Origin of the sequence: Nocardia sp. NPDC050713, from assembly GCF_040654315.1 — a bacterium.
Classification (GTDB): Bacteria; Actinomycetota; Actinomycetes; order Mycobacteriales; family Mycobacteriaceae; genus Nocardia.
This window is the reverse complement of the sequence record NZ_JBFAHS010000007.1, coordinates 227635-283020: the sequence shown is the minus strand read 5'-3', so window position 1 is coordinate 283020 and position 55386 is coordinate 227635. Positions and strand designations below refer to the sequence as shown.

At 67.6% G+C, this 55386-nt stretch carries 54 protein-coding genes, 1 tRNA gene and 1 pseudogene (1 of these 56 only partly in view); 24 read left to right on the top strand and 32 right to left on the bottom strand.

Going from position 1 to position 55386, the window contains the following annotated elements; translation table 11 throughout:
• Positions 1-2202 carry the 3' portion of an aminodeoxychorismate synthase component I gene (gene pabB, locus AB0H49_RS16510; protein ID WP_357252100.1) on the top strand. It extends 174 nt beyond the left edge of the window, so only the last 2202 of its 2376 coding nucleotides appear in the window; its start codon lies off the left edge, out of view; the stop codon is at positions 2200-2202.
• 1 nt (position 2203) lies between these two features.
• Here pabB and AB0H49_RS16505 read toward each other — a convergent pair whose 3' ends face one another.
• Complete coding sequence (locus AB0H49_RS16505) at positions 2204-2698, bottom strand: hypothetical protein (RefSeq protein WP_355000671.1); 495 nt, start codon at positions 2696-2698, stop codon at positions 2204-2206.
• A 134-nt stretch (positions 2699-2832) separates the two neighbouring features.
• Here AB0H49_RS16505 and AB0H49_RS16500 point away from each other — a divergent pair, with 134 nt between their 5' ends.
• Positions 2833-4815 (top strand): TerD family protein, encoded by a 1983-nt coding sequence (locus AB0H49_RS16500; RefSeq protein WP_357252097.1) that lies wholly within the window; start codon positions 2833-2835, stop codon positions 4813-4815.
• 18 nt (positions 4816-4833) lie between these two features.
• Here AB0H49_RS16500 and AB0H49_RS16495 read toward each other — a convergent pair whose 3' ends face one another.
• A complete protein-coding gene (locus AB0H49_RS16495; RefSeq protein ID WP_357252094.1) occupies positions 4834-5313 on the bottom strand; it encodes an SgcJ/EcaC family oxidoreductase in 480 nt (159 codons plus the stop codon).
• Positions 5314-5489: 176 nt separating this feature from the next.
• Here AB0H49_RS16495 and AB0H49_RS16490 point away from each other — a divergent pair, with 176 nt between their 5' ends.
• On the top strand, positions 5490-5927 hold the full coding sequence (locus AB0H49_RS16490) for a hypothetical protein (RefSeq protein ID WP_357252091.1): 438 nt from the start codon (positions 5490-5492) through the stop codon (positions 5925-5927).
• Between the two features lie 50 nt (positions 5928-5977).
• Here AB0H49_RS16490 and AB0H49_RS16485 read toward each other — a convergent pair whose 3' ends face one another.
• The gene (locus AB0H49_RS16485; protein ID WP_355000675.1) at positions 5978-6271 is read right to left on the bottom strand and encodes a hypothetical protein; all 294 of its coding nucleotides are present in this window, start codon (positions 6269-6271) and stop codon (positions 5978-5980) included.
• A 538-nt stretch (positions 6272-6809) separates the two neighbouring features.
• On the opposite strand from AB0H49_RS16485, the gene AB0H49_RS16480 reads away from it, so the two are divergent.
• The 4 genes from AB0H49_RS16480 (at position 6810) to AB0H49_RS16465 (ending at position 9136) form a co-directional block, all read left to right on the top strand.
• On the top strand, positions 6810-7619 hold the full coding sequence (locus AB0H49_RS16480) for an SDR family NAD(P)-dependent oxidoreductase (RefSeq protein WP_357252087.1): 810 nt from the start codon (positions 6810-6812) through the stop codon (positions 7617-7619).
• A 344-nt stretch (positions 7620-7963) separates the two neighbouring features.
• Complete coding sequence (locus AB0H49_RS16475; protein ID WP_357252085.1) at positions 7964-8323, top strand: hypothetical protein; 360 nt, start codon at positions 7964-7966, stop codon at positions 8321-8323.
• A 106-nt stretch (positions 8324-8429) separates the two neighbouring features.
• On the top strand, positions 8430-8636 hold the full coding sequence (locus AB0H49_RS16470) for a hypothetical protein (RefSeq protein ID WP_357252082.1): 207 nt from the start codon (positions 8430-8432) through the stop codon (positions 8634-8636).
• A 224-nt stretch (positions 8637-8860) separates the two neighbouring features.
• Positions 8861-9136: a hypothetical protein gene (locus AB0H49_RS16465; protein ID WP_067786073.1), complete on the top strand. Its 276-nt coding sequence runs from the start codon at positions 8861-8863 to the stop codon at positions 9134-9136.
• A 27-nt stretch (positions 9137-9163) separates the two neighbouring features.
• Here AB0H49_RS16465 and AB0H49_RS16460 read toward each other — a convergent pair whose 3' ends face one another.
• Both AB0H49_RS16460 and AB0H49_RS16455 read right to left on the bottom strand, forming a co-directional pair.
• Entirely contained in the window at positions 9164-10423 is a 1260-nt protein-coding gene (locus AB0H49_RS16460; RefSeq protein ID WP_357252079.1) for a VWA domain-containing protein, read from the bottom strand.
• Between the two features lie 166 nt (positions 10424-10589).
• Positions 10590-11249 (bottom strand): TetR/AcrR family transcriptional regulator, encoded by a 660-nt coding sequence (locus AB0H49_RS16455; protein ID WP_357252076.1) that lies wholly within the window; start codon positions 11247-11249, stop codon positions 10590-10592.
• A gap of 57 nt (positions 11250-11306) precedes the next feature.
• Here AB0H49_RS16455 and AB0H49_RS16450 point away from each other — a divergent pair, with 57 nt between their 5' ends.
• Positions 11307-12605 carry an MFS transporter gene (locus AB0H49_RS16450; RefSeq protein ID WP_357252073.1) on the top strand — a complete coding sequence of 433 codons (1299 nt, stop codon included), beginning with the start codon at positions 11307-11309 and terminating at the stop codon, positions 12603-12605.
• Positions 12606-12809: 204 nt separating this feature from the next.
• On the opposite strand, the gene AB0H49_RS16445 is transcribed toward AB0H49_RS16450, so the two are convergent.
• Positions 12810-13277, bottom strand: a complete 468-nt coding sequence (locus AB0H49_RS16445) for an SRPBCC family protein (RefSeq protein WP_355000682.1) — start codon at positions 13275-13277, stop codon at positions 12810-12812.
• A 292-nt stretch (positions 13278-13569) separates the two neighbouring features.
• Between AB0H49_RS16445 and AB0H49_RS16440 the strand changes: the two genes are divergently transcribed.
• Positions 13570-13767, top strand: a complete 198-nt coding sequence (locus AB0H49_RS16440) for a KGG domain-containing protein (RefSeq protein WP_357252070.1) — start codon at positions 13570-13572, stop codon at positions 13765-13767.
• A 52-nt stretch (positions 13768-13819) separates the two neighbouring features.
• Here AB0H49_RS16440 and AB0H49_RS16435 read toward each other — a convergent pair whose 3' ends face one another.
• The 3 genes from AB0H49_RS16435 to AB0H49_RS16425 form a co-directional block, all read right to left on the bottom strand.
• Positions 13820-14485 carry a trypsin-like serine protease gene (locus AB0H49_RS16435; RefSeq protein WP_355000684.1) on the bottom strand — a complete coding sequence of 222 codons (666 nt, stop codon included), beginning with the start codon at positions 14483-14485 and terminating at the stop codon, positions 13820-13822.
• Positions 14486-14811: 326 nt separating this feature from the next.
• Positions 14812-16359, bottom strand: coding sequence for an ABC transporter substrate-binding protein (locus tag AB0H49_RS16430; RefSeq protein ID WP_357252067.1), 1548 nt, complete (start codon positions 16357-16359; stop codon positions 14812-14814).
• Between the two features lie 72 nt (positions 16360-16431).
• Complete coding sequence (locus AB0H49_RS16425; RefSeq protein WP_357252065.1) at positions 16432-18357, bottom strand: hypothetical protein; 1926 nt, start codon at positions 18355-18357, stop codon at positions 16432-16434.
• Positions 18358-18661: 304 nt separating this feature from the next.
• Between AB0H49_RS16425 and AB0H49_RS16420 the strand changes: the two genes are divergently transcribed.
• Positions 18662-19591, top strand: a complete 930-nt coding sequence (locus AB0H49_RS16420; RefSeq protein ID WP_357252063.1) for an alpha/beta hydrolase — start codon at positions 18662-18664, stop codon at positions 19589-19591.
• Here the strand turns inward: AB0H49_RS16420 and AB0H49_RS16415 are convergent.
• Together AB0H49_RS16415 and mraY are read right to left on the bottom strand one after the other, a co-directional pair.
• Positions 19569-20165: a TetR/AcrR family transcriptional regulator gene (locus AB0H49_RS16415; RefSeq protein WP_357252061.1), complete on the bottom strand. Its 597-nt coding sequence runs from the start codon at positions 20163-20165 to the stop codon at positions 19569-19571. The genes AB0H49_RS16420 and AB0H49_RS16415 overlap by 23 nt on opposite strands.
• An 82-nt stretch (positions 20166-20247) precedes the next feature.
• Positions 20248-21324, bottom strand: coding sequence for a phospho-N-acetylmuramoyl-pentapeptide-transferase (mraY, locus tag AB0H49_RS16410; protein WP_355000689.1), 1077 nt, complete (start codon positions 21322-21324; stop codon positions 20248-20250).
• Between the two features lie 198 nt (positions 21325-21522).
• Between mraY and AB0H49_RS16405 the strand changes: the two genes are divergently transcribed.
• Complete coding sequence (locus AB0H49_RS16405) at positions 21523-21792, top strand: hypothetical protein (RefSeq protein ID WP_355000690.1); 270 nt, start codon at positions 21523-21525, stop codon at positions 21790-21792.
• A gap of 93 nt (positions 21793-21885) precedes the next feature.
• On the opposite strand, the gene AB0H49_RS16400 is transcribed toward AB0H49_RS16405, so the two are convergent.
• Positions 21886-22356, bottom strand: coding sequence for a hypothetical protein (locus AB0H49_RS16400; RefSeq protein ID WP_357252057.1), 471 nt, complete (start codon positions 22354-22356; stop codon positions 21886-21888).
• A 496-nt stretch (positions 22357-22852) separates the two neighbouring features.
• Between AB0H49_RS16400 and AB0H49_RS16395 the strand changes: the two genes are divergently transcribed.
• Both AB0H49_RS16395 and AB0H49_RS16390 read left to right on the top strand, forming a co-directional pair.
• Positions 22853-23773 carry an alpha/beta hydrolase gene (locus tag AB0H49_RS16395; protein WP_357252054.1) on the top strand — a complete coding sequence of 307 codons (921 nt, stop codon included), beginning with the start codon at positions 22853-22855 and terminating at the stop codon, positions 23771-23773.
• Between the two features lie 179 nt (positions 23774-23952).
• A complete protein-coding gene (locus AB0H49_RS16390) occupies positions 23953-24417 on the top strand; it encodes a nitroreductase/quinone reductase family protein (protein WP_357252050.1) in 465 nt (154 codons plus the stop codon).
• 197 nt (positions 24418-24614) lie between these two features.
• Here AB0H49_RS16390 and AB0H49_RS16385 read toward each other — a convergent pair.
• Positions 24615-24688: transfer RNA gene (locus AB0H49_RS16385), tRNA-Ile, on the bottom strand.
• Positions 24689-24863: 175 nt separating this feature from the next.
• Between AB0H49_RS16385 and AB0H49_RS16380 the strand changes: the two genes are divergently transcribed.
• Entirely contained in the window at positions 24864-25295 is a 432-nt protein-coding gene (locus AB0H49_RS16380; RefSeq protein ID WP_357252047.1) for a nitroreductase family deazaflavin-dependent oxidoreductase, read from the top strand.
• Between the two features lie 5 nt (positions 25296-25300).
• Here the strand turns inward: AB0H49_RS16380 and AB0H49_RS16375 are convergent, their stop codons facing one another.
• Positions 25301-25453, bottom strand: coding sequence for a hypothetical protein (locus tag AB0H49_RS16375; protein ID WP_185757315.1), 153 nt, complete (start codon positions 25451-25453; stop codon positions 25301-25303).
• Between the two features lie 50 nt (positions 25454-25503).
• Positions 25504-26499 carry a zinc-binding dehydrogenase gene (locus AB0H49_RS16370; RefSeq protein ID WP_357252043.1) on the bottom strand — a complete coding sequence of 332 codons (996 nt, stop codon included), beginning with the start codon at positions 26497-26499 and terminating at the stop codon, positions 25504-25506.
• Positions 26500-26988: 489 nt separating this feature from the next.
• Between AB0H49_RS16370 and AB0H49_RS16365 the strand changes: the two genes are divergently transcribed.
• On the top strand, positions 26989-27516 hold the full coding sequence (locus AB0H49_RS16365) for a hypothetical protein (protein ID WP_357252040.1): 528 nt from the start codon (positions 26989-26991) through the stop codon (positions 27514-27516).
• Here AB0H49_RS16365 and AB0H49_RS16360 read toward each other — a convergent pair.
• The 3 genes from AB0H49_RS16360 to AB0H49_RS16350 form a co-directional block, all read right to left on the bottom strand.
• The gene (locus AB0H49_RS16360; protein WP_357252037.1) at positions 27509-29281 is read right to left on the bottom strand and encodes an SDR family oxidoreductase; all 1773 of its coding nucleotides are present in this window, start codon (positions 29279-29281) and stop codon (positions 27509-27511) included. The two genes, AB0H49_RS16365 and AB0H49_RS16360, sit on opposite strands and share 8 nt — an antisense overlap.
• A 38-nt stretch (positions 29282-29319) precedes the next feature.
• Positions 29320-30324, bottom strand: a complete 1005-nt coding sequence (locus AB0H49_RS16355) for a PDR/VanB family oxidoreductase (RefSeq protein WP_357252143.1) — start codon at positions 30322-30324, stop codon at positions 29320-29322.
• Between the two features lie 98 nt (positions 30325-30422).
• Positions 30423-31325, bottom strand: a complete 903-nt coding sequence (locus tag AB0H49_RS16350) for a metal-dependent hydrolase (protein ID WP_357252034.1) — start codon at positions 31323-31325, stop codon at positions 30423-30425.
• Between the two features lie 275 nt (positions 31326-31600).
• On the opposite strand from AB0H49_RS16350, the gene AB0H49_RS16345 reads away from it, so the two are divergent.
• Positions 31601-32998: a wax ester/triacylglycerol synthase family O-acyltransferase gene (locus AB0H49_RS16345; RefSeq protein ID WP_357252031.1), complete on the top strand. Its 1398-nt coding sequence runs from the start codon at positions 31601-31603 to the stop codon at positions 32996-32998.
• A gap of 56 nt (positions 32999-33054) precedes the next feature.
• Here the strand turns inward: AB0H49_RS16345 and AB0H49_RS16340 are convergent, their stop codons facing one another.
• Positions 33055-33942, bottom strand: coding sequence for an alpha/beta hydrolase (locus AB0H49_RS16340; protein ID WP_357252028.1), 888 nt, complete (start codon positions 33940-33942; stop codon positions 33055-33057).
• 161 nt (positions 33943-34103) lie between these two features.
• On the opposite strand from AB0H49_RS16340, the gene AB0H49_RS16335 reads away from it, so the two are divergent.
• A complete protein-coding gene (locus AB0H49_RS16335) occupies positions 34104-34844 on the top strand; it encodes a glucose 1-dehydrogenase (RefSeq protein ID WP_357252025.1) in 741 nt (246 codons plus the stop codon).
• A 43-nt stretch (positions 34845-34887) separates the two neighbouring features.
• Here the strand turns inward: AB0H49_RS16335 and AB0H49_RS16330 are convergent, their stop codons facing one another.
• Positions 34888-35511 (bottom strand): LysE/ArgO family amino acid transporter, encoded by a 624-nt coding sequence (locus AB0H49_RS16330; protein WP_355000701.1) that lies wholly within the window; start codon positions 35509-35511, stop codon positions 34888-34890.
• Positions 35512-35585: 74 nt separating this feature from the next.
• On the opposite strand from AB0H49_RS16330, the gene AB0H49_RS16325 reads away from it, so the two are divergent.
• Entirely contained in the window at positions 35586-36470 is an 885-nt protein-coding gene (locus AB0H49_RS16325) for a LysR family transcriptional regulator ArgP (protein ID WP_357252021.1), read from the top strand.
• 391 nt (positions 36471-36861) lie between these two features.
• Here the strand turns inward: AB0H49_RS16325 and AB0H49_RS16320 are convergent, their stop codons facing one another.
• From AB0H49_RS16320 to AB0H49_RS16310, 3 genes are all read right to left on the bottom strand, one after another.
• The gene (locus tag AB0H49_RS16320; protein ID WP_357252018.1) at positions 36862-37194 is read right to left on the bottom strand and encodes a DUF4442 domain-containing protein; all 333 of its coding nucleotides are present in this window, start codon (positions 37192-37194) and stop codon (positions 36862-36864) included.
• A gap of 69 nt (positions 37195-37263) precedes the next feature.
• Positions 37264-37575 carry a pyrimidine/purine nucleoside phosphorylase gene (locus tag AB0H49_RS16315; protein ID WP_355000704.1) on the bottom strand — a complete coding sequence of 104 codons (312 nt, stop codon included), beginning with the start codon at positions 37573-37575 and terminating at the stop codon, positions 37264-37266.
• 109 nt (positions 37576-37684) lie between these two features.
• Positions 37685-38032 carry a helix-turn-helix domain-containing protein gene (locus tag AB0H49_RS16310; RefSeq protein ID WP_357252015.1) on the bottom strand — a complete coding sequence of 116 codons (348 nt, stop codon included), beginning with the start codon at positions 38030-38032 and terminating at the stop codon, positions 37685-37687.
• Between the two features lie 104 nt (positions 38033-38136).
• Between AB0H49_RS16310 and AB0H49_RS16305 the strand changes: the two are divergent.
• Positions 38137-38850, top strand: a pseudogene (locus AB0H49_RS16305) (SDR family oxidoreductase); the annotation flags it as partial.
• Positions 38851-39098: 248 nt separating this feature from the next.
• Here the strand turns inward: AB0H49_RS16305 and AB0H49_RS16300 are convergent.
• Positions 39099-39569: a flavodoxin family protein gene (locus AB0H49_RS16300; protein WP_357252012.1), complete on the bottom strand. Its 471-nt coding sequence runs from the start codon at positions 39567-39569 to the stop codon at positions 39099-39101.
• A 365-nt stretch (positions 39570-39934) separates the two neighbouring features.
• Between AB0H49_RS16300 and AB0H49_RS16295 the strand changes: the two genes are divergently transcribed.
• On the top strand, positions 39935-41488 hold the full coding sequence (locus AB0H49_RS16295; protein WP_357252008.1) for an acyl-CoA carboxylase subunit beta: 1554 nt from the start codon (positions 39935-39937) through the stop codon (positions 41486-41488).
• A gap of 266 nt (positions 41489-41754) precedes the next feature.
• On the opposite strand, the gene AB0H49_RS16290 is transcribed toward AB0H49_RS16295, so the two are convergent.
• Entirely contained in the window at positions 41755-42174 is a 420-nt protein-coding gene (locus AB0H49_RS16290; RefSeq protein WP_357252005.1) for an ester cyclase, read from the bottom strand.
• 21 nt (positions 42175-42195) lie between these two features.
• A complete protein-coding gene (locus tag AB0H49_RS16285; protein ID WP_357252002.1) occupies positions 42196-42999 on the bottom strand; it encodes an SDR family oxidoreductase in 804 nt (267 codons plus the stop codon).
• Positions 43000-43057: 58 nt separating this feature from the next.
• Between AB0H49_RS16285 and AB0H49_RS16280 the strand changes: the two genes are divergently transcribed.
• Both AB0H49_RS16280 and AB0H49_RS16275 read left to right on the top strand, forming a co-directional pair.
• The gene (locus AB0H49_RS16280) at positions 43058-43720 is read left to right on the top strand and encodes a TetR/AcrR family transcriptional regulator (protein ID WP_357251999.1); all 663 of its coding nucleotides are present in this window, start codon (positions 43058-43060) and stop codon (positions 43718-43720) included.
• Positions 43721-44065: 345 nt separating this feature from the next.
• A complete protein-coding gene (locus AB0H49_RS16275; RefSeq protein ID WP_357252140.1) occupies positions 44066-45601 on the top strand; it encodes an FAD-binding protein in 1536 nt (511 codons plus the stop codon).
• Positions 45602-45617: 16 nt separating this feature from the next.
• On the opposite strand, the gene AB0H49_RS16270 is transcribed toward AB0H49_RS16275, so the two are convergent.
• From AB0H49_RS16270 to AB0H49_RS16255, 4 genes are all read right to left on the bottom strand, one after another.
• Positions 45618-46469, bottom strand: a complete 852-nt coding sequence (locus tag AB0H49_RS16270; protein ID WP_357251997.1) for an alpha/beta fold hydrolase — start codon at positions 46467-46469, stop codon at positions 45618-45620.
• Positions 46453-48147, bottom strand: a complete 1695-nt coding sequence (locus AB0H49_RS16265) for an alpha/beta fold hydrolase (RefSeq protein ID WP_357252137.1) — start codon at positions 48145-48147, stop codon at positions 46453-46455. Before AB0H49_RS16265 ends, AB0H49_RS16270 begins: the two co-directional genes overlap by 17 nt.
• 294 nt (positions 48148-48441) lie before the next feature.
• Positions 48442-49716, bottom strand: a complete 1275-nt coding sequence (locus tag AB0H49_RS16260; RefSeq protein WP_357251994.1) for a helix-turn-helix domain-containing protein — start codon at positions 49714-49716, stop codon at positions 48442-48444.
• A gap of 15 nt (positions 49717-49731) precedes the next feature.
• Positions 49732-50877 carry an acyl-CoA dehydrogenase family protein gene (locus AB0H49_RS16255; RefSeq protein ID WP_357251991.1) on the bottom strand — a complete coding sequence of 382 codons (1146 nt, stop codon included), beginning with the start codon at positions 50875-50877 and terminating at the stop codon, positions 49732-49734.
• A gap of 97 nt (positions 50878-50974) precedes the next feature.
• On the opposite strand from AB0H49_RS16255, the gene AB0H49_RS16250 reads away from it, so the two are divergent.
• A complete protein-coding gene (locus AB0H49_RS16250) occupies positions 50975-51595 on the top strand; it encodes a TetR/AcrR family transcriptional regulator (protein WP_357251988.1) in 621 nt (206 codons plus the stop codon).
• Positions 51596-52173: 578 nt separating this feature from the next.
• Here AB0H49_RS16250 and AB0H49_RS16245 read toward each other — a convergent pair.
• The gene (locus AB0H49_RS16245) at positions 52174-52584 is read right to left on the bottom strand and encodes a hypothetical protein (protein ID WP_357251985.1); all 411 of its coding nucleotides are present in this window, start codon (positions 52582-52584) and stop codon (positions 52174-52176) included.
• Between the two features lie 241 nt (positions 52585-52825).
• Here AB0H49_RS16245 and AB0H49_RS16240 point away from each other — a divergent pair, with 241 nt between their 5' ends.
• Positions 52826-53182, top strand: coding sequence for a hypothetical protein (locus AB0H49_RS16240; RefSeq protein ID WP_357251982.1), 357 nt, complete (start codon positions 52826-52828; stop codon positions 53180-53182).
• A gap of 645 nt (positions 53183-53827) precedes the next feature.
• Here the strand turns inward: AB0H49_RS16240 and AB0H49_RS16235 are convergent.
• The gene (locus AB0H49_RS16235) at positions 53828-55183 is read right to left on the bottom strand and encodes a hypothetical protein (protein WP_357251979.1); all 1356 of its coding nucleotides are present in this window, start codon (positions 55181-55183) and stop codon (positions 53828-53830) included.
• Between the last annotated feature and the right edge of the window lie 203 nt (positions 55184-55386).

The following is a 55386-nucleotide window of genomic DNA, read 5'->3' as shown; positions in this document are numbered from 1 at the left end:
CCTGATGTGGCCCGTGACGTGGGCATTTCCGCTGCCGTCATCGCCACCGTCGAACTCCCGCTGCTCGGCGTGTGCCTCGGCCACCAGGGCATCGTCGTGGCGGCGGGCGGTCTCGTCGCGCCCGCACCCATCGCGCGGCACGGCTATCTGGACGAGGTCGGCCACGACAACCGCGAGCTGTTCGCCGGTCTTCCGCAGGGCTTCACCGCCGTCCGCTACCACTCCCTGAGCGCCATCCGGCCGCTGCCCGCCGAGCTGGAGATCACCGCGAGCACCCCCGACGGCGTCGTCATGGGCGTGCGGCACCGCGCCAGACCGCAGTGGGGCGTGCAGTTCCATCCCGAGTCCATTGCCAGCGAGTACGGCGCGGCGCTGCTGCGCAATTTCGCCGAACTCACGGCGGCGCACCACGAACGGACCGAACACGCCAGGGGGCAACGGGTCGGAGGCGCGCAAACCACGCGCGGCGCGACGGCGACCGTCGAGCGTGCCGAACCCCGCGCGGCTCGTCATCGCCCGCCCGCGATCGCCGACGCGCCACAGATCCGCAACGCGATGCCGCTCGCGCGCTCCAGACCGCCCCGCGGCGGGGCCGTGGTCGACGCCGCCGCGAGAACCAGACCGGGCGATCCGAGCACGGCGCAGGATTCGACACGCACGTCCGGTTTCACCACCGAGAGAACGGCGATCGACCTCGGCCCCGGTTCGATCAAGACGGGACGGATACCGCCGGAGCCCGACCCGTCCACCGAAAGCCCCTATCGCCCAGGCGAACCCGAGCGACCCTGGCAGTTGCGCCACGAGATCCTCGACCGGGCCATCGACACCGAGGCCGCGTTCCTTCGCCTCTACCGGGATTCCCCGACCGCGTTCTGGCTGGACAGCGAGCACGTCGAACCCGGGCTCGACCGGTTCTCCTTCCTCGGCGACGCGAGCGGGCCGCTGGCCGAGGTGGTCCGGTACCGGGTCGGCGACGGCGCGGTGGTCGTGGAGACCGCCGACGGCGGCCGACGCACCGTCGCGGGTGACGTGCTCGACTACCTGGCCGCCGAATTGCGCTGGCGCACCGCCGAAATCCCCGACCTGCCGTTCGACTTCGCGTGCGGGTACGTCGGCTATCTCGGTTACGAGGTGAAGGCCGATTGCGGCGCGAACGCGGCGCACCGCGCAACGACACCCGACGCGCAGTGGATCTTCGCCGATCGGCTCGTGGTGGTCGACCACGTCGCCGGGCGCACCCATCTGCTCGCCCTCACCGATCCCGGCTCCGACACCGCGCGCGCGGCCGCGGACTGGCTGCGCGACACCGCGGAGGCGCTCGCCGCCCTGCCCACCTGGTCGAATCCGCCCACGCTGGAAGTAGATTCGGATATCGCGGCGGTCGAGGGACTGCTCACCCGCGGTCGCGGGCGCTATCTCGCCGACATCGGCGTCTGCCTGGACCGGCTGCACGCGGGCGAGTCCTACGAGATCTGCCTGACCGACAGCCTCACCGTCGCCGCCGACACCGAGGGCCTCGACTTCTACCGCACGCTGCGCCGCTGCAACCCCGCACCGTACGCGGCGTTCCTGCGCTTCGACGACCTCGAGATCGCCTGTTCCTCACCGGAACGCTTCCTCAAGATCGACCGGGCGCGCACCGTGGAGAGCAAGCCGATCAAGGGCACCGCACCGCGCGGCGCGAACCCCGCCGAGGACGAGCGCTTGCGCCGCGAACTCGCCGACAGCCCGAAGACCAGGGCCGAGAACCTGATGATCGTCGACCTGTTGCGCAACGATCTCGGCCGCGTCTGCCAGATCGGCAGCGTGCACGTGCCGAAGCTGATGGCCACCGAGACGTATACGACGCTGCATCAACTGGTTTCGACGGTGCGCGGCACGCTGCGTCCGGATGTCGACGTGATCGACTGTCTGCGCGCCTGTTTCCCCGGCGGCTCCATGACCGGCGCGCCGAAACTGCGCACCATGGAGATCATCGATGAACTGGAGACCGAGGCGCGCGGCGTCTATTCCGGCACCATCGGCTTCCTCGGGCTCGGCGGCACCGCGGATCTGAACATCGTCATCCGCACCGCCGTGCGACACGGCGGCGAGTGGCGTATCGGCGCGGGCGGGGCGATCGTGCTGGACTCCGACCCGGAAGAGGAGTTCCGGGAGGTGCTCCTCAAGGCGGCGGCCACCTATCGCGCCGCCGTCCGCTGAGTCAGCGACGCCGCTTCGGTCGCTCGGGCGGCGGCTCCTCCTCGCCGGGCCGCCTGCCGCTGAATCCGGTCACCTTGCCGAGCATGGCGATGCCCGGCAACCTGGCGAGCTTGCCGAGCACGTCCTCACCGAGGGCGATCATCGCCTCCAGTCGCGGCAGCAGCCGGTCGTAGGCGGCGAAGGCCGGGTCGGCCAGCGCGAGGGTCCGATCCAACCGGTCGATGGTCGCGTTGAGCCGGTCGATGGCCATCGTCAGGTTCTCGATCAGATCGGGCAGCTGCGCGGCCAGCTGGGCCGAGGCCGGTGGTAGCCGGATGGCTGCGTCGAAGGCGTGTCCGGCGGTGAGCTGCGCCGACTCCAGCGCCTGACCAGCGGCCGATTGGGCCGCCTCGACCGCCGTCTGCGCGGCGGCCAGGATCTCGGCGGCGCCGGGGACGCGCGGTCCCGTCGTCTTCGGGGTCTGCTTCTTGCGGCCCGACCCCTTCGGGGTAGTCATAGAAATACTGTGCCCGACCGAACGCCGGAACCCCGGTAAATCCCGGACCGCTCGGTCTGTGTCGCCCTCGGCGCGCCCGCGCGCGGACCTCGCGAATTCGGCGTGTCGGAGGGTCGTGGCAATATTCGAGCACGATGAAACTGAGCAAGGGCGCGCACGCGCCGGTACCGACATCCCTTCTAGCCGTAGTCGTTTCATGGCGGTCGGAGCATGTCGTCGACGCGCACGCACTGTTGCTGGACGGGTCGGGCGCGGTGCGCACGGACCGAGATCTGGTGTTCTACAACGCGCCTCGGCACGTGTCACAGGCGGTGACGCTGGATCAGGAGCCCGCGCCGGGGACCGCGCGGCTGAGCGTCTCGCTGCCGCGCACCGAGAGCGAGGTGGACCGGATCGTGGTCAGCGGCTCCCTCGAGCACGGAACATTCGGCGACATAGCGGGTTTGACGGTCACGGTCTTCGCCGCCGACGGCCCGGTCGCCCGCTTCGACATCGAGGACGCCGACGCGGTGGCCGCCATGATGTTCGGCGAGTTCTACCGGCGCGAGGGCCGCTGGCGGTTCCGCGCGATCGGTCAGGGCTGGAGCAGCGGGCTGGCGGGGTTGGTCACCGAGTTCGGCGTCGCGGTCGACGAGTCGCCCCGACGCCCGGCGCGGCGGCCCGCCGTGCACGAGCCGGGTGGCACCACGCGGTCCGGCGCGCACGATGCCGTCGCACGCGGCACGCGGACCGCCGACTCCGCACCCGACCGGCACCTGCCTTCGGGTGCTCCCTACCCCGCGCGGCAGCTACCGGAGGACGTGCCGCACCGCGCCGAACACGTCGGCGCCGCGGAAACCCCCGCGCGTCAAGGGAGTGTCGCGCCACGCCATCCCGTCGACCCACCGGCGCCATCCAGACGGACGAGTCAGGAATCGACCGGAGCCAGAGAACCTGCGAGCCCGGGCGGATCCGCGATGTCGGAGCCATACCCTGCGGACCGACCGCCGCGCGCCGACCAGCACGTCGACCTGACGCGGCGATCGCGGCAACCGATGCCACCACCGCCGCCACCGAATCCCGAACGCGCCGACTGGCATTCGGACCCCGAGGACCCGTCCCGCATGCGCTGGTGGGACGGCTCGGAATGGACCTCGGCAACCTACCGCACCGCGCCACCGGGCCCGCGCGCCTGCCCACGCTGCGGAAACCCTCTGCGGCGCAAGCTGTTCGGCGGGTCCGCACCGTGCCAGTACTGCGAGGCCGAGATCGAGGAATTCCTCACCCACTGGCACACCAGGGCCTGGCGGGTGCTGATCGGCTCGGGGCCGCAGGGCGAGCCGTGGGAGGCGCTGTGGGCGTCGCTGCGCTACCAGCGCATCGACGAGAACATCGGCCGCACGGCGTTGCGCGAGGTCGGGCTCAGTTACGTCGAGCGGCTGGTCACTTTCGCGTTCGCGGACGGGGCGATCCAGCAGCCGGAGTACGACCTCTTCGAACGCGCCGTCGCCGAGCTGGCGCTGAACGGACCGCTCATCGAGGACCTACGCAGGCGGATGCACCGCGGTCGCACGCTGTGCCGGTTGCGCGAGGGCGATCTGCCGGTGGTCCGCACGCCCGGCTTGCACCTGGACTCGGAGGAGAAGGTGCACCTCGACCTGGTCGCCACCCATGTGCGACAGCTGGCCCGCGGGCCGAAGGTCACCGAGGGCAGGCTGATCGCCAGCAACAAGAAACTGCGTTTCGTCGGCACCGGCGCCGGCGTGGAGATGCCGTGGTCGAGGGTCGTCTCGGTACACGTCGAGGCGGGCGTCGTGGTGCTCGCGGCGACCTCGGCCCGCGGCGGCGCGACCTTCGAGGTGGCCGACCCGGATTACGTCGCCGCCGCGCTGGAAGGCGCGCTGCGGGTCGCGAAGCGGCTGGTGCTCACGCCGGGCCAGCGCGACACGCGCAGCATCCCGCAGGAAGTGAAAGCCGAAGTGTGGCAGCGCGACGGCGGCAAGTGCGTCGAATGCGCCAGCGCGCACTACCTCGAGTTCGACCACGTCATCCCGCTCAGTCGCGGCGGTGCCACCAGCGCGAGCAACTTGCAGATCCTCTGTCGTGCCTGCAATCGCGCCAAGGGCGCGCGGATCTGAAGCCTTGACGTTGTTCCGCTACCCGTGCGCTCGTGCCCGTGCGGTCCGCCAGCGCACGTAGTTGCCGAACAACCGCACCACCGGCCCTTCCCCCGGCATCGGCCGCACCCGGGTGTTGTGGAACGCGGCGACGCGCCAGCCGTCCGCGGTGCGCACGAGCACCCAGGTGTTGCGGGAGCGTCGGCCCTTGGGCACCTCGCGCTGCCAGGCGAACACCACGGATCCGGTGAGGTGCACGACGGCGACGTCGCCGGTGAGGAAGCGGATCGACTCGATCGTGCCCTCCATCCTGGTGCCGTACAGCACACCGTCGAACAGCCCGGCGTGCAGGGCGCGGTTCGCCTCCCGTCCGCGCAGCAGCGTCCCGTCGAACGCGACGTAGTCGCTGTCCTCGGTGAATTCGGCCGCGTAGGCCGTCGCGTCGTTGGCGTCCCACGCCCGCGCGGCGCGCGCCACCACCTCGCGGATCAGCGCCTCGTCCTTGGCTCGATCTGTCATCTCAGCTCCTCGTCTCGATCCGGTCGTATCGATCGTGTGGCAGGAACGCGGACGAGAGAATCGGGAAACACCCTGAGAAACCACGGATTTCGGAACCGCTCTCGGCGAAACCGGGCGCATTCCGCGACGCACGGGCCTCTAATGGGTAGCAGTCGCAGCCAGTCGGGAGGTCACCCATGACGAGCATGTACGAACACGTCGGAGGCGAGGAGGCGCTGCGCCGGGTGGAGACCGCCTTCTACGACAAGGTGCTGGCCGACCCCGTGCTGAAGTCGCTGTTCCCCGAGCGTCGCCCGCACCACGTCGATCACCTCACCTGGTTCACCGCCGAATCGTTCGGCGGCCCGGATCGCTTCAGCCGCGAACTGGGGTTCGACTACCTCATCGCGGTGCACCGGCACCTGAAGATCACCGACGAGCAGCGCGAGCGCTTCGCCGAACTGTATATGGAGGCGTTCGAGGAGACGGGCCTGCTGGAGTCGGCGGCGTTCCGCGACGCGGTGCGCTCGCACGTGGAGTTCGGCGCGGAAGTGGCGCAGCAGAACTCGCACGCGAGCACCGACGAGGAGTTGCATCCGATCCGCGCGGTGCCGCGCTGGACTTGGGAGGGCTGAGCGCCCGCCGGACCACGGCTCGAAAAAAGTTCGTACCGGTCGGTCTCTGGTCAGCTTCCGACGACGGCGTTCATGATGGTGCCCGCGCTCGTCGCGACGACACCGCCGATCATCGCGCCCGCCACCATCTTCGGCGACTGCAGCGCCCCGCCGGACCATTTCTCCCAGGCGAAGCGGCCGCCCGCGTAGATGATGCTGATGATGCCGGACAGCAGCGCGAACCAGGTCGCGTACCGGACGAACTGCATGAGTTTGTCCGACAACGGCGGCGCCTCGGGTGTCGGGTTACCGATTTGCGCCAGGGTGGAATACGTGTCCCCGACCGACATCAAGATCATGCTCACTGTTGGTTACCTCGGGATTCACCGGTTTCACGGCGGCCGGGCATCGACCACCACGTCCCACCCATGATCCGGACGGACCCGGTCGCTCGCAAGGCGCTGTGCCACAACGATGCCTACGCCACAGCGACAGCATGGCTACGGCGAGCCGGGCGCGGTGGCATTTTCCAGCGCAAAGGATTCGTCAATCCGGAGCGAAGAACCTTGCCCGGGCTACCGTGAGGCCTTTATATCGGACTATGACCCCCACTCCGGACGTTCTGCGTGCTCTACGCACGTCGTCCGGTGCTGTCTCGGTCCGCGTCGCGCACGAGTTGCCGTCGTCGCTGGAACTTTTCGGTTTCGGAAGTGAGGACGAGCCGCCGAGTCCGGCTTGACACCTCCTCTTTTCGCCCCGGTCCTCTACTGCCACGGGGCGCCTCTATGCCTACGGCAGCTGCCGTAGGCATTCCAAGTCTCCGCGCGTTGATCGGTGATCACTCGTCGCGGATTCGTCTGCCGTCGATCGACGGCGGTCGCACGCTCACTCGATAGGAGAGCTATGTTCGAATCTCTGTCCGCGGCTCGGATCACCATGGTGACCGGCGTCGACACCCGTCTCGGTTTCGCGGCCGCGCGACGGCTCGCCACCGATGGCGCCGCCGTCATCCTGCACGCACGCGACAAAGAACACGCCGAGGAGGCGTTGGAAGCGTTGGTGCAGACCGGCATTCCGGTCGCCAGGCTGCACATCGTGCACGCCGACTTCTCGAACCTCACCGAGGTGGACGAACTCGCCGCCACGTTGGCCGCGACGGTGCCGTGCCTGCACGCGCTGATCAATGCCGCCTCGGTTCCGGGCGGCGAACGCCGCTCACGAACCGCGGACGGCTACGAGACGACCCTGCAAATCAACTACCTCGCACCGCAGCGTTTGATCGCGGCGCTGTCGCCCGCCGTCGCGGCGGCGCGGGGCCGGGTGGTGACCGTGTCGTCTCCGCTGCATCTGAGCGGCAACATCGACTACTCCGATCTGGACCGCAATCGCGGCATCTACACGCCACTGGCTGTCGACGCGCAATCCAAACTGGCGCTGACCATGTTCACGCGGACGCTCGCCAAGACCGGTCCCGAGGGCCTGACGGCGGTGAGCGTGCACCCGGCCGACTTCGAAATCGACATGCCCCAGCTTCGCAGTCACGTGGACGCGCCGATGGACGACGCCGCCGATCTGCTTGCGATGTACAGCGCCTCCGGCGCCCCCGTCGTCAACGGCAGCTATTACGAAGGCACCCGACCGGCGCGACCGGCTGCGCTGGTGCGCAATTCACGTGCCCGAGCCCGGCTGGCCGCATGGACCAACCAGCAATAGACCACCGCTTGACCGCAAGAGAAACCGAGAGGTAGCCGAATCCCATGTCGAAACGCTCCAGCAAGAAACGGGCCAGCCGGAAGAAGAAGGCCAACCACGGCCACAAACCGAACCAGCGCTGAAATCGCCCATCCCGGACTGAAACCGAGGCTGGAAAACCCGAAGCCCCGTGGCGCGCCCACTACGCGCCACGGGGCTTCGCGCATGTCTGCCGAGCCTCGTAGGGAATTCGTCAAGAGTGAGCCGACGCTCCGCAAGTTTCCGTCAAGGAACCACCTCGCCCGTCGCGGCTCTTCATACCCTCACGAAACCGAAACGTATGCACCCCCGAGGTAGTCGTGCCGATGATCAGTGTTGCCGAGTTGGACAAGTTGCGTGAGACGCTCAGCCACCCGTATCTGGTGGAGTTGCTCGATGCTCTCTCGCGTCGGCCTCGAACCGTGGCCGAGCTCGATGACATCGGCGGCGGGTACAGGTCGGTGGTGCGCGGATTACGGAGGCTGGCGGCGCACGGTCTGGTCTTCGGCGACGGTGCGGGAAGCCTGGACCAGCGGTACCCAGCGACCGAGACCTTCGCGCTGACCGGACTCGGACTGCGCACCGCCACGATGTTGTCGCGCCAGGACACGTGGGAGGCGCTGTACGAGGATGCGTTCGACGACGGATCACCCGACCGCAGCGACCCGCCAAGAAAGCGGAAATAACCCCTACCCAGCCGTCGAGAAATCGCTAATAGCAACGCCGTCATGACAGTTACCGCCTTGAATTACACCTCTGGGCCGCAATTCGTTCAGGGGGCATAGGACCGTCATGACTTCCGTCGCTCGCGAGATCTGCCTATCGTCCATCCACGTGCACTGGTCGGCGGCGGACTCCGCCTTCGTCGCATTGTCGGATCAGTATCCGGACCTGGTCTGCCACAACCCCTGGTCTTCACTGGCAGCGATCGACGGCCTGCTCGACATGGTCGAAGATCATTGCCGCGGCCACCGATCGGCCGATCGCCCGGCAGCTTGACGACGACCGCGAGACAACGGAGGCAGCGCCGAGCTGACACCGCGGTCCGTGCCACGGTGCCGCACTGAGGCGAAAGTCCAGCCGCCTCAGGAGACAACAGCCCGCGCCGGGGTGGTGAAGGTATCGCGCGCCACGGGTGTGAGGTATGGGCGGCATGCCGGAGAACCGGATACCATCCATTCAGCGATTCTCCTTGTCCCGAACCCGGAATGAGCAGCACAACGATGATCCTGGCCGTCGCATACGACACCCTGGCGCAGATCGGCAATCCGACGCCCGAGGCGCCGCCGGTGTCCGATAAGATCTTGCAGCTCGTCCGCTACCTGACCTGGTTCGTTCTGCTGTCGGGTGTCTGCGGCATCATCTACGCGGGCGGCCGGTTCGCCTGGGAGAAATGGACCGGAGGCGGGCTCGAGTCGCCGAAGATGGTGGCAGGCGCGATGATCGGCGGCGTGGTCGCCACCAGTGCGGGCACCATCATGAACGCGGTGATCGGCTGATCGTCGCCGACGACTGAACGCCGCGACTCAACTCGTCACGCCCGCGGCACGCGCGGCGCGCAGCCACTGCGGGAATTCACCGAGCAACCTGGCGTAGAGCTCCGCGTCGTCCACACTGTCGATGTCGTCGAGCGCGAAGAACCCGGCGTTGTCGACGAGCCTGCCGTCCATCTCGTCGATGCTGCGCAGCAGCCCGTAGTTGGCCTTGCCGAGCCCGACGAACTGCCAGAACGCGGGCAGCCGTGCGGCTTCCCGCATCAGGGCGGTGATCTCCGGCTTCTTGGCGAAACCGCCGTCGGTGAAGAACAGCACCAGCGTCGGCCGATCGCCGGGGCGCAGCGTATCGATGACGGCGCGCATGATCGGCAACTCGTCGTTGCGCCCGCCGAGGGCGCCGTAGTCGATGCCCGCGTGCGTGCCGCTCAGATGCAGGTGGGTCTCCGACCAGCGATCGCCCTCGGCCACTTCGATATCCGGCAGCCTCGTGTACGACAGCGCGTACAGGTAGGCCTCGAGCGTCCCGTCGTCGTCCAGTTGGGTGGCGATCGGGATCATCCGCTCCACCACGCGGTGCACGACTTTGTTCCGGTACTGCTTCTGCATGCTGCCGGTCTTGTCGATGACGAGCACCACCCGGGCGCGGATGCCCATGGCGTTCTGGTCGATCAGGATCTTGGCGACCTCGCGCTTGCGCAGGTCGAGCACGGCGCGCTTCTCGAACGAGAGTTTCGACTCGCCCGGCACAGTGCGGACCTCGGGCACTGTCGGCGGCGCGGTGGCGGCGCTCGGCGACGGCTCGTCGTCCACGACGACGCCGTGATCGGTGACCAGCGCGGCGAACCCGCCCGCGTATCCCTGCCCGACCGCGCGCACCTTCCACTGCGGACCGCGCCGGTAGAGCTCGAGCGCGATCACCACCGATTCGCTGTCGAGTCCCTCGATCTCGTACTCGTACAGCACATTTCCCAGCTCGTCCGCGACGGTCGCGACGGGGGGCGCGAATCGTCCGAAGGTGGCGTCGTCCAGCGTGAGCACCGCGCGCACCTGCGCGATCTCGTCGGGTAGGTCGGCGGGCGATATCGCCAGTGCGGCAGGCGAACCCGACGTCAGCTCGACGCCGGGTGCGACGGGCTGGTTGAAGAACACGAAGTCCGCGTCGGAACGCACCGTCCCGGCTTCGGTGACCAGCAGCGCCGACACGTCGACCACCGCCTCGGTGCGCACGGACACCACGACTCGCCCCGCGGCCACCGGCCCGTTCTGCCCCTTGACCAAGACTGTGCCCACCGAAAACTCCTGTCGCCGCGACCGGCTCAGCGTACGGCAGAACCGCAGTCGACCGACCGCGGTTCCACAACCGGCGGTATCGGATCGACCGCAACGCCTGCCGGGCACGCGAGGCGTTCGTTGCTCCAGCCGCGCCCGTCCGGCTACGAGATCCCGTGCGCCGCCGTCACTTCCGCAGACGCGACCGGTCACCGTCGCGCAGGCGCAACTCCAGCCCGTCGAGCACGCACAGCAGCCCGAAATCGAAGCCGAGCGCGCGAGCGACTTCCGGGTCGGTCTGCGCGACATCGCGGTAGTCGGCGAACATCTCGGGATAGTCTCCGGCGACTTTGCTCATCACCTGCGAGACGCTCTCGGCGTCGTAGTCCTCGCCGTAGGTCTTGGCATACGCGATCTCCGGAAGCACCTGGCCGAGAACAAAAGACATCACCGTGCCGCTGGCACGGTAGATGTCGACACCCTGGAAGCCCGCCTCCGTGAACGCCCGCCGCAACCGATCGCTGACGCGCATCGCGTTCGGCCCGATGCTCGGGATGTGACCGACGAGCCCGGCAATCCACGGGTGAGCACGCATGCTGCCGCGCAGGCTGTAGGCGAAGGTGGTGAGCACCTCGCGCCAGGACGCCTGTTCCGATTCCGGGGCGTGCAGCATCCCCCAGAACTCGTCGAGGACGAGTTCGAGCAGTTCGTCCTTGTTGGCGACGTACCAGTACAGGCTGGTCGCACCCGCGTTCAGCTTCGCGCCGATCTTGCGCATGCTCAACGCGTCCAGTCCCTCGGAATCGAGGATCTCGAGCGCCGCCGCGACGATCTGCGCGCGATCCAACCCCGACCCCCTCGGCTGCCGGGGTTCGCGGGTCCATATCGAAGTGAACTGCTTGGCGTGCTTGTCTTCGCCGGACTGCTGCTCACGGCGGGCAGCCTCTCGGACCGGTTCGGCAGGCGGCGGATGCTCGTCACGGGCTTGGCCGTCTTCGGCGTGGCCTCGCTCGCCGCGGTAGTCGCCAGCGAACCCTGGCAGGTGATCGCCGCCAGAGCCGCGATGGGTGTCGGCGGCTCTCTGCTCATGCCATCGACGCTGTCCATCCTGATGACCACCTTCGCCGAGGACGAACGGCGCACCGCGATGGCGGCTTGGAGCACCGTCTCGATGGTCGGCATCGTCGCGGGCCCCACGCTGGGCGGCTTCCTGTTGGAGCACTACTGGTGGGGCTCGGTGTTCCTGCTCAATATTCCGGTCGCGATTCTCGCCATCGTCGCCGCGCTCGTGCTGATGCCCGAGACCACCGGCGAGCAGCGGCCGGTGGACCTGGTCGGCGTGCTGCTGTCGATCGTCGCGCTCGTCTCGACCGTCTACGTCATCATCGAACGCGAATGGAACATCCCGGTGATCGCGCTGGCGGCGGTCTCGGCGCTCGGATTCGTCACGTGGGAGAGCCGCTCGGCGCATCCGATGCTGCCGCTCGCGGTGTTCCGCAACCGAGACTTCACCGGCACCTGTCTGACGTTGCTGCTCATGGTCTTCGGCATGGGCGCGATCATGCTGATGCTCACCCAGTACCTGCAGTTCGTGCTCGGGTACGGCCCGATGAAGGCGGGTTTGGCGCTGCTGCCGTACGCCGTGGCCGCGGCCGTGTGCAACGGGCTCGGCGCGACTCTCGGCAAGAAGCTGAGCAACAAGACGCTGATCGTTTCGGGTCTGCTGGTCATGGGGCTGGCCTTCGCGATCCTCGCTCTCGGCAGCGGGTACACGTGGGTCCTGGTCAGCATGCTCGTGATGGGCGTCGGCGGCGGCTTGGCGGGACCGGCCGCCTACGCCGCCATCATGAGCGCCATTCCGCTGGAGCACGCGGGCGTCGGCTCGGCCATGAACGACACGCTCCAACAGGTCGGCATGGCGATCAGCATCGCGGTGCTCGGCAGCGTGCTGGCCGGTGTGTTCACCTCGAACATGCCCGCCGACGCGCCCGAGGCCGCGCGCGAATCCATCGGCGCCGCATTCCAACTCGGCTTCGAGGAACCGGCCAAGACGGCGTTCACCGAAGCCATGTCGAGCGGCGCCTGGATCAGCGCGGGCTTCAGCATCGCCGCCGCCGTGCTCGGCATGCTGCTGCTGCGGGCGCGGAAGACCCCGGTCGCGGAACCGAATTCGGAACCGGAGTCGGAGTCCGTGCGGGCGTGAACCGAGCTGGGTCGACCCGTCACGGAGGTCGATGGTCCGTGGCTCTGCCCGGCGATCGATGAACCCCGACCACGACAGGCGCGCCGTTCCGCTGTACGGCGCGCCTGACGCGTCCCGTGGAGATCACCAGCGTCCGCATACCCACGGCCCGGGGTTCTCGGCGCCCGAGGAATTCGGAGACCCGGGCGTTCCCGGCCCGTCCTGTCAGGCGTTCTCGCCGAGCGATTCCCGATAACCCGCCAGCACCTGCTCGCGCAGACTCTTCTCGGTGTGCCGGATGGCCGGGCCGACGAAGGCCTGGATGATCTTGTCCAGCGCGCGGCCCGCGAATCCCCCGGGTACCCGGTAGTCGACCACCACGCCGATCTCGGTGGTAGTCGGATCGATGGCCTGGAAACTCCAGTGGACCGTGCCCTCGATGCCCTTGATCGCGTGCAGCGAGACCTTCGCGCCGTCTACCCATTCGGTGACCTCCGCGCGCATGTGCAACGTGGTCGGGCCGAGATGCAGCGCCGTGTCGAACACCGCGCCGACGCCGGTGGTCTGCTCGCCGACCGGCGTGTAATGACGAACTCCGAACATCCACTTCGGCACATTCCGATAGTCGGCGATGTACTCGAATACGAAATCCACCGGCGCCGCACCGGTCGCCTTGTGCTCGACATGTCCCATGACTGCTCCCCTTCCGCCGGACCGCCCCGCTGGTGTCGAGGGTAGGCGGTACCCGCGAATGCCGCCGCTCGAGTGGAAAGCGCTCCAGCAGAGCGTGATTCACCTCACGATGCGAGGGATTTCGCGGTCGCTGGAACTCGCGATCGTCGTGCGCAGAACGGCAAAGCTGCCGCAACGGCGAGCGCCCATCGATCGGCGGGCACGTGTTTGCCTCCGCCGACCCCGGGTAGCGCCAGGAGTGGTGGCGCGAGACCGCGTCACGCAACCGCCGACCTACCGAGGGAGGATGACGATGGCAAACAACCAACGAGGTTTCGCGGCAATGGATTCCGAGCAGCAGCGCAAGATCGCCAGCCTGGGCGGCAAGGCGAGCAGCGGCAGCTTCGACAACGACCCGAGAAGGGCGAGCGAAGCGGGTAGGAAGGGCGCCGCGGCCCAGCCGACCGAGGCCAAGCGACTCGGCGGCCAGCACAGCCACCAGGGCCGCTAGCGAATCGCGCGGGAAGAGCGGGACATTCGGCCCCGCTCTTCCCGCCCTCGATTCACTCGACGTACCACCGGAAGTGATCGGGGCCCTGAGCGTGGGCGTCGATGGTGTCGCGCAGATAGTTGGCCGACTCGACCAGCACGCCACCCGATTCCAGACTGCCGATCACGATGCCGAGGAAGGCCGCGCGGCCCTCCGGTGTCGGGAAGTAGACGATGCCGCCCGAATCACCCCGGTCGGCCACGAAATCCGCGACGAAGAAGGTCGCGCCCACCTCGGTGACCCGGCCGCAGGTCCAGTTGGTCGCCCAGCCGACGTGGCAGACCTCCTGTCCCACTTGGGCATCGGTGTAGGTCGACTCGATGCCGAAGTTGCCGAGCGAAGCCGAGACACCCACCCCGGCGGCCAGCCGGATGAGCGCGAAGCCCAGCCCGCCGATCGTGGCGTCGTCGCCGTGGCTCTGCTCGTATCGGCCGATCACCCTCCCGTTCTCGTCGTAGACGGTTCGGCCTTCTTGGAAACAGTGCGCGGCGGTGACCGCGTACTGCTGATCCCCCATGTGTCCGGTCGCGCCGACCGAGCAGATGCTCTCGCCCGTCGTGATGGTCATGCCGGGATAGGCGATCCCCTGTGCCTGCGCGGTGGCCGGAAACGCCGCGCCGAGGCCCGTCGCCAACGCCGCCGTCAGCAGGAGCTGCGTCAGCTTGTTGCGGTAGTTCATGTTCACGCTTCCTCATGCGTGGCCGAGGCGCGGTCGGCCGGTGTAACTCGATGCGCCCGATCGGCGGAAGGCTCGCCACGAATCCACGGACAGCCGACCTACACGCGCCCCGACACGCGAGACGATCGGCTACCCGAAACCCGGATCACGTGGCGGACTCGCCCACTCCCCCTCACCCCTGACGAACGACCTCTCGCCGTTCGCGCCGTACCGTATCACGCACCGCCGACACCAACGCGACACCGCCGAATGCCCAGCGCCCCTTGATGAATCAGGCCATACCCGCGTCCGCAGAGCACCGGCGGATGGCATGCACGCCGGACCCGTCACGCAGCGGGTCGGACGCATTCGGGGATCGGTTCGCCTGGCTTCGCCTCGACGGTCGGCACATACGGCCTGCCGCCGAACTCACCCGCCGGGCACAGCCGCACCACCGCGGGATCCGGTCCGGCCCGGTTGCCGCTGTTGTCGAAAACGATCGGGCCGCCCGCACCCGCCACCGCGAGCTCGGGCGAGGTGAAACCGCCGAGGGTGATGTTGACCTGGCTGCGCTGAACCGTCAACGCGGCAGGAAGCGCGCGCACGGCGGCGACGACAGTGCTCAGCGCGTCGTAGGCGTTCACCGCCCAGCCGTCGCCGACGTGCGCGAGATCGAATCCCGCTGCGGTGTAGGCCTCTTCGAACAGGGCCCACTGCGGATTGTCCTGCTCGGGTCCGTCGGCCCCCGCGACGAGGGTGAACAGCACCCGGACGCGTCCGCCGACGAAGCTCGGCGAACTCAGCGCCTTGCCACGCAAATCCTCGAGCGCGGCATCGGATTCCGCGGTGCGCAGCCGATTTCCGTCGGAGGTGCTGAGCACCGTGATCGAGGTGGCCGCGCACTGCCCGTTGGTGTACGAAACGTCCAGGTCGTAGAGCAGGCGACCGAGGTCGCGACCGCGTGCCAGATACGCGATCGTCACGTCCTTGGCCGTCGCGCACACCCGTCGCGCCGTCTGCGACACGGTGGTCGGCTCTTCGGCGTCGAACTTCACCTCGAGCAACTCGCCGCCGTACTGGCGGTGCAGGAAGGGCAACGTCGTGCAGGTATATGGGTCCGACCCACCGGTGGGAACCATGACGAAATCGGGCCTGGTCGGCGCGACCGCACCCAGCGCCCGGACCTGCACCGCGACACGGAAGGCGACCCGATAGTAGTAGTCCTTCCCGACTCCCCGCGGGTAGGTGATGTTCTCGTCGCACCGGGTGAAGTCGGGGTCGTCGCCGGCGGAACCGGCTTGGTCGAAGCCCTCGGCGGTGACCACGTCCGACACCATCGGAATCTTCTCGGCGGCAAGCAGATCCGCGACCTCGGCCGTGGTCTGGTCGCTGAGGCCGATGCCCGCGACGGCGACCACGTCGCCGCGTTGCGCCATTTTCCGCGCCACCGCCACGGCGTCGCCCTCGGGTCCGTAGTCACCGAGATTGCCGACGACGAGACGCATCGGATGCACGCATCCGGTGGCGTTCGCCCGGCGCTGGCCGACGGCCATACCTTCCAGCTCGTGCACGGCGCGACTGCCCGCCAGCTGGTCGGTCATGGTCAGCAGCACACCGACGGTCACCGGTGTGCCGGGACATCCGTCGGCGGCGGTGCGGTTCTGCTCATCGATGACCCGCATGACGTGCTCGAACGCGGGCAGTTCGAAAGCATAAGGGCCCTCCGACAATCCGACGCACCGGCCGCCCGCCGCCCACGCCGCCGTGCTCGGCAAACCGTCGTTGCAGGTGGCCAACCGCCGCAACGGCTCACGGGCCGCGAACCCGCTCACCGCGCCGACCACCAAGATCACGACTACACCCAGCCGCACCCAGTCGGTCCAGGGTCGCGGCATGGGCCTTCGCCGCTTCGGGACTATGCCTGCCCAGTAACGCGACTCCACAGCGGGCTCCTCATCGAGGTCGGGTCAACGGGTTCGGCGCACACAATGGTGGTAGTCGTTGGCGCGCAACAGGAACGGGCTTCGGTCCGTAGCGTGGTCGGCGAGGCGTTCGAAGCTGTGCGCCGCCCGTGCGCAGAGGATCTCCCTGCGCTCCGCGACGGTGATCCGCAGGTCCGATTCCACTGCGGGCACGACCGCGAGCAGCACCGCTATGTGCTCGACGCGACTCGCGGCGTGGTCGCGGCCGTCGACGAGACCGGCATCCGGCCTGCGCGGATCGGACATCTCCACGATCTTGTCGAACAGCGACAACCACTCGGAAGCGGCTGTGCTCGGAAGCAACTCAGCCAGTTCGTCGACGATGGCGGCGCCACCGTGCAGCAGCCGCGTGTAGTGCAGCCTGCTCGCGCGATCGCCGGAAGGCGCTGTGTCGAGCAACTTTCCGAACACGCGGTCCCAACCGGGGTGACGGTTCGTGCGCACCGCCAGTTCGCGCAGGCCCATGCGACGAACGAAGGCGGGCAGCACCGCGCTGTCGGTCGGCCCGCTCCACAGCGACGGAGATCGGAACACCGGCGAACGCTCCCCGATCCCGGGGGGCAACAGCGTGACCAACCGGAGTGCGTCGCCCTTGGTGCGCGCCGCCGACACCGTGACGAGCGCGTCGAGCGTGTCCTCGTCGAGTTGCTTACGCGGGTGCAGATCCTTGGCGAACATGCCGAGCAGGTGGCGTTGGACGGCGGTGCCCGGCCCCGCGTGGTTGTCGCGCAACAGGTCGTCCAGGTCGTCTACCGACCGCCGACGCTGCCGCAACCGATCCAGCACATAGGCCGTCGCGGCGGGGTGGCCGCCGGTCAGCCGGTACACCTGTTCGCCGATCCGGTCCGCCTCGATCGAGGTGACGTCCTTGGCGAGGGTCTTCACCTCGAACTCCGTGAAGTCGTCGATCCGCAACCGCGCCCACGGGTTCCGCTCGGACGGATCGGCGCGCCGGCGCGGCGTCCACGTCACCGGCGCGGGGACCTGTCCGTCGAGTTCCTCGGCGAGCACGCCGGAGCTGGTGGTGACGAGCGTCAGCGGATCCGTCAGCGGGGATCCGGCGGCGGTCATCGCCTCGCGCGCACGCAGCAGTGCGCTGGTGAAGGCGATCGCGGTCGGGGTGTCGCCATCGTCCAGCAGCACAACGACATTCGACGGCCGTCCGGCGACCCGCGCCGCGCTGTGCCGGAGGTCGGCGAGGAAGGCGCTGATCAGCAGGTTGTCCACGCCGCGCCTGGTGGCCGCGTCTTCGCTGGCCGCTTTGATGCCGAGTTCGATGAGCTCCGTCTCGGCGTCGGCCCGCAGGCCGAGATCCTGGTGTCCGTACCAGGAGACCGCCGAACCCCAGGTGATCTTGGTGATCAGCCTGCCGCGAGTCAGCCTGCCCACCACCAGGTTCGACAGGTGCTGGCTCAGGGTCGGCGCGATCATGCTGGCGCCGGGCAGCTTGATGTTGGCGGCCTGCGCGCCGGCCAAACCGACCAGATCGCCGATGAAAGCGACCAGCGTCGCGCGGTCCCGGTACCGATTCAGCGCCGTGCGCAACCGTTCTCGATGCTCGGTCGCGGGAATCTCGGTGAAATTCTCGTTGATCGCGATCTGCGCCACCACGATGCGCGGAAACGCCATCGGGAAGCCGGGCAGATCCATGCTGAGGCCGAGCATCGCCGCGGCGAGCACGGGGCGGGCCGGGTTGTCCGGGTCGTACGGGCGTTCCAACGGCCGGACCAGGACGGTCGGGGTCCGTCGCTGCCACCGGTCGAGCACCTGCTCCAGCACGGTGGTGCGCCCCGACCCACCGTACCCTTCCAGCACCAGTACGGGATTCCCGGTTTCTTCGGTGTTTCCCCGCGGAACCCGCACCAGGGTGTCGATCAGTTCCAGCAGCTCGGCGCGCCCCACGATCACCAAGCCTCACCTCCCTCGGGCTTGCGCGAGACTCTAGCAGCGCGACGCCGATTCCGCTGTGAGACAACTCGATCCGTGCTCCGACTCGCCCGAGTTCGACGCAAGGCCCGCTGCCCTGCCCATCGGCGGGCGCACCGAGGCCCCCGTCTGAGTGCGTGAGCGGCAAGGTTGAAGGTCCGAATGTGAGCCGGTGCTCGCGCGGACTCGCAGGGGGTCGATCTTCGCAGGTCAGCGGGGTCGTCTACGGCGGAACCGACCGGGTCGAATGCGAGTTGTCCGCATGGACGCCGGGGCCGAGCCTGAATGCATGGAATACCTGCGATACGCCCAATTCCTGCCCGCCGACTATCGACGCGAACCCTTGCTCGAACCGATCTCCACCTGGTGGTCGTGGCGCGGGCGCACTGTGCACGTCGCCCGAGCGGCGCGACCCGATGCGGCGGTGCGGGTGCTGCTCGTCCACGGCGCGGGCGGGCACGCGGGACTGCTCTGGCCGTTCGCCGCGCTCGCCGCGAGCGAGGGCGTCGAAGCGATGGCCATCGATCTGCCGCTCTACGGCGACACCGTCGAACCCGAGCCGAACTCGGTCCGCTACGCCCACTGGGTGGACCTGCTCAGCGAATTCGTCCTAGCCGAAACAGAATTCGACGAACGGCCGTTGATCCTGTTCGGCGCGAGCATGGGCGGCATGCTCGTCTACGAGACCGCCGCGCGGACGCGAGCGGTGGCGCACGTCGTCGCCACCTGCCTGCTCGACCCTTCCGACCCCGCGGCTCGGCGGGCCGCGGCACGCTGGTCGTTCACGGGCGGCTTCGCTCCCTTACTGCTGCGATCGCTCACACCGCTGGCCGGGCTTCGGGTGCCGATCAGGTGGTTGGTCGACATGCGGAACATGAGCCTCGACCCGGCCCTCTCCGACCTGTGCGGCAGCGACCCGAAGGGCGGCGGCGCGCACGTCCCGCTGGGATTTCTCGCCGACTTCCTGAACTTCCGGCACACCCCGCCGGAGGAGTTCACCGCCACACCGGTCACCCTGGTGCACCCCGCGGCCGACCGGTGGACACCGCCGTCGCTCAGTCTCCGGTTCCTGGCCAGGGTCCCCGGACCGACCAGGACCGTTCTCTTGGACGGCTGCGGACATTTCCCGATCGAAGAACCCGGCCTGAGCCTGCTGGCGACGACCTTGCGCGAGGTGCTGGCCGAAACGGCCGCGCTCACGCCGCCGGATCGGCGGTGATCCGGCGGACCAGCTCCAGTAGCCGTTCGGTGTCGAGCCGGTGTGGGATCAGCACTCGATGCAGCTGGACGTCTACGGCGTGAACAATGGTGCGCGCCAAGTAATTCGGGTCCTCGCCACCCCGGCCGCAGCGCACGAGGTGGAACGCCACCTCATCCGCGAGCCGGTCCTCGAACGCCCGCATCGCCGCCACCTCCGCCGCCGACCGGGGCGCGACCCGGTGCAACACCGCGTGCAGCGCGGGCCGATCCCGGTGCAGGTCGACTACCGCCTCCAGGATCACCCGCATGGTCTCGTCGAACCCGGGCCGCGTCACGCGCGCCTCGGCGAACACCGCGTCCAGCCGCGCCATCCCCTCGGCCACGTGCCGCTCGGCCAGCGCGTGCAGCAGCGCGTGTTTGTTGGGGAAATACTGATACAGCGACCCGATCGACACCCCGGCGCGCTCGGCGATCCGGTTCGTCGTCGTCGCCAACCCCTCCCGCCCGAACATCTGCGCGGCCGCCTCGAGCAGCGTGTCCACGGTCTCCTTCGACCGCCGCTGCCGCGGCGCCTTGCGCGGTGTATCGGCCATGATCCCTCCACGGTAGCCCGCGGCGGAGGACTCCCGCACTCGGTTCCGTACGCCTCCGAGGCATACGGACGCAGGGCGAGGATCAGCCGACGACGGCGAGATACTCGCCGTAGAAGAGCATGAGCCCCACCGCCGCGGCGATCCCCGCGAGGAGCCAGAAGCGGATGATCACCGTGGTTTCGGCCCACTTGCTGAGTTCGAAATGGTGGTGGAACGGGGCCATCTTGAACACCCGATTGCCCGTGGTGCGGAAAACGACGATTTGCAGCAGGACCGAAAGGATTTCCGCACAGAACAACGCGCCGACCACGGCCATCAGCAGCTCGGTGTGGGTGGTGATCGAGAGGCCCGCGAGCAGGCCGCCGAGGGCCAGCGAGCCGGTGTCTCCCATGAAGATCTTCGCCGGTGCGGCGTTCCACCACAGGAATCCGATGCACGCGCCGACGCCCGAGGCGCAGACCACCGCGAGATCGAGCGGATCCCGGACCTCGTAGCAGCCCGGGGCGACCCCGGTCGCGCACGCGTTGGTGTACTGCCAGAAGGTGATGATCACGTAGGCGCCGAGCGCGAAGCTCATGGATCCGGCGGCGAGGCCGTCGAGGCCGTCGGTGATGTTCACGGCGTTCGACCAGGCCACCACGAGGAAACAGACGACGAGCAGGAACCCGACAAGCCCGAGCGACACGGCGCTGAAATCCCGGACGTAGGACATGTGCTTGCTGGCGGGCGTCAACCCGGCGCCGTCGGGGAATCGCAGCGCCAGCACGCCGAACAACACGGCGGCGCCGAGCTGGCCGAGGTACTTGCCCGTCGCGGTCAGGCCGAGATTGCGTCGCTTGCGCAGCTTGATGGAGTCGTCGAGGAAGCCGACGAAACCCAAGACGGTCGCCAACCCGAGAACGAGCAGCGCGGAAGCCGACGGGCCATCGACGCCGTCCCGGACCACGATCAGATGCGAGCCGAGATACCCGGCCCACAGACCGGCGATGATGGCTATGCCACCCATCGTCGGCGTGCCGCGCTTCGCCTGATGACTCGCCGGTCCGTCGACGCGGATCTCCTGACCGAAGTTCCTCGTGACGAACGCCTTGATCAGGAACGGCGTCACCATGATCGACACCGCCAGCGCGATCATCGCCGAGAACAAGATCTGATTCATGGGCTCCCGTACCGCCGTTGAGCTTCCGCCCTGTCCACCAAACCCGTACGCCTCGGTCAGATGCTAGCCAAAGCGAGCGGTGTACGCCGTATTCGGCCCCGAACCCGCACGTGCGCGTCTCGATCGTTCGCCGAATACCCGGTTCCGCCTTACTCTGAGATAGCAAGGGGCACACGGTGATACAGGGGAGGGCGCGCGATGCGCAGTCTGGAAGACCGATTCGGCGACGTCATCGACCAACTCGAGAGTCTGGGCGACCGGCCCACACTCACGCAGGTCGACGAGCTACACCACCTGGTCGACGACCTCGACTACGAGCTGCAGACCACGACGGGCCTCGGCGCTCGCCGCTACGAATTGACCAAGCGCAGCAGGCACTCGCACGCCCTGCTCGGCGAGGCCCGAAACCGCGCCCTCGACATCACCGACGAATGGGAAGTCCCGCAAACCATCGACCGGCCCTACTGAGTTTCCATCGCGAGGGTCGCGGGTCGCGGCCTCGGTCGCGACACGGCTGAACGGCGTGCCCGCCACCGAAGGCTGTGGCGACCGGGATGCGGCTTACCGCGACTGCCGCTGCCCGTGCAGTTCGGTGGCGCGTCCGGCGAGCCAGGCGAAGTCGTCCCACAACTCGGGCGCGCCCCGGTCCGAACGGTATTTCTCGACCAGCGGTCGCAGGACGCTCCAGCAGGTCCGAAGCGAATCGCCCCAGGAATCGGCGACCACGTCGGTCGGGATGAACCCATTGCGGCACATGATGGCGACACAGTCGTAGCTGTGGCAGACCCGTTCGGCGCGCAGGATGTCGTCCTCGGTCCAGGTGCCGAGGTCGCGAATCCGCAATTCCCGCATGACGAAACGCCGATCCTGACGGATCACCTCCGCCTGCAGCATGTCGTACACCGCTTTGAAAGCGCTGGCGTAGGTCGTCTTCCGCATCTCGGTCACCTGCCACACCACCAACGACGCGGCGACGAGCGCGATCACCGCCGTCGCCACACCAGCAGCCGCGGCGACCGCCGACGAGTCCATGCCACACCTCGCGTGAGTGATGCCAGAAGTTCCTGAGGAAGCCTAACCGAGTCCCCCGATCGGAGCGTGGTCGGCGGAGGTGACGCATCGGCATCTCGAAGAGGTCAGCGGCGCGGTCCCAGTGGCACTCGCGTTCAGGCAGGCAGCTCCTGCCCCCTGACCGGAACCCCATGCACACGAGCGGAATTCATCACCGCTGTTCTGAGACCTCGACTGATCTCTCGCCGCTCCAGCACGGATCGCGACTGGTTCGGCGAATCCCGAATGCCTTGTGTGACCCCGGCCGACAGAGTCCGAGAGCCGTATCGCCGAGCTGCGGTCGCGCGATCGGTCAGCTCAGTCCACAACCAATAGTTGTGGCCAGCACGTGGATTGGTTGTTTGAGGCTCGTCGCTTCACCTGGTTGCATCCTCCTGGTCGATGTGGGTTGTTCGGACATGGCGGCAGGCTTTCATCGGCGCTGCCCACACGACACGCGGCTACGAACGGGAGGAACATGGAGATCGGACTGAAGCGGCTGATCGGCGAGGGACTCGACGCTTACGTCGAGGAGAGCCGACAGTTCAACGCGGCCTCACCTGCTGGCGCGGGCCCGACCAGTATCGAGGAATTGCGGCAGGCCCGGGCCAGGCAGGCCAGGTCTCTCACGTCATCGGGTGACAGGGCTACCCAACACACCGCCGAAGTCGGTGAGCGTCGAGTCCCGGTGCGGATCACCGTCCCTCGGGAAACCGAGATCCGGGGCGCCTACCTCGACATCCACCCTGGCGGCTTCTACCTCGGATCAGCGGCCAATGAGGACGCCCGCAATGCTCGTCTGGCCGACGCTCTCGGCGTGGCCGTGGTGAGCGTCGACTATCGATTGGCGCCCGAGCATCCATGGCCCGCGGCTCCCGACGACTGCGAAACCGCTGCGCTGTGGCTCCTCGAACAGGCCGAGTCGTTGTTCGGGACAACGAAACTGGTGATCGGCGGAGCCTCGGCGGGCTCCACGCTGGTCATGACCACCCTGCTACGGCTACGCGACCAGGGCTTGGCCGATCCGTTCGCCGGTGCCGTCCTACAGTTCGGCGCCTACGACCTCAGCGGGCGATCCCCCGGCGGGAGGCTGTACGCCGACGAGTTCTTCATCGAGGCGTATGTCGGCCACGTCGCCGACCGAACCGACCCCGATATCTCTCCCCTCTACGGCGACCTCACCGACCTACCGCCGACACTGCTGGTGGTAGGAGGTCTCGATATCCTCCTCGAAGACAACCTGGCTATGGCCGCCCGCCTCTCCGCGGCGGGAAACGACGTGGACATCCGGGTGCACCCCGAGTCCACCCACGCCTTCACCCACCGCCCGACCGGCATGGCCGCCGCCGCGCTGCGGGATATCGATTCGTGGATCGCGCACCGTCTATCAGGCGCCTGAATTCCCCGGACCGCGCTCACGCAACCCCATCGCCTCTCTCCCACGGCTGGCGTGCCGCGATCGCCCATGATCAGTGCTGGTCAACATGTGTTTCTTCGATGATCAGGAGGAGAATGCTTTGGATATCGTCCACCGCGACCGCCTGACCGCGGGTCGCCCACAGCGAAAAGGAGAACCCGATGACATTCGGAACCCCCGCGGGCACGCGCGGCGCCCGCCAGCCGTCCGGCCGGATCGCCGTGTGGATGAACAAATTGATGGCCAACCGCCTGCGCCGCAGGGGCGGCGGAAAGTTCATGGGCTTGAACGCCCTGGTTCTCACCACCCTGGGCCGCAAGAGCGGGGTCGAGCGTTCCACGCCGGTAGCCTGGTTCCCCGGCGGCGGCGGCACCTACCTCATCGTGGCGTCGGCGGCAGGCGCCGCCAGTAACCCCGCCTGGTATCACAACATCGCCGCGAACCCCGACAAGGTCCGCATCGACGTCGAGGGGCGAACCCTGGACGTGACCGCCGAACAGCTCCACGGCGCCGAACGCGACAAGGCGTGGCGGCAGATCACCACCACCGGACCACGATTCGCCGGATACCAAGAAAAGACCGACCGCGAAATCCCGGTCATCCGCCTCACGCCCCGACCCAGCTGAGCGGGCGGCCTCGGCTCGCATCGCGGACCGGCCGCTCGAGATCGTTTCGAGGCCTTTGCGTTACAGAACGAGGAAGCCCGAGATGCTGCCCGGTCGGAGCCCGCAGGCGGCCTGAAATGAAAAAGAGAATAAAGAGCGACTTGCCCCCTCCCGAGCCAGTCCACAACCACACGATAAGGCTTTGACCAGCGGGTTTGTGGGGCGGGCGGGGCTCGAACCCGCGACCAATGGATTATGAGTCCACGGCTCTAACCGACTGAGCTACCGCCCCGCATGCGCGGTGGAACCGCGACTGTCAAGGATGCTACCGGGCGCGGCGGGCCGGGCACCAGTTGACTCCCCGGCCCCTCGACGCTACTCCGACGAAGCGCGGTCTGTCGGCCGACTCGGCCGGGCGAGGTCGATTAGGGTGGGGCCGACACCGGAAACTTACTGGAGGGTCAGATATGGCCAGTGTGTTCGCGAATGTGCTGCGGGTTCATCAGTGGGTATACGAGAAGAGCGGCGGGCTGGTGGGCCACAAGCTGCTGTTCGGGAATCCGACCCTGCTGTTGCGAACGATAGGACGGAAGACGGGTCAGGAGCGGACCTCGGCGCTGACCTACGGACGCGATGGCGAGGCATACCTGGTGACCGCGTCGAACGGCGGCTCGCCGCGTCCGCCGGGGTGGCTGGCGAACGTGAAGGCAGCGCCCGAGTGCGAGATCCAGGTGGGGCGACGCAGGATGAGAGTGGTTGCGCGAGCGACGTATCCGGACGACCCGGACTACGCACGACGTTGGGCGATAGTCGACGAGGTGAACCAGGGCCGCTACAGCGCCTATCAGAAAATGACCAAGCGGCCCATCGCGGTGGTGGTGTTGACGCAGGCGAGGTGACGCGGTCAGTCGTCGCCGTCTCCCCATCGCCCCTTGTCCACCGGCACGCTGTCGTCCCACCGACTCTCCATTCTCGGTGGGCGACTTGCGAATTGGACGACGGCGAAAACGAGGAAGAGGACGACGGCAACGACACCGACGACTATCAGAGTTTGCACGGGGGCACCCTAGCGCTGTCTGAGACCGATCGCACCCACGCGCGGACAAGTCACAAAGTAAGCAGCGTTCGACCGAGAGATTTCCTCAATTCGATTGCGGCATGGGCTCGGTCGGCGTGTTCGAGGGGGAAGGTCTGACCGATCACGACTTCGATGTCACCGGCGACCACGGCGTCTTGGATACCCCGCGCGAGGGCGTTCCAATCGGTGTCGGCGCCGGTGATGTCGAACAGGCCGAGCACCGCGATATCGCGCGCGGCCAGCCCGTCGCGGTCCAGCTCCGCGAAATCGCCCGCCGCGGCGCCGTATCCGAGGAATCGGCCGTGGTCGGCGATGGCTTCGGTGGCCGCCGCGCCGAGGTCGCCACCCGCTCCGTCGAGCACGACGTTCACCCCGGCCCCGCCGGTCGCGGCGCGCACCTTGGCCGACCAGTCCGGCTCGGAGTAGTCGATGACGGCGTGCGCGCCGAGCCGTTCGGCGAGTTCGAGCTTGTCGCGGCCGCGAGCCGCCGCGACCACGTGTGCCCCTGCGGAGCGCGCCAATTGGATGAGCAGCGTGCCGAGCCCGCCGCCCGCCGCGGTGACGAGAACCCACTCCCCCGCCTGGATCGCGGCCCGCTCGAAGACGGCGAGCGCGGTCCTGCCGTCGTGGACCAACGCCACGGCCTGCTCGAGCGAAAGCCCTTCCGGCACTTCGTTGAGCGTCTCGACTTTGGCCAGCGCCTTCTCGGCGTAGCCGCCGATGGGCTGACCGCCGCCGATGCCGCTCGCGGCGGTGCTGGTGGCGACGCGCTTGCCGATCCACGAGGGATCGACCTCCGCGCCCACCTCGACGACCACGCCCGCCACCGCTCCGCCCGGCACGTAAGGGGTTTCGATCTGGAAGTATTCGCTCCCCCACCCGCCGCGCAGCCGGGTGTCGAGGAACATCACGTCGGCTGCCGCGACCTGAACGACCACCTGACCGGGCCCCGGTGTCGGATCCGGGATCTCGCGCACCGCGAGCACCTCTGGTCCACCGAATTCCGTTGCCTGCACAACCCGCATCACTGACCTCCACATCTCGTTGATCAGTGCCCAGCATGAAACCGGAAGTTCAGTAGAGGTCAAGCGCTGGGAGCGGTATCACTCGCGAGCGAGGCGAGACATCGCGTTCAGGAACCCCCGCCACCGCAACTGCTGCCCCCACCGCCGCCGCAACTACTGCTGCTCCCGCCGCCGCAACTACTGCCGCCGCCCCCGCCGGACCCGCTGTCTCCGCCGCTGCCGCCCGAACAGCCGCTCACGGAGTCTCCCCCGCCGCAGCCGCTGCCGTGGTGGCGGTGCCCCGTCCCGGCGCCGCCCGCGAACCACGGTCCCGGATTGTGGTTCGGTCCCCACCCTGGCTGCCGCGACGGCCTGTTCACGGCCTTGACCAGAAGCACCACGATCGCGACGACGGCGACCACGAATATCACGACCACAGCGATCAGAAACAGACCCAGGAGAACAGCCCTCATGCCGGAATGGTAGCGGCGCGCCGCCGTACAGTGAATCGTGCAGTTTTTCCGTTCCCGACAGCGCCTCCGCCGCCAGGTCGACCTACGCGACGTCGAGGAGGCGGTGGCCGCGCTGGAACTCACCGAGGCCGTCTTCAAGACGTGCCCGTGGCAGCCGCGCGAGCTGGTGGAGACCGGCCTGCGCCAGTGGCTGCGCTGCTGCGGCGCGGCGATGCGCGACGGCCAGGTCATCGGCATGCCCTCGCACGCGGTGGACGAGGCGTGGCACGGCCTGATCCTGTGCACGCAGCGCTACGCCGCGTTCTGTACGGCGGCCTACGGCCGGTTCCTGCACCACTACCCGGACGGGGACGGCCCCGCCGAGCCCACCGCGCACGGTTCGATGACCGAACAGCTCGGCCGCACGGTGGTGGCGTGGTCGATGGTCGCGCGGCCCGGTGAGACCTGTGTGCTGTGGGATCTCGACAGCAAGGTCGGGGTCGCCGAACCGTGGGGCATCGACGCCCGGCGCGTCGCGGCGATCGAGGCCGAACTGCACCGGGCGGCGACGAACCCCGCTAAGTGAGCTTCACCCGCGCCGCGAAGAACCGCACCACCGCGGGCGCGAAGCGGTTGAACTGGTACTGCAAGCGCGCCTCCGGGGTGACCGGCACGATGCTGCGGTTGCGCCGGACGGCCCGCACGATCTGATCGGCGACCTTGTCGGGCGTGTAGTGACGCCTCCGGTACAGGTCGTCGTACTTGGCCTGCTTGCGCTTCTCCTCCTCGGCGCTGACGCCCGAGAAGGAGGTGGTGGCAACGATATTGGTGTGCACGATGCCGGGGCAGACGGTGTGCACCGAGATGCCGCGGCCAGCCAACTCGGCGCGCAGGCAGTCGGAGAACATGAACACCGCCGACTTGCTGGTGGAGTACGCGCTGAGCCCCTGCTGCGGGCTGTAGGCCGCCATGCTGGACAGGTTGACGATGTGTCCGCCCAAACCACGCTCGGCCATGGCGGCGCCGAAGGCGCGGCAGCCGTTGACGACGCCGCCGAGGTTGATCCGCAGCACCCGATCGAACTCCGCCGACGGCGTGTCGAAGAACCCGCCCGCCTGGCCGATGCCCGCGTTGTTGATCAGGATGTCCGGCACGCCGTGCGCGGCGAACACCTCGGCCGCGTGCGCGGTGACCTCGGCCTCGTCCGAGACGTCGAGGCGATAGGCGTGCGCCACACCGCCTTCCGAGGCGATCAGCTCCGCGGTCTGCTTGGCGGCGTCCAGATTGATGTCGGAGAGCACGATTTCGGCGCCGAGGCGGGCGAACGCCAGCGCGGTCTCCCGGCCGATGCCGCTGCCGCCGCCGGTGATCACCACCAGCTGGTCGTCGAATTCCTTTCGGTTCCGGTCGGTTTCGGCGCGACGCAGGCCGCGCGGCACCGCGCCACCGGCGAGGGTGTCGATCAGCTCGGTGGTGGCGGTGGCCAGTAGTTCGGGGTGCGAGAACGGCATCCAGTGCCCGGCGGGCACGTCGCGACGCCACAGCCGCGAGACCCACTTGCGCTCGTCGTCGTAGCCCGCGGGCCGCACCGCGACGTCGCGACCCGCCACGATCAGCTGAACCGGCACCTCGGTGTGCCGCTCCCGCGGGCCGAGCAGCCGGGGCACGATGTTCGCGCGGTAGATGCGCAGGCCGTCGACGATGTCGCGCCGGAAGGTCGGCGCCAGGGTGACGTTCGACGTCGGTGTGTCGTTCATGAGGGAAACGACGCGCTGCCAACGCTCTTCGGTGCCGAGCGCGGTGAAAGCGGCTCGCGGCAGTACCGGCGTCATGAAGAAGGCGGTGTAGGCCGAGGAGAGCAGCTGGGTGAAGGGCTGCCAGATGTTGCGCGGCGTGGGCCGGGACAGCCTGGCGCGCACCCACTTTCCGATGTGGTCGAGATTCGGGCCGGACACGGAGGTGAACGAGGCGATACGGTCGGCGGCCCGCGGTTCGCACACCGCCTCCCACACCTGCACCGACCCCCAGTCGTGGGCGAGGACGTGCACGGGCGCGTCGGGGCTCACCGCGTCGGCGACGGCGTAGAAGTCGGCGGCGAGCTCCTCGAGCCGGAAGTCCGCGGTGCGCTGGGTCCGGGTCGACCGGCCGTGCCCGCGCGTGTCGTAGGTGACGACGTGGAACCGCGGCGTCAGCAGCGGCACCACGGCGTCCCAGAGGTGGTGGGTGTCCGGCCAGCCGTGCACGAGCACCACGGTCGGATCGGCGGGATCACCGTATTCGTAGACAGCGAGGTCGAATTCACCGCTGCGCACGATCCGCTCGGTCGCCACCGAGTCGATATCCGTCGTCATGGACGTCTCCTTGTTCTCCGGGTCGGAGGGGGTCTCCACTACAGGTCGAGCACGAGACGGCCACCGTCGCAGCGCGATACGCAGGCCAGCATGTCGCCATCGGCGCGTTCGTCCTCGGTGAGCACCGTGTCGCGATGGTCCGGCTCGCCGACCAGCACGCGCACCTTGCAGGTTCGGCAGAAGCCCTGCCGACACGAATACGGTTGATCAGGGCGGGATTTCAAGAGGGTGGTCAGCGCGGACTCGTCGGCGGGCACTTGGAGCACTTCACCGGTGGAGGCGAGCTGGATCTCGAACGGCCGCCCGTTCACGATCGGCGGCGGCGAGAACCGCTCGGAATGCAGTTCCACGCCGCGCATTCGACGCACCGCTTCGGCGACGGTGGTCGTCATCGGCACCGGACCGCAGCAGTACACCGCGGTGCCGGTGGTCACGCCGGGCAGCAGTGCGGGCGCGTCCGGCAGACCGTGTTCGTCGTCGGTGCGCACGGTGACCCGGTCGCCGAACGTCTCGATCTCGTCCAGGAACGGGATGGTCTCGCGGCTGCGGCCGACGTAGACCATGGACCAGTCGAGGCCGAGCCGCATCGCCAGCCGCGCCATCGGCAGGATCGGGGTGATTCCGATGCCGCCCGCGACGAAGTGCAGGTGCACCGCGGGTGAGCCGTAGCCGGGCACCGCGAACGGAAAGGCGTTGCGCGGCCCGCGCACCACGATCGGCGCGCCGACCGGCAGCGCGTCGTGCACCTCCACCGAACCGCCGCCGCCCTCCGGGATGCGGCGCACCGCGACACGGTAGGCGCGGGTGTCGGCCGGGTCGCCGCACAGCGAGTACTGCCGCAACCTGCCGGAGGGCAGCTCCAGATCCAGGTGCGCGCCCGGCCGCCACGCGGGCAGTTCGCGGCCGTCCGGCGACTCGAGTCGCAGGCTCACCACATCCTGGTCGTGCGCCTCGACCCGACGCTCGGTGACGACGAGCGACAATCTCCGGTCGTCGACCTTCGGGCGCAGATCCCGTCGGTTGACCAGCGTGGCCCAGCGCAACCGGGCCGAGGCTACGGCATCGAGCACCCGTACCGCCCGGTCCCGATCGCGCTTGCCGAACAGGTCGGCGGGCAACTGCTCGGGGACGACCCGCGGACTCACGAGGCGACCGCGCGCGCCGCGGGCGAGGCGGCCAGGTACGCCACCGCCTGTGCGGTGGAGCCGACCGTCTCCGGGTTGTAGCCGGGCTCGAGCGTGGACAGCGCACTCCACAGCAGCGACGGTACGCCGGGCAGGGAGCCGCGCCACATGGCGCCGAAAACCCGCTTGATCAGGCGCGGATAGCCGAGATCGGGCAGCGCGGGATCCTGCTGGACCATGAATTTGGTGCCGCGCACGACCAGCGAGATGAAGATCGGGAAGACCAGCACCATCAGCGCCGACCTGCGGATGTATCCCGCGCCGAAGTACACCGCCACGTCGTGGGCGACATGCCGGTGTTCCACTTCCTCCGCGCCGTGCCAGCGGAACAGGTCGGCCACCCGCGGGTCCGCACCGAACTTCTCCAGATCGGCGTTGAGCACCCAGTCACCGAGGAAGGCGAAGAAGTGCTCGAGGCAGGCGATGAACGCCAGCCGCTCGACCAGGATCTGGCGCTGCGCGATGCCCTCGACGTTCTTGGGCCCGAGCGTCTTGCGGAACAGGTATTCGGCCTGTCGCACATACGGCGCCGGGTCGATGCCGTTGGCCGCGAGCACCTCGTTCAGCACCTTGTCGTGGGTTTCGGCGTGCATCGATTCCTGACCGATGAAGCCGAGCATGGCCTCGCGAAGCTTCTCGTCCTTGACGTAGGGCAGCGCCTCGGCATACGCGGCGCAGAACATGCGCTCGCCCTCGGGCAGCAGCAGATTCAGCGAATTGATCAGATGCGAGGCGATCGGCTCCTCCGGCATCCAGTGCAGCGGAGTGTCGGCCCAGTCGAACTGGACGTTACGTGCGTTGAGGGCCACCTCGCCCGGGTCGGTTTCCGGTCGCCGGTGAGCCCTGCGAAGTAGCTTCATCGGTACTCCTCGATCCTCATACGTGCACCTCAGCGGCGGATCGGCACGGCGGTGCGCCGATTCCTGCGCTGGTGTAGAAACGATCATACACATACATGGAACTAGCGGTAACACACATGCATGTCACCGATCGGACTCGAACCCGACACGGCGGGCTATCGCCCGGCATTCATCCGATGAATTCCGTTCTCCAAGTGGACGATAGAGAGCGCCACTGTGACCGACCTCCCCCGAATTCAGCCCAAAACTAGAACCTGTTCTAGTAGTCTTTCGCTATGGAACGTTTAACCGGATTGGATGCCAGTTTCCTCTATCTCGAGACCGGGACCCAGCATCTGCATGTGTGCGCGCTGCTCATCCTGGACCCGACCGCGGACGGCGTGCGGTACTCCTTCGACTCCTTCAAGGCCGAACTCGGCCGCCGGGTGCCCCTGATTCCGCAGATGCGGCGGCGATTGCACGAGGTGCCGTTCAACCTGGACCATCCAGTCTGGGTGGAGGACCCCGACTTCGATCTCGACTACCACATCCGCCGCATCGGCATCCCGAGTCCGGGCGGCAGGCGCGAGCTGGCCGAACTGGTCGGCGACATCGCCAGCAGGCCGATGGACCGCGACCGGCCGCTGTGGCAGATGAACGTCGTCGAAGGCATCGACGGCGACAAGGTCGCGGTGATCTGCAAGTACCACCACGCCGCCGTGGACGGCATCACCGGCACGAACATGATGATGCATCTGTGCGATATGGAACCGGGCGTGACGCATCCGGAGCCGACCGAGGAATGGCGGCCCGAGACCGCGCCGAACGACTGGAAACTGTTGGCGGAGGCGGCCGTTCGGCTGCCCGGCAAGGCGGGCATCGTCGGCATGCTGCCCAAGACCGTCGGCATGCTCGCCGGTTTCGCGCAGCGGCGGCGAAACAACCAAGCGGGCATGGCGATTCCGCTCACGGCGCCGCGCACGCCGTTCAACAGGGCCATCACACCGCATCGCACCGTCGCCTTCGCCGAAGCGGATCTGGCCGCCATCAAGGAGATCAAGACCGCGTTCGACGTGAAGGTCAACGACGTGGTGCTGACCGTCGTCGGCGGTGTGCTGCGCGCCTATCTGGACAAGCACGGCGAGCTGCCCGATCGCTCGCTCATCGCCTCGGTACCGGTGTCGGTGCACGAAGCCACCCAGCACAAGGCCGGAATCAACAAGGTCTCCTCGCTGTTCTCCGAGCTCGGCACCGACATCGCCGACCCGGTCGAGCGGCTGCGCAAGGTGGCCGAAGCGAACCGCGACGCCAAGGACGAACACGACCTCATCGGCGCCGACTTCCTACAGGATTGGTCACAGTACGCCCCACCCAACACTTTTCAGCTCGCCGCGCGGGTCTACTCGTCGCTGAAGCTGGCCGAGCACCATCCGGTGGTGCACAACCTCGTCGTCTCGAACGTGCCGGGACCGCCGATGCCGCTGTACTTCCTCGGCGTGAAGGTCGACGCGATGTATCCGTTCGGGCCGGTCTTCCACGGCGCCGGGCTCACCGTCACGGTGTTGTCCAACAACGGCGATCTCGATATCGGGTTCATAGCTTGTAAGGAACTCGTGCCGGATCTCACCGCGATGGCCGACGCGGTGCCGGACATCATCGACGAATTGCGTTCCGCGGCACACGAAGTGGAGTGACCCGCGCCGCCCTGTTCGCCACCGACGCCGAACAGGGTCGACCGCGGCGAATTTCGCTACACCCGGTCGACGACCGACGCGCAGCCGTCGAGCAGTGCGGGAACGAAACGCTCCGCGCCGAAAACGCAGCCCGCATGTCCCACACCGGCCAGGTGAATGGTCGAGCCGGGAATCATCGTCGCTATCTCCAGCTGCCGATACACCGGAATCGCCCGGTCGCGGGTCGTGATGACCACCGCCGTCGGCGCCGCGATCGTGTCGAGCCAAGCGGACGCGTCGAAGTGGCCGACCTCCGCGATCACCTGGGCCAGCGCCCATCCGCTCGTACTGCGGAATTCACCGAGCGCCCACTTCTCGAAGCCGCCCGGCGGCCAGGTATGTTCCGGCAGCTCGGACAGTGTGCTCGCGAATTTCTCGATGCGCCGCAACGAATACGGTCCGATGGCGTCGGCGAACGCGCCGAACACCTGGTGGAACGCCTGCTCGCGCCACTTCTCCCGGAATCGGTACGGCGTCGCGCACAGCACCAGCCCGCCGACACGGTCCGGATGCCGGTGCGCGGCCGTCAAAGTCACCACTCCGCCGAGCGAATAGCCCGCGCAGATCGGGCGCTCGACCCGCATCGCGTCGGCGACGGCGACGACGTCGTCGGCGCAGTCGTCCACCGAGAAGCGCGGGGATCGGATGCCGCGGCCGTGCCAGCGCTGGTCGAACAGGATCACCCGGTACCGCTTTGCGAGCGCTTCCAGCGCGGGGAACCAGGTGAGACAGGCGGTGCTCGCGGTGCCGTGCAGCAGGATCAGCGTGGGAGCTCCCTCGGGCCCCGGCATGTCGACCACGTAGGTGCGTCCCCGGCCGGGCAGGTCGACCAATCGGCCACCGGGCACCTCCGCGATGTCGGGGACGCCCGCGCGCCGGATCAAGCGTCGGAACCGGTTCGCCATCGTCGGCCTCCTCCGGACGAGCCGTCACTGAAACACGTTCTATTCGATGATGCCACACGGTTGTCGGCCTTCTTCGCTGTGCCGACGCGCCTTCGAGCCGCAACCGTCCAGAAGTTATGTAACGTGTTCACGACTGTTCCGGGACGGACGGAGGTACCGCAATGGGGCGACTCACCGGCAAGGTGGCCTTGATCAGCGGCGGAGCCCGCGGCATGGGCGCCGCGCACGCCAGGAAGTTCGTGGCCGAGGACGCGCGCGTGGTGCTCGGCGACATTCTCGACGACGAGGGCAAGGCGCTGGCCGAGGAACTCGGCGACCACGCCGTCTACGTGCACCTCGACGTCCGGCAGAAGCAGGACTGGCAGGCCGCCGCCGAAGAGGCCGTGCGGCGTTTCGGCGCGCTGAACGTGCTGGTGAACAATGCGGGGATCGTCAACGGGAACCTGCTGGTGGACTTCGCGCTCGAGGAGTGGCAGCGCATCATCGACATCAACCTGACCGGCACGTTCCTCGGTATGCAGGCCGCGACCCCGGCGATGATCGAGGCGGGCGGCGGTTCCATCGTCAACATCTCCTCCGTCGAGGGCATGCGTGGGAGCCCCGGTCTGCACGGGTACACGGCGACCAAGTTCGCGGTCCGCGGGCTCACGAAGTCGACGGCGCTGGAGCTGGCGCAGTACGGGATTCGGGTGAATTCGGTGCACCCCGGCTTGATCAGCACGCCGATGACCGAGGGAATTCCAGCCGACTTCCTGCAGATCCCGCTGGGACGGGCCGCCGATCCGGCCGAGGTGTCGAACCTGGTGACCTATTTGGCGAGTGACGAGTCGTCGTATTCGACGGGCGCGGAGTTCGTCATCGATGGTGGGTTGACGGTGGGGGTGCCGCACAAGACTTTCTAGTGCCGCACAAAGGTTGGACATCCAATTCTGGACGCGGCACTCGTCAGCTCGAAAGCAGCAGGCCCGCGGCGAGGGTGAACATGATCAGCGCGATCGCTGAATCCAGCGCTCGCCAGGCCGCGGGGCGGGCGAACAGCGGACTCAGCAGGCGGGCGCCGAAGCCGAGGGTGACGAACCAGAGGATGCTGGCGAGCATCGCGCCCGCGCCGAGGAACCAGCGGTCCGGCGGGGCGTAGGTGTTGGCGAAGGAGCCGAGCAGCAGGACCGTGTCCAGGTAGACGTGCGGGTTGAGCCAGGTCAATGCGAGGCAGGTGAGGACGGTCGCGCCCAGGGCCACCGACGTGCCCGCCCCGTCCGCGGTGAGGGTGCCGCCGGAGATCGCACGCCGCGCCGCGAGCACGCCGTAGCCGATGAGGAACGCGGCGCCCGCGTAGCGCACCACCGTCACCACCGAGGGCAGCGACTCCACCAGCGCTCCGAAGCCCGCGATGCCCGCGGCGATCAGCACGATGTCCGACACCGCGCACACCGCGACCACCGCGGCGACGTGCTGTCCGCGCACACCTTGGCGCAGCACGAAGGCGTTCTGCGCGCCGATCGCCACGATCAGCGACAACCCGAAACCCAAACCGGAGATGGTGGCGAAACCCGCCGAGGAAACTGTCACGTCCATCGACGCTATGACCGCGCCACTCAACCAGACAAGCTAAAGATTCTGAAGCATCATTACAATTTCTTGATATGGATTTGCAGCTGGACCAGCTCAGGGCGCTCAACGCGGCGGTCACCGAGGGAACCTTCGAGGCGGCCTCGCGCAGTCTGCGGGTCACTCCGTCGGCGGTCAGCCAGCGCATCAAAGCGCTCGAGGAAGCGGCCGGTCGCATCCTGCTGCAACGCACGAAACCCGTGCGCGCCACCGAATCCGGACTCGCCGTGCTGCGCCTGGCCAGGCAGATCGATCTGCTCACCGGCGACACGGCCCGTGAACTCGGCGACGCCGACCACCCCGTCGACCGCCCGATCCGCCTCCCCATCGCGGTGAACGCCGACTCGCTCGAGACGTGGGTGATGCCCGCCCTCCGCGACGCACCGCCCGGCGTGTGCTTCGAAATCCACCGCGAGGACGAGGAGCACACCACCGCCCTGCTGCGCGACGGCACTGTCATGGCGGCCATCACCGCCACCGCGAAGCCGGTGCAGGGTTGCAAGGTCGACAAGCTCGGCGCCATGCGGTACCGCCCGATGGCCAACCCCGAGTTCGCCCGGACCTGGTTCGCCGACGGCCCGACCGCCAAGGCCTACGCCGCGGCGCCCGTCGTCCTGTTCGACCGCAAAGACGACCTCCAGGACCGCCATCTCCGCCGCCGCACTCGACAGCCGATCGATCCGCCCCGCCACTACGTCCCCTCGTCCACCGCCTTCGGCACGGCCGTTCGCCTCGGCCTCGGCTGGGGCATGCTGCCGGACCTGCAGACCGCCGACGACTCACCGACGAGTCTGGTTCCGATAGACGGGGATTCGTTCATCGACGTGCCGCTCTACTGGCAGCAGTGGAAGCTGCACTCCCCCGCGTTGAGCGCGATCGCGGGGGCGATTGCCCGGGCGGCTGCCGCGGCGTTGCGCTGATTTGTTCAGGCTGGGCCGGGTCACCGACGCGCTGCGCTGGTTGTTCAGGTGGGCCGGGTCACCCGCGCGCTCCGCTGAGTTGTCGAAGCTGGGCCGGGCCGCCCGCGCGCTCCGCTGAATTGGCTGGGCAGGTCGCCCGCGCGCTCCGCTGAGTTTCAGGCTCGCCGGGTCGCGCGCGTGCTGCGCTGAGTTCCAGGTTGGCCCGCGTCGCCCACGCGCTCCACTGAGTTGTCCAAGCTGGCCCGGGTCGCCCGCGCTCCACTGACTCGTCGAGCCCGCGAGCTCGGTCGCAGCGGGTGCCGAGCCGATCCCCGCGCGGTGTCGCGAGCCACCCGCCGCAGCGGGACGTTGTGCCGCGCAGCCGCCGAGTCAGCCGGGGCGCTGCACTGCACTACCGAGAGTGCCTGCGCACGTAGAGTTCCTGGCTCGTGCGCGCGACCAGCTCGCCGTCGGCACCGACGAGCTCGGCGGAGTGGTTGGTGCGAGAGACGCCGTCCGCCTCCAGATTCGCGCGGATCTCGGCCATGTCCTCGGGCGGCATCAGCATCGTCACGCGCACCAACCCGCGACCCGGACGCACGAATTCCGTTGTGGCCGTGGTGTTCCAGACGCGGTATCCCTCGCCCAGCTGCCACAGGGCCATCAGCCCGAAGAACGGGTCGGTCATCATGGACAGAATCCCGCCGAACGCCACACCCGCGTGGTTCTTGTTCCAGCCGCTCACCTTGTGCCGAACGATTCACCGGCCGACACTGTCGCGGCCCGCAAGCACGGCGGCGGAGGTGTCGAGAACTCAGCCGAAGTGGCAGACGTAATGCACCGTCTCCAGAACCTCGATCTGGAACGAGCTGTCGCCGGGCACGTCGAACGACTCGCCGCCCTTGTAGGTCACGGCCTCGGTCGCACCGGCGAGGGTGACCTTGCACTCGCCCTCGATGAGTTCCATGATCTCCGGCGCGCCGGTGTTGAACGTCAGGGTCGAGGGCAGGATGACGCCGACCGACTTGGCGGTGCCGTCGGCCAGCTCGATGCTGTGGCTGACGCACTTGCCGTCGAAGTAGACGTTGGCCTTCTTCGTGACGCTGACATTCTCGAACTGCGACATGGTCTCTTTCCCGTGCTGAAGTGGAGCCGTCAGCCTACTTCAGCGGCGGCGAGGCGCCCGCGCCCACCGGGTTGAGGCCGTCCAGCAGTCGGCCCGTCGGCGCGCAGGGTCAGTCGCCCGCCTCCGGGAACAACCTCTCCCACCGCCGCGACCACTCCCACACCGGACGCAGCGACTCCCCGAGTTCCCTTCCGGCCGTGGTCAATTCGTAGGACTTGTCCGGCTTCTTGACGATCAGCCCCGCGGCCTGAAGGTGCTGCAACCGCACCGAGAGCATGCTCGACGAGCACTGCCCCATCCGGCGACGCAGTTCGAGAAAGCCCAGCGTGCTGGGCTCCAACTCCCACACGATGCGCAGCATCCACCGCTGGCCGAGCAGTTCCATGGCGGCGAGCATCGGTTCGTTCGCGGGGTCGGCCGCACCTCGCGACGGTTTCGCACCGCTTGCGCTTCTCATTTCGAACCACCATAGTGATTCTGATTTAGAAGCAACCGGGCGGGCGGCGGTCCGCGCAGGAAAGGAACGTGGTGCGCGAACCGAACATCTCGACCGACCAGCGAATCGCCCTCGTCACCGGCGCCTCCCGAGGGATCGGCGCCGACACCGCCCGCATCCTCGCGGCCCGCGGCGACCACGTGATCGTCAACTACCGCGAGAAGCGCCGCCGCGCCCAGTCCATCGCCGACGAGATCACGGCCGCCGGAGGCAGCGCGTCGGTCGCGGGAGCGGACGTCTCGGACGAAACCGCCACCCGCGCACTGATCGCCGATATCGCCGACCGCTTCGGCCGCCTGGATGTCTTGGTACTCAACGCATCCGGCGGCCTCGAACGCGGCGCGGCCGCCGACTACGCCATGTCCATCAACCGCGACGCGCAACTGCGCCTGACCCGACTCGCGTTGCCCCTCATGCCATCCGGCGGCCGCATCGTCTTCGTCACCAGCCACCAGGCCCACTTCCACTCCCGCAAACCCGTCCCCGCCGACTACGAACCGATCGCCGCCAGCAAACGCGCGGGCGAGGACGCCCTCCGCGCCCTCATCCCCGAACTCGAGACCCTCGGCATCACCCTGACCGTCGTCTCCGGCGACATGATCGACGGCACCATCATCGTCCGCCTCCTCGAACGCCGAGACCCGGACGCCGTCACCACCCGCCGCGACCACGGCCCACTCCCCACCGTCGAAGAGTTCGCCACCGCCATCGCCGACGCCACGACGGCGCCAACCGAATCCGGCCACACCGTCTACATCGGTGGCCCCGACTACCTCGCGAGCACGTCGACCGACGAGAAGGAGCCAGGCCAGTCGACGGACGATCAGTCACCCCCGCCCGAGCAGTCGGCCGATGACGACTACGACGATGACGACTACGACGTCAGCCTGGAGGATCCCGTCATCGAGGACGGCGTGCCGACGACCTGGCAGGATTTCGCCGAAGACGCCCGCACAGGTGGATCCAGCGACTTCGAGCCGACGATTCCCGGCCCGGAATTCGGAAGCGTCACCCTTCCGGGAGACGCCTATGTGATCGAGTAGGTGCCTGCCAGTCCTTCGGCGAACGTGCGCGCCGCCGCCAGGTCGGTGGAGTTCGGCCGCCCTTTCCGGATACCGCCGACGAGCTTGAATGGCGCGTACGTGTCGAATGCCCGACACGAGAAGGTGTCGACTACCTCGAAGCCCTTCTGGTCGAGCATCCGCACGAGAGGTCGAGAGAAGCGCTGGAACCGCGCCTCGGGAAAGCCACTCGTGGCGAACACGAACGCTTTCCGCCGTTGCGCATCCGGCAGCGACCTGATGAACTCGCGCAGCTCCGCGTGGAAGGATCCCAGGAAGATCCCCGAACCGAATCCCACCAAGTCATAGGTGGAAAGCTCGGCCGCGTCGACTTGGGCGGGGCTGACGACACGGGCCTCCAGAACCTGCCCGATGACGTCGGCGACCTTCTTGGTGTTGCCATGCGACACCGAGGTGCAGACGATGACGGCCTTCATTGCGATGTCCCCCTTCGCTTTCCCGATCCGTGGTGCCCGTCGAGTGGGGCGCCACCGGGCTGAGCCACAAGACCAGCCTAGCGATCGCGGCGACGTGCTTTCCCTCCTGGCCGCGCGATCCTCGCCACGGCGCTCACAGGTCCCTGGTCGAAGTCGTAGCGGAACACCGCCGGCTCCAGCGGGCAGTGCCAGGTATTCGGGGTCGCATCCGATGGGCATACCGCTGACTGTGTCTTTGGGCGGGAGGTGATGTGCGTCCGGCCTCGTCTGTGATTTGTCCCGGATATCCGGCCCGATGTCACGTTCCGCCTCGACACCGCCTAACGTCGCGACGGCAACAGTTGGTTTGAAAGGTGGCAGCGAGCGTGGCAGGTACCCAGGCGAAGATCGATGAACTGGTCAAGATCCTGGCAATCGCTGAGGAACCGGCAGGTGAGGCCGGTGTCGCCAAGCGGGAGAAGAAGGGCATTCCGAGCGTTCGCCAGCGGGTGGAGATGCTGCTCGACCCCGGGACGTTCATCGAGACCGGTGCGCTGGCTCGTCAGCCCGGCCAGCCGGACGCTCTCTACGGTGACGGGCTGGTCACCGGTCGCGGGCTGATCGCGGGCCGCCCGGTGGTGGTGATCGCCCACGATCAGACCGTCTACGGCGGGTCGGTCGGTATCACGTCCGCGCGCAAGTTCATGCGGGCGCTGCAACTCGCGTTCGACAACGCGTGCCCGGTGGTGACGATCAACGACTCCGGCGGCGCGCGGATCCAGGACGCGGTGGGTTCGATCGCTTCGTTCGGTGATATTTCCCGGGTGCTGGAGAAGCTGTCCGGGTATGTGCCGCAGGTGTCGATCATTCTCGGCAAGTGCGCCGCGGGTTCGGTGTACGGGCCGATCAACACCGACGTGCTCATCGGCACCAAGGATTCCTACATGTTCGTCACCGGGCCGGAGGTGATCAAAGCCGTCAATGGTGAGGACATCACCGCCGAGGAGCTCGGCGGCGCCAAGGTGCAGGCCGAGCGCGGGACGCTGCATCACGTCGCCGACACCGAACAGGAAGCCTACGACTGGGCCCGCAACTACCTGAGCTACATGCCGACCAGCTGCCTCGAGCAGCCGCCGATCGTGAACCCCGGCCTGGAGCCGGAGATCACCGCTTCCGACCGGGAGCTCGAGAAGATCATCCCGGATTCCGATCGCTCCGGTTACGACATGCACGAGATCCTGCTGCGGATCTTCGACGACGGTGAGTTCCACGAGGTCCGCGAAGCGTTCGCCCCGAATCTGATCACCGGGTTCGCCAGGGTCGACGGATATCCGGTCGGTGTGATCGCCAATCAGCCATTGGTGCTGGGTGGTTCCATCGACGCCGCCTGCTCCGACAAGTCGACCTACTTCATCCGGCTCTGCGACGCGTTCAACATCCCGCTGGTGTTCGTCGCCGACACCCCCGGTGTGCTGCCGGGGCTCGATCAGGAAGCCAATGGCGTGATCATCCGCGGCGGCCGGGTCCCGCGCGCGATCATCGAGGCGACGGTTCCGATCATCAACCTGGTCGTGCGCAAGTCCTACGGCGGCGCCTACGGCATGATGGCGGCCCGGCAGGTGGGCGCCGACATCAGTTTCGCCTGGCCGACGGCCCGGATCGCGGTGATCGGCGCCGATAGCGCGGTCGACCTCATCGGCAAGCGGCAGCTGGCGGCGGTGCCGGAGGAGCATCGGGCGGCGGCGCGCGAGTTCATGGTCAACCAGTACAACGAGACGATCGCCACCCCGTGGATCGCCGCCGAGCGCGGCTACATCGACGCGGTCATCGAACCGGCGACCACCCGCCTGGAGATCCGGAGCGCGCTGCGCCTGCTGCGGGACAAGCCGAAGGTCAAGCCGGAGTTCAACCCGCGGAAACACCCGGTGTACCCGATGTGATCCGCCCCGGGCCGGTCACCCGTCCGGTCGGCGACCGAAGATCCATCGTGGCCATGAAGTCCGGGGCGAACGACCACCACTCACCCCGGTGAGCATCGGCAATGTCGGCGCCGTCGGCGGACCGCGGTGAGCACGGCATAACCGGCGTATCGATATCCCGCCGTTCGCTCCGGCCAGACCGGAGCGAACGGACGGTCATAGGGATCGTCCACGTCGTATCGAGGCGAGTCCTGCTGCGTCGGGCAGCGCGGATGAAGTTGGCGAGGTCATGCCGTGCCGGTGCCGGCGCATCCGGTGAGTTGCGACAGAACAACCGCGGTGTCGAAGAAGACGCGTTCGCCGATGACGTAGCCCTCGTCGTCGAAGGTGACGACGGCGACCATCTCGATGGCAATCGTGTTCCCGCTCGGCGCTATTCCCGCGTAGTGCCCGTCGTGGATACCGTCGAAGCGAACCAGCGCGGCACCAGTGGAATTCACTTGCCCGAGGGGCTGGATAGTGGCGGTGAGGTCGCTGAAGCCGTCGAAAAGCGCGGACTCTCGCGCGGCCAGCGCCGTAAGACCTTGCTGGGGACCGGTGAGGGGTGAGTCGTAGGCGGCGGGCTCTCGCCACAGGCCGACGACCTCGTCCACGCTGTGCTTGTTCACAGCGGCCGCGGCCGCTGTGGCGAAATTCTGGATGAACATGTTTTGCTCTCTCCGATTCGATCAATTGGTTTGGGATACAGGCGATTCCGGCCGGACGGAACGCTCGGCGAGCGCGATCGCCCACTTGGCGGGAATCCGGCAGGCGATGCGCGCCAGCAGTGCGTTCGCCGCGCCGTCGACGATGTCCGGGCGGTTCGACCCGAGCGCGCCCAAGGCCGCTTCGACGACCTGTTCGGGCGAGCGCCTGCTGCCGACCGAGGCGTCCTCGCCGGCGATCTCGAAGAACGCGGTGTCGGTAGCACCCGGGCTCACGGCAAGTACCTGGACCCCGGTGCCGCGGGTCTCGGACCAGAGCGCGCGGGTGAAGGACAGCACGTACGCCTTGGTCGCCGCGTACACCGCCATGTGCGGGACCGGCTGAAACGCGGCGGTGCTGGCCACATTGACGACGGCTCCGCGGCCGCGAGCGATCATGCTGGGCAACAGGATTGCGGTGAGCTCGGTCAAAGCGGTGATATTCACCGCGATCTGACTCGAGACCGCCCCGAGGTCGGCGTCGGCGAGGTCGCCGTGGAGTCCGAGTCCCGCATTGTTGACGAGCGCGTCGACGGTGATCGCACGCTGTGCGAGCAGTTCGGCGACGCTCGCTGCGGCGTTCGGGGCGCCGAGGTCCGCGGGGATGACCTCCACGCTCGAACCGAATCGGGCGTGCAGTTCCTCGGCCTGTGCTCGCAATACCGCCTCCCTGCGGGCGACCAGAACGAGGTCACCACCGTCCGCGGCGATACGCGCGGCGAAGGCGCGCCCGATACCCGATGACGCCCCGGTCACCAGTACTCGCTGTCGGTCGAAATATCCGGCCACCACTATCTCCTTAATTAAACCTTCATGCCGGTCTAATTAATACCGCTATGCTGAGGCCATGGCAAGCCCCCACCGCAGCACGCAGGCCCGGCGACGCGTCGGCCGCCCGTCCGGCCCAACCGAACACGGAGCGGCATCCCGAGAGCGGATTCTCGATGCCGCCGCCGCTGTGTTCGCGCAGGTCGGATACGACCGGGCACGCATGGCTGACGTTGTCGAAGCGAGCGGAATGACCAAGGGCTCGGTCTACTTTCATTTCGAGAGCAAGGAAGCCCTCGCCGTCGCCGTGCTCACCGAGAAACACGCGCAATGGCTCGATCGGGTACATGCACGACTGGCCACGGCACCCCCTGGGCTGCAACGGATGGAAGCGCTGCTGCCCGCCATGCTGGATCTCCACCGTGACGACCCCGACGCCTGGGTCATTTCGCGCCTTGCCCAGAACCTCGCCGAGGTGCCCGCGACCCGCGACCTCGCCACGCAACTGACCCGCCGATGGATCGACCGCGTCGCCGACCTCATTCGCGACGCCCAGCACATCGGTGAGGTATCAGACGAAGTCGACCCCCAACAGCTCGCCACCGTCCTCGTCGGCGCCTTCGACGGCCTGAAGACGACCATCGGAACAGTAAGCGACGACCCCCGCGCCGCCGATCAACAGCTCGAGGCCTGCGGCGCTCTCCTGCTGGCGATGATGCGGTCGGTTGTCCTGTCCCACTGATCGACTTCGACAGTCAGCAGGCAGGGAATCCCCCGCCATCGCCCTCCGGCACCCATCGGAGCCGCTGCTTCCTGGCTGTTGCCGGGTGCCGAACCGCACCGCCGATGCGGTCACGCACCCCTGCTCGCCGCAGAACTCGCTCGAGAGCGTCGCCGCAGGCAGCGTGCCCGCCGGTATCGAGCTCTGCCGCGCCTGTCGACGCGCATTCGACGAGATCTTCGCCGCTTGACTCCGGCGACGTTCGATTTCTCCCGCTGCGCGCTATTCCGATGACCGAGATGATCGGTGCTCCGATCGAGCCGACGGCCTAGCGTCGACGGAAACACGGTGGCGCGGGAGGAAACAGTGGTGGATTGGAACGACGAAGTCGATGTGCTGGTCGCGGGTTCGGGTGGCGGTCTGGCCGGCGCCTACACCGCGGCCCGCGAGGGACTGAGCGTCGCGGTCGTCGAGGCGACCGACAAATTCGGCGGCACCACCGCCTATTCGGGTGGCGGCGGCGTGTGGTTCCCCTGTAACCCCGTGCTGCAACGAGCGGGCAGCGACGACACCATCGAGGACGCGCTCACCTACTACCACGCCGTCGTCGGCGACCGGACCCCGCGGGAACTGCAGGAAACCTATGTCCGCCGCGGCCGCGACCTCATCGAATACCTCGAGGCCGACGACCACTTCGCGTTCGAGGTTCTGCCCTGGCCGGACTACTTCGGCACGGCGCCGAAGGCCCGTCTCGACGGACTGCGCCACACCATGCCCACGCCGCTCCCCGCCGCGGAACTCGGAGAGTTGCGCGAGTCCCTCCGCGGACCACTCGACACCGACCGGCTCGGCGCGCCGCTGCCCGAGGTGCTGATCGGCGGTCGAGCACTCATCGGCCGGTTCCTGCGGGCGCTGTCGACCTACCCGCACGTCCGGTTGCACCGGAACTCGCCGCTGATCGAGCTGGTCGTCGAGGGCGGCGCGGTAGTCGGCGCCCTGATCGAACGCGACGGCGAACGCTTCGCGATCCGTGCGCGGCGCGGCGTGCTCCTGGCGACCGGCGGCTTCGAGCAGAACGACGAGATGCGCCGTCAGTACGGCGTGCCGGGCGAGGCCCGAGACACCATGGGCCCCTGGGGAAATCAAGGATTCGCACACCAGGCCGGCATCGCGGCGGGCGCCGACGTCGACCTGATGGACCAGGCGTGGTGGTCGCCCGGGCTGACCCATCCCGACGGTCGCTCGGCGTTCGCGCTGTGGTTCACCGGCGGCATCTTCGTCGACCAGGACGGCAAGCGGTTCGTCAACGAGTCCGCGCCCTACGACCGGCTCGGTCGCGAGGTGATCCGGCAGCTGCGGGAAGGCTCGCTCACGCTGCCCTACTGGATGATCTACGACCACAGAGAAGGCGAGAAGCCGCCGGTCAAGGCGACCAACGTCTCGATGGTGGAGACCGAGAAGTACGTCGCGGCCGGTCTCTGGCACACCGCCGACACACTGCCCGAACTCGCGGAGAAGATCGGCGTCCCGGCCGACGCGCTCGTCGCGACCGTCGAACGGTTCAACACGATGGCCGCCGCCGGCGTCGACACCGACTTCGGCCGCGGTGACGAAGCCTACGATCGCGCCTTCTCCCACGGTGAACCGCCGCTGGTGCCGATCGACCGAGGACCGTTCCACGCCGCCGCGTTCGGCATTTCGGACCTGGGGACCAAGGGCGGGCTGCGAACCGACAGCGCGGCACGGGTGCTCGACCGAGACGGCGCGCCGATCCCTGGCCTGTACGCGGCGGGCAACACCATGGCGGCGGTCAGCGGCACCACCTACCCCGGTGGCGGCAACCCGATCGGCGCATCGATGTTGTTCAGCCACCTGGCGGTGCGGGACATGCTCGGCGACTGACGCGGCGATACCGGCCTTACCACCGGCTTTGCCTGCGGAAGCGTTCGATGACCGGAGCCAATTCCGCGGCATTGGTGATGAGGTCGACGTGGCCGCCGGGGTGGAGGTGGACGGCGGCGTGCGGGAGCAGCCGTCGCATGATGCGGGGATTGGCGAGCGGAATGATCGGATCGTCGGCACCGGCGATGATCAAGGTGGGCTGGCGAATCAGCGGTAGGGCGGGCAGGCTGGTCCAGACCGAGCCTGCCAGCAGCTGGTGGAGGTAGCCGACGCGGGAGCCCGCCATCAGCTGGCGATCGAGCAGTTGCCGCACGACGCGTGGGTCGTCACGCGCGCTGCCGCCATAGATGCCGGCGGCGATCCGGGCAGCGTATTCGTGATCCAGGAATCGGCGTGGGGTCAGCATCTTCAGCAGGGCCCGCGGATCGCCGGGAACCATGAGGATTCCGGTACCGGTGGCCACCAGGATCATGGTGCGGCAGCGGCGTGGATGCTGGAAGGCGAACTGCTGGGCCAGCGCGCCGCCCCAGGAGAAGCCGAGGATGTCCACCTGCCCGGAGAAGCCGATCTTGCGCAGCAGTCGGCCGAGCACCGTGGCCAGATACGGGAACCCGTACGGCAAGGGCGAATTCGGCGAGCCGCCGGTGCCGGGAACGTCGATCCGTACCACGGTAGTTTCCGGATCGAGTTGCGCGACAAGGGGATCGAAGACCTCCAGACTGGCGCCGATGCCGTTGCACAACACGAGCGGTACACCGGTCCCCCAGCGCACGTCGACCCGGATCTGCTGTCCGAGTACGGAAACGAGGCGTCGTTCGGTCCTGCCGCGCGAGAGTTCCGCGCCGGGACCCTCAGTGTTCGCGCACATAAGTCCCCGGCGCCGGTGCGAGCGGCGGCAATTCGGCACTACCGAGCGTGGTCGGCGCCGCGATGTCCGGACCGCTGCGCTCGGCGAGCCATTCGACGTAGTTCGGCCACCACGAACCCTGCTGCGTAGCATGCCTTTCGGCCCATCCGTCGGGTTCGATCTGGTCTACCGGCCCGATGCGGTAGGAAGCCCTGGGGTTGCCAGGCGGGTTGACCAAGGCCGCGATATGGCCGCTGGTGGACAGGACGAAACGAAGATCCTTGCTGCCGAGCAGCCGCGCGCTGCGGTAGCAGGCTTGCCACGGGGAGATGTGATCGGCGATGCCCGCCACGACGTAGGCGTCGACCGGCAGCATCGACAGGTCGATCCGGGTGCCGAGCATGGTCGCCTGGTTCGAAGCGGCGAGTGTGTTGCGCACGCCCGTCCGAACGAAGTCACGATGCAGCGCGGCGGGCATCCGGGTGGTGTCCGCATTCCAGAACAGCACGTCGAAGGGCTCTGGTCGGCGACCCTGCAGATAGTTGTTGATCCAATACCGCCACACCAGATCGGTCGGGCGCAAGAACGCGAAGACTTCGGCCAGCGAACGCCCGTCGAGATAGCCCTGCTGGGCCGACATCGCGATCGCGCGCTCCGCGGTCTCCTCGTCGAGCGCGGCTGCCGCCAGACCGGCACGATGCTGATCGAGAACGGTCACCAGCAGTGTCAGCCCCGCCAGCCGCTCAGCCTGATCGATGGCGGCCAGATGGGCGGCGGTCATGGCGGCGATGATCCCGCCGGAGCAGGATGCCTGCACATGGGCTCGCTCGGATCCGGTGATCCGCTCGACCGCGTCCAGCGCGTCCAGGATGGCCTGCCCGTAGGCGTCGAAGCCCCAATCACGGTATGCGGCTGTCGGATTGCGCCACGAGATGGTGAACACCTGCTGCCCGTTGCGGACCAGGTACTCGATCATGCTGCGGGAAGGACTGATATCGAGGATGTAGAACTTGTTGATCATCGGCGGCACTATCAGCAGCGGCACCGTCCGCACCCGATCGGTCTGCGGCGTGTACTGGATCAGCTCGAACATCGGCGTGCGAGCCACCACCGAACCCGGGGTGAGCGCGAGGTTCTCGCCCACGGTGAACGCGTCCCGATCCACCATCGAGGGCACCCGGGGCGCGGCCGAGATGTCGTCGAGGAAATGCCGGAAGCCGCGCACCGCGCTCAGTCCAGCGGTGTCCACCAACGCTTTCCATGCCGGTGGGCTGAACAGCGGCATATTGCTCGGTGACAGTGCCTCGAGAATGTTGTCCACCACGAACCGCATCCATTCGGCATCCCGCCAGTCCAGATCGGCTTCGGCCAGCAGGGCGTGCGCGGTGTCGTCCGCGGCGAGCCAGGTCTGCATCGCCCGCCGGAACAGTGGATTGCTCTGCCAAGCCGGATCGGCGAAACGCTTGTCCGCCTTGGCAGGTGCGCGTGTGCTGTCACCACGCACAATGGCTGCCAGTTCGTCGCCGAGACCGCCGAGCTTGTCGGCGACGACACCGGGGCGCTTGGCCAGGTCCAGGGCGAGCCTGGACCATGAGCTGTTCGGCAGCATGCGGCGGCCGATACCCAGCGCGGAACCGGTCAGCAGCAGATCCAGAGGCACGGTTGGTTCGTCGGAAAGAGGCGAATTGCGCACGACCATCGTCGTTCTCCCGTTATCGGCACGACGCCGACTGTTCATTGTCGTTGTCAGGTACTGGGATCGGTGGTAGAGCGCCGATCCGGAGCCTGCCGAGCAGCGATGGTCGTCGAGGCTGCAGGTCAGGATCGCGAGCAGTCGGCTCTGGCGACGTTGCCGGGCTGCCATTGAATCGATGCGAGCTTCGGCCGCGATCCGTGCCCCGAACGGTAAACCGGGCACGCGAGTGCGCCATCATCTCGAGACGACGAAATCCGCCCCGGTAGTTGTTCCGGCAACACAGGACAACGGCAAAACTCACCGCGGCGGACGCAGCACAGCCGATCCATACCAGTGGCACGCCAGCAGGGCGAGTTCCACATCGAGCCGGTCCGCGCCGATCGGCCGCCCGCGTCGCGCGACGGCGCGGCCGACGCGGTACTTGACCGAGTTGAAGTGCAGATCCACCTCTGCGGCGGCGGCCTTGTAGCTGGATCCGGCGCGCAGGAAAACCCGCAGGGTGTCGCGCAGGCGTGCGTCGTTCTCGTTGTCGTCGGCCAGATCGCCGAGGATCTCGCACACCCAGTCCCGGGTTTGCGCGAGATCGGTTCCCACGAGCGCCGCGGTGGCCAGCCCGGGGTCGCCCGCCGCGACAACGGTCGCGGTGGGCAGGCCACGGGCCAGTGCGACAGCGCGGGCGCGCTGGGCGCCGCGGTGCGATCGGCGGAATCCGTCGAGGCCGACCCCGAGCGTGCCGATGGCGATATCCGGAACGCGTTGTCGACCGGTCACGAATCGCCGGATCTCGGTAACCGGGTCGCCCGGCTCGGCGCGATACGGCAGCCAAGCCCACGCGCTGAACTGATCCGCCTCGAGGATCAGCGGGTTCGCCGCGGCTCCCACTGCCTCCGCCAGTTCGCGCACCCACCGTCGCAGGCGCGGTATGGCATCGCCGTCGGTCGCCGAGTCCGGATACCACAGCACCAGCGCTAGGTGGTGCCAGCGCAGTGGATATCGGATGGCCTCGGTGACCGCGTCGACATCGATGCTGTTGCGGCCGCCGAGCACCTCGCGGACCCGCACCGCGCGGATGCTGTTCCGGTTCTCCAGCCAGCGGGAGCGCTCGTCGTCGTAGATGGCGACGACCTGTTCGGTGATGCGGTCGATGAACTCGAACAGGATCGTGGTGATTCGCTCGACCGCGGTGATGCGATCGGCGGGGGGAATGTCCAGCGCGTGCAAGTCGATGAAGATCAGTTCCGTGAGGCGCCGATGCCCGAGGCGGTAGGCCCGGATCAGAGCGGCAGCAGGCACCTCTTGCTGGGCAAGTCGCCTGGCGTACTCGACGGCAGCGGGAGGAGCCTGAACGCCCGCGACCGGCAGGCTGTAGCGCAGGGCGTTCAGGACGGTGCCGACATTGGCCTCGATGCTCGCGTCGAGTAGTTCGCCGGTGCGCCGATCGCCCGCCAGTTCGGCGATGTCGTCTTCCACGAAGGCCCGGATGGCCGCGCTGACCTCGGTGACCCGTTCGTTCATCTGGGCGGCTGTCACCGCGATGAAGCGGCCCGCGTCACTCGCTTCTCGATCGCGCATATCGGCTGACGGGCTTCAGAGCGCCAGCTCCCGGCCGATCAGCTCCTTCATGATCTCGTTGGATCCTGCCCAGATCTTGGTTACCCGCGCATCCATCCACGCACGCGCGACTCGGTACTCGCGCATGTATCCGTATCCGCCGTGCAACTGGACACAGTGATCGAGGACCTCGTTCTGCACCTGCGCCGACCACCACTTCGCCTTCGCGGCGTCGACCGCGGTCAAATCGCCCGAGGCATGCGCCACAACAGCGGCGTCGACGAAGGCCTGTGCGACCTCGATCTTGGTGACGAGTTCCGCGAGGAGGAACTTGTTGTGCTGGAACGACCCGATCGGCGCGCCGAAAGCTTTTCTCTCCTTGGTGTATTCGATCGTCTCGAGCAGAATCTGCTTCGCGTGGGCGACGTTGGAGACGGCCGAGCCGATCCGCTCCTGCGGGAGCCGCTCCATCATGTAGGCGAAGCCCCGATCGACCTCGCCCAAGATCGCGTCGGCGGGCAGCCGCACGTTGTCGAAGAACAGCTCGGCCGTGTCGGCTTCGGGCTGTCCGACCTTGTCCAGTTTGCGACCCCGCTCGAACCCGGGCGCCGAGGCATCGACGAGAAACAGGCTGATTCCCTTGGAGCGCTGCTCCGGATTCGTGCGCGCCGCGACGACTACGAGGTCCGCGGTGTATCCGTTGGTGATGAACGTCTTCGAACCGTTCAGGATCCAGTCGGAACCATCACGGACCGCGGTCGTCTTCAGGCTGGCCAGGTCGGAACCCGCCGAGGGCTCGGTCATCCCGATCGCACTGACCACCTCGCCGGTGCAGAACCGCGGCAACCACTGTTCCTTCTGCGCGGAGGATGCCAGGTCGACCAAATACGGCGCCACGACGTCGAAGTGGATACTCATGCTCGACGCCAGCGCCATCGAGACAGCTGCCAGTTCCTCGGTGGCGACCGCGTTGAACCGGTAGTCTCCGGCGTCACCGCCGCCGTAGACCTCCGGAATCTCCAGGCCGAGAAGACCCTGCTTCCCCGCCTCCCGCCACACCTCACGGGAAATGAGCTTGTGTTCGATGTACTCGTCCACGTTCGGCACGACATCGCGAGCAAGGAAGTCGTGGACCGACTTGCGGAACTCCTGATGGTCTTCGGTGAACGCCGAACGCAGCATGCCGATCCTCTCGAACGCGATATGAGCTAAGCGATTGCTTACTCTTGTCGATCGCGTGCGAGGATGTCAAGGAACTCCGGAAAGGAAGGTGGCCAGCTTGGCGACGTCGAGGCAGGACAGCCGGGCCGGTTCCACATCGGAACCGCGCGAACCCGCGGTCCAGCGCTTGCTCGACGCCGCACGCGACGCCTTCGCCGAGAAGGGGTATCACGGCACCTCGACGCGCGAGATCGCCGCCGGCGCCGGAATGAGCCCCGCGGCGATGTACGTCCATTTCGGATCGAAACAGGACGTGCTGTTGCACCTGACGACGACGGGTCACGCCGCGGCGCTCGCCGTCGTGGAGGAGGCGGCAGCAGAACCCGGGAGCCCCACGAAACGGCTCCGAGCTGCCGTTTACGCGTTCGCGGCCTGGCACGCCGAGCACCACACCACCGCCCGCATCGTGCAACACGAATGGCATGCCCTGAGCGAGGAGCACCGCGCCGAAGTGACCAGGCTGCGCCACCGGATCGTGTCGACCATCCGAGAGATCATCGCGGCGGGTAGTCGCACGGGCGAGTTCGCCGTGGACAACGTCGACACGGCGACGTTGGCCGTGATGTCGCTGTGCATCGACACGATGCGCTGGTTCCCCTCCCGCGAGCTACGCACTCCGGCAGCTGTTGGCGCGACTTTCGCGAGTCTCGCCGAGCGGATGGTCAAGTCCTCCGGCTAAGCGATCGCTTATTCTCGCGAACCAAGCCCTTTCCTGCGCCGACGACCGGCATGGAACTCTGCGTGCCGGAATCTCACGCGTCACAGTGGGTTTCCAGCCGCCTGGCACCTAGGTGGAGTGGCGGCAGGGAGCCTGTTGCATGGAGTGCAGTCGCCTCCAGGTTCGGCTTCCACATCGAACGCGCGGCGCTCACGCTCTAGGCGACAAGACCTGAGGCGGCGGCCGCCACCCACAACGTGCCATCAGCGGGCTCTGTCGCCCTGAACAGAACAGCGACGTAGACGGAGAGGTCGCGACTTTTTGGCAGACTTTTTGGCGCGTTTCGCGGTCCGGAAACGAAATCGGCCCCCGGCCATGTACGCTAAGCGCTGGTCAGGGGCCGTTCTCGGCTCCCCCATCTGGACTCGAACCAGAAACCTGCCGGTTCTTTCGGCGGTTCGTGACTGTCCGCCGTCGTTCTCACAAAACCTCTGCTACCGGTGCTTTTCGTGGTGATCGCTACGCCTCTGTACACCGTAGGATGCCCCGATCTCGGGGCGTTTGTAGTCCGAAAATAGTCGATGGTTCATAACCCGGCTTCATTCTGTGTAGGGCATCAGTCGGCCACCGAGGCCCGCACCAGCCATGATGACGGCCGTCAGGGCGTACTCGAAGGTGTGGTCACGGTCCGTTGTCGCCTCGCGTAAGAGCTTGTCTGCGGTAGTTCGGTCTTCGTTGAGTTGGGCACCTAGCAGTCGTAAAGACCATCGTTCTCTCTGCGACATGTCCGCTGGCCAGATGTCGGGGACCGGATAGGGGCCTACGTGGGCACCTTCCGGCGATGCTTCGATCAGGCTGTCGACCCAGAACAACATGGCCTGGGCAATTCCTTCACCGCCGACCGACTCGTCTTCGATGAGCTGTTTGACCTTGAGCCCGACTGATGGTTCCTGTGCTATCGCCGCTCTGAGCGCCGCACGTGCGTGCTGAAGCCAAACCGGATCTGCCATGGATGCCCCCAATACCGCTGAATCACCCGGACCGACCGAGACTTTCGGTCGGTTGCCAGTTTAGGGCGCGGCGAGCGCGGTGTCGGCCCGCGCAGCAGTTGTGGAATCACGCTGCGGGCCAATCCAGTTCAGGGAGGCGGGAACCTATGCGGGGGCAGGAGTACACTCGTGCTCGGCGCTCCGTCGGGGAGCGTAACCAACCGATGACCGTCGATCAGGCGACGGCAGAGGGAGACAGAACATGGCACTGAGCCGCTTGGCGCAGGAATTCGCGGACGAGATCGCGGGTCACGACTGGCTTGACGCGCCCTACAGGTGGGATCAGGCAGGGCACCGTCGCGAGCATGATCGCAAAGCCGCTGGAACCCAGACGTTAACGCCCGAGGAGACGCTCAACCTGCTGCGGAATGTGGTGGCGGTGGCCACGCAGGTACTTCGGCATCGTGATCCTAACCTCGATGTCTACGAGTTCGCAGAAGCCTGTGGCTTGGATACGCGGACCCACTCGGGGCGGTCGCGCGACGGCGGGTATGTGGCAGCGATCCGCTGGGAAAGCGACGGGGTCGCGTGTGCTCCGGGCCGTAGGCGTGGTCAGTAACCCGAATCGTATGTCCGGGTGACTTCCCTTCCCCTGCTTCCTCATAACGGCCATCCCTGAACTGAGCGAGGTCGTGTCAAGGGCGCTCTTTCCCTTGACTCGGCCGAGCGAAGTCAGACAATCGGGCAATGAGGAGGCAGGGGTCTTCGCAACCAGTCAGCCCCGCACCCACAGCGCCGAATTCATTCAGCAATCCGTCGACGCAGGTCAGCCGGTTGCAGTGCACGGACCATCCTGGGCTCAAGGCGGAACTGTCGCGGCTGGGAAAGACCACGGCTCGGTGTGCGGCAGATCGTCTATGAGGCAAGCGAGCGAAGCTCGTGCGGCAGCCCATTCGTAGCGGAACCGGGGGATCGCTGGGGCCTGCCGATCCGTGCATGATGACGGCGGATTCGTTCAGCAATCCGAACTCCGGCGTCGGTCCGTCGTCTCGGCTCCCCCGGTCGGTGCTGCGTGCGCTGGAAAGAGTCCGTGTCGCTGGGCGGTGTGTGCCTCGTCGCCGACGTGCCGACGCGCCGCGGCGACCGCCGTTCAGGGAGCCGCGCTGCGCGTCGTAGCGCGGCGGCGGCGCGGCACGCGCCGCTGCTGCGCCTTGACTCTATATAGCGAAATTCAGCAACAACTGAAGTAGCGACAGGCGATAGGTCATGCGACCAGGCCGAGTAGCTGTGATGCTTCGCGGTTGAAGTCCTGGACACTCGGGACCGAGGCGAACGGCTTCAGGCTCCGCTGAAGGTCGCTCACCGCTTCGAGGGATCGCGACGAATTGACCGTGGCGGTGAGCTGAACGACAACCTTCGCCTTCGCGGCTGCGGCGTCGATGTCATTGCGCTGAATATGAGCCATCGCGGTCGCTGCCTGGCTGAGGCTGCCTCGTCGAGCACGCCGCTGTTGGAGGCATTCTTGAATCGACAGCTGCGCGAAACGCTCGATCTCCGTGGGCTGGTTCAAGTCACGGAAGCACTGAGCCGCCTCACCGTAGAAGTAGGCGCGGTCGATGAACTTCGCCCACTCGGGCTCGTCGTCGTGGTCGATCGTGCTGAAAGTCGCCTCCGCACGACTCAACGCCTTCGTCGCGGCGCGGGTATCCCCCAACCGAGCAAGGGCACGCGCTTCGAGAATGCCCAAGTCGGCATAGCAGGCGGCCGATTCGGCCGGTGTGATTCCGTGGCGCCCGGCGCGTGCAAGCGCAACCGCCTCGTGGGAGTGACCCAACAGGTTGGCCTGATCGGACATCCCGGCCAAGACGTGTGCACCCAGGACTGGATTACCCGCCGCCTGCGACAAGCGCAGGGCCTGGATGAGGTACCGCTGGGCAAGGCCGTGTTCACCGTCGTCGTATGCCATCCAGCCGATGAGATACGCCTGTTCAGCAGCGGCATCGTAGAGAGCGGTCTGAACGTCCGGCTCGTGCTCGCGGCGGATGAGCGGAATAACTGTGGTGTTCATGTAGCTGATCAGGGCTGTCCGTGCGTGACCGCCGCCGCGCATGACGTCCATTTCCTGGAAGAGGCTGAACATCTCCCGGATTCCGGCAACCTGTTGCATCCCGATTGCTCGGGGGCCGCGGTCGGAGTTCAGCTCCTCGAGGGACGCCAGCAGCCAATCCCGGCTCGGCGTTGAGAGCGCCGCGAGGATGAACGGGGCGTTGAACGCGCCAGTGGTGTAGGCCGTGCCGAGATCCTGAATGGTCTCCAATGTGGTGTCAGGGTCGGGCGAGTACTCAAGCCCTCTCGATGCCAAGGAGTCCATTCCTTCCATACCGATATCGCGCGGCCGAACTGTGCGGCCAAGACGTTCGGAGATAACACGACAGATGAGTGTCGGAGTGATCCCCCGCGGCTTCTGGCCGTTCTTCACCCATCGGCCAACAGCGGTGTAGTCGTACCGGAGCGCCTGGCCTTCGTCACTGCCAAGTTCATTGACCCGCTTGGCAAGTCCGGCCCATGACATGCCAGATTCGGTGATCAACTGCGCGAGAGCACTGTTTGGCTCGGCCATCGTGGCTCACCCTCCTCCGAGACATCAGCTCATCTCTCGGCTGATGATACGCGTCGGGGCCTGTGACGGGGGTGCGCACACGGTGCCGCGATAGTTCACATGGGCATTCACATGGTTCGGCCGTCGTCTGACTGCGGTTGCCTGAATGTATGCAGATCAGCAGTGAGGATCGGGCACGAATCGCTGAACGCCTGGCAATCGTA

What these genes read in the sequence shown, in the direction of transcription:
- AB0H49_RS16310 (WP_357252015.1), bottom strand. Translation starts at nt 38,032, where the DNA reads ATGAGAAGCGCAAGCGGTGCGAAACCGTCGCGAGGTGCGGCCGACCCC.
- AB0H49_RS16255 (WP_357251991.1), bottom strand. Translation starts at nt 50,877, where the DNA reads ATGCTGCGTTCGGCGTTCACCGAAGACCATCAGGAGTTCCGCAAGTCG.
- AB0H49_RS16440 (WP_357252070.1), top strand. Translation starts at nt 13,570, where the DNA reads ATGGCAAACAACCAACGAGGTTTCGCGGCAATGGATTCCGAGCAGCAG.
- AB0H49_RS16265 (WP_357252137.1), bottom strand. Translation starts at nt 48,147, where the DNA reads ATGGTCGTGCGCAATTCGCCTCTTTCCGACGAACCAACCGTGCCTCTG.
- AB0H49_RS16495 (WP_357252094.1), bottom strand. Translation starts at nt 5,313, where the DNA reads ATGACAGATCGAGCCAAGGACGAGGCGCTGATCCGCGAGGTGGTGGCG.
- AB0H49_RS16400 (WP_357252057.1), bottom strand. Translation starts at nt 22,356, where the DNA reads ATGGACTCGTCGGCGGTCGCCGCGGCTGCTGGTGTGGCGACGGCGGTG.
- AB0H49_RS16270 (WP_357251997.1), bottom strand. Translation starts at nt 46,469, where the DNA reads ATGTGCGCGAACACTGAGGGTCCCGGCGCGGAACTCTCGCGCGGCAGG.
- AB0H49_RS16445 (WP_355000682.1), bottom strand. Translation starts at nt 13,277, where the DNA reads ATGGGACATGTCGAGCACAAGGCGACCGGTGCGGCGCCGGTGGATTTC.
- AB0H49_RS16395 (WP_357252054.1), top strand. Translation starts at nt 22,853, where the DNA reads ATGGAGATCGGACTGAAGCGGCTGATCGGCGAGGGACTCGACGCTTAC.
- AB0H49_RS16340 (WP_357252028.1), bottom strand. Translation starts at nt 33,942, where the DNA reads ATGGCGAACCGGTTCCGACGCTTGATCCGGCGCGCGGGCGTCCCCGAC.
- AB0H49_RS16390 (WP_357252050.1), top strand. Translation starts at nt 23,953, where the DNA reads ATGACATTCGGAACCCCCGCGGGCACGCGCGGCGCCCGCCAGCCGTCC.
- AB0H49_RS16235 (WP_357251979.1), bottom strand. Translation starts at nt 55,183, where the DNA reads ATGGCCGAGCCAAACAGTGCTCTCGCGCAGTTGATCACCGAATCTGGC.
- AB0H49_RS16435 (WP_355000684.1), bottom strand. Translation starts at nt 14,485, where the DNA reads ATGAACTACCGCAACAAGCTGACGCAGCTCCTGCTGACGGCGGCGTTG.
- AB0H49_RS16315 (WP_355000704.1), bottom strand. Translation starts at nt 37,575, where the DNA reads ATGTCGCAGTTCGAGAATGTCAGCGTCACGAAGAAGGCCAACGTCTAC.
- mraY (WP_355000689.1), bottom strand. Translation starts at nt 21,324, where the DNA reads ATGAATCAGATCTTGTTCTCGGCGATGATCGCGCTGGCGGTGTCGATC.
- AB0H49_RS16280 (WP_357251999.1), top strand. Translation starts at nt 43,058, where the DNA reads ATGGCAAGCCCCCACCGCAGCACGCAGGCCCGGCGACGCGTCGGCCGC.
- AB0H49_RS16475 (WP_357252085.1), top strand. Translation starts at nt 7,964, where the DNA reads ATGATCAGTGTTGCCGAGTTGGACAAGTTGCGTGAGACGCTCAGCCAC.
- AB0H49_RS16260 (WP_357251994.1), bottom strand. Translation starts at nt 49,716, where the DNA reads ATGCGCGATCGAGAAGCGAGTGACGCGGGCCGCTTCATCGCGGTGACA.
- AB0H49_RS16490 (WP_357252091.1), top strand. Translation starts at nt 5,490, where the DNA reads ATGACGAGCATGTACGAACACGTCGGAGGCGAGGAGGCGCTGCGCCGG.
- AB0H49_RS16480 (WP_357252087.1), top strand. Translation starts at nt 6,810, where the DNA reads ATGTTCGAATCTCTGTCCGCGGCTCGGATCACCATGGTGACCGGCGTC.
- AB0H49_RS16350 (WP_357252034.1), bottom strand. Translation starts at nt 31,325, where the DNA reads ATGAAGCTACTTCGCAGGGCTCACCGGCGACCGGAAACCGACCCGGGC.
- AB0H49_RS16420 (WP_357252063.1), top strand. Translation starts at nt 18,662, where the DNA reads ATGGAATACCTGCGATACGCCCAATTCCTGCCCGCCGACTATCGACGC.
- AB0H49_RS16335 (WP_357252025.1), top strand. Translation starts at nt 34,104, where the DNA reads ATGGGGCGACTCACCGGCAAGGTGGCCTTGATCAGCGGCGGAGCCCGC.
- AB0H49_RS16405 (WP_355000690.1), top strand. Translation starts at nt 21,523, where the DNA reads ATGCGCAGTCTGGAAGACCGATTCGGCGACGTCATCGACCAACTCGAG.
- AB0H49_RS16290 (WP_357252005.1), bottom strand. Translation starts at nt 42,174, where the DNA reads ATGTTCATCCAGAATTTCGCCACAGCGGCCGCGGCCGCTGTGAACAAG.
- AB0H49_RS16370 (WP_357252043.1), bottom strand. Translation starts at nt 26,499, where the DNA reads ATGCGGGTTGTGCAGGCAACGGAATTCGGTGGACCAGAGGTGCTCGCG.
- AB0H49_RS16465 (WP_067786073.1), top strand. Translation starts at nt 8,861, where the DNA reads ATGATCCTGGCCGTCGCATACGACACCCTGGCGCAGATCGGCAATCCG.
- AB0H49_RS16300 (WP_357252012.1), bottom strand. Translation starts at nt 39,569, where the DNA reads ATGAAGGCCGTCATCGTCTGCACCTCGGTGTCGCATGGCAACACCAAG.
- AB0H49_RS16415 (WP_357252061.1), bottom strand. Translation starts at nt 20,165, where the DNA reads ATGGCCGATACACCGCGCAAGGCGCCGCGGCAGCGGCGGTCGAAGGAG.
- AB0H49_RS16430 (WP_357252067.1), bottom strand. Translation starts at nt 16,359, where the DNA reads ATGCCGCGACCCTGGACCGACTGGGTGCGGCTGGGTGTAGTCGTGATC.
- AB0H49_RS16345 (WP_357252031.1), top strand. Translation starts at nt 31,601, where the DNA reads ATGGAACGTTTAACCGGATTGGATGCCAGTTTCCTCTATCTCGAGACC.
- AB0H49_RS16505 (WP_355000671.1), bottom strand. Translation starts at nt 2,698, where the DNA reads ATGACTACCCCGAAGGGGTCGGGCCGCAAGAAGCAGACCCCGAAGACG.
- AB0H49_RS16380 (WP_357252047.1), top strand. Translation starts at nt 24,864, where the DNA reads ATGGCCAGTGTGTTCGCGAATGTGCTGCGGGTTCATCAGTGGGTATAC.
- AB0H49_RS16500 (WP_357252097.1), top strand. Translation starts at nt 2,833, where the DNA reads ATGAAACTGAGCAAGGGCGCGCACGCGCCGGTACCGACATCCCTTCTA.
- AB0H49_RS16245 (WP_357251985.1), bottom strand. Translation starts at nt 52,584, where the DNA reads ATGGCAGATCCGGTTTGGCTTCAGCACGCACGTGCGGCGCTCAGAGCG.
- AB0H49_RS16470 (WP_357252082.1), top strand. Translation starts at nt 8,430, where the DNA reads ATGACTTCCGTCGCTCGCGAGATCTGCCTATCGTCCATCCACGTGCAC.
- AB0H49_RS16360 (WP_357252037.1), bottom strand. Translation starts at nt 29,281, where the DNA reads ATGACGACGGATATCGACTCGGTGGCGACCGAGCGGATCGTGCGCAGC.
- AB0H49_RS16240 (WP_357251982.1), top strand. Translation starts at nt 52,826, where the DNA reads ATGGCACTGAGCCGCTTGGCGCAGGAATTCGCGGACGAGATCGCGGGT.
- AB0H49_RS16325 (WP_357252021.1), top strand. Translation starts at nt 35,586, where the DNA reads ATGGATTTGCAGCTGGACCAGCTCAGGGCGCTCAACGCGGCGGTCACC.